This is a genomic window from Neorhizobium galegae, assembly GCF_021391675.1.
Classification (GTDB): domain Bacteria; phylum Pseudomonadota; class Alphaproteobacteria; order Rhizobiales; family Rhizobiaceae; genus Neorhizobium; species Neorhizobium galegae_B.
Genome location: NZ_CP090096.1, coordinates 345,902 through 403,018, shown reverse-complemented (window position 1 = coordinate 403,018; position 57,117 = coordinate 345,902). Strand labels below are relative to the sequence as shown.

Sequence of the window (57,117 nt, the reverse complement as noted above, 5' to 3'; positions counted from 1 at the left end):
ACCCGCGCGGCCCGAACCTCCGGCGTGGTCGCCTTCAACAGCGGAAGCACCACCGCATATTGCCCGGTCTTGTCGAGCTTTTCGAAGGCCGCACCCGCCGCGGGGTTTTCGCGGAGCGCCGCGACGAGATCATCCGGCAGGGCGGCGGTGCGCTGCGGCTCATAGGCCACCGCCCAGCGCCCATCGGCCTTGGCGGCCTCGACCTCCACCAGCCCCGCCGGCCGCATCCGCCCGGCCTGCGTCAGCGCCGCCACCCGATCGACATTGAGCTTCGACCACGGGCTTCTGGCGCGGCGCGGCGAATACCGCTGCAGGTAGGAGGTGGCGTCGAACCCCTTGCGCTGGCTGTCGATCCAGCCATGGCAGAGCGCCACATCCAGCGCCTCGTCGATGGTGATAAGGGTCCGCTTCGGGTTCTTCTTGCCGATCCGCAGCCAGACGCCGGACGAAGTGGCGTGGTGGGCGGAGAGCCAGGAGGCCCACTCGGCGGGGGTGGTGAAGGCGAGGGGCTGGGTGGGGGAGTCCATGGTTCTCGGTTTGGATCTACGATCCTGGATATCGTGTTTGCTATGACAAGAAGCGAATTTACCTATTAGCTAACTCGTGGCGATTGCGTCCAATCTACCAACTGCGAAGGTCTGCAATTTCGTCCCGCTTCAACGCAACCGCAGCAACTAGTTCCTTAAGCGACTCGGTTAATTCTTTGTGCTGATCCTTTAGAGAATATTTCAAAACGTTCAATCCTCTTGTCTTTTGGATAAGCCCACATTGGGGCTCCGATACGGGACTTGGTAACGTAATAAAATGAGGAGATTCTGATAGCTTATACTTGTAATCTTCAAAAATTAGCTGCATGTCGGGGTCAGAGAGGCCGCATCCTATGCACAGAAAAGTATGCGTATGCAGCAATGCTGTAAGTATTTCATAAAATGTAGAATATTTTACCCGAGCCCGTCCATAGTCTTCCAGTGTAAATATCATTTTTGAAATCGTATCAATCGAACCGTGAGGTTTAATTACATACCGATCACTTCCCGCAACAACCTGCCTAACGTCATCATCATAGTAATTCTTTACGATTATAGTTCCTTCGCTTGCAGACAAAGCATACCCTTCGTATATTTTGTCAAAATTGAGGGAAGCAACAATTCTGCAATCTAGGTCGAATATCGCGTGATGTATTTCCGCCGCCTTATAATTCGGCGTCAAAAAACTCTCTCTAACTAGATCTGGCCAACCAGCAGCATATTCTTGCTTCAGATATTCACAGGCCTCCAGATAATTGTAACGTTTAATGGCATCCCTTATGTGACTTACACTTTTGTTAAGCTTCGAATGAGCGTTTTCTAGAAAGTATCCCCAAGTAGGAGGATGAATTCCGGCATCTGTTGCCGCGTTAGCCGAAACCCCTGAACCGATAAGTATGACTGCGCGACGCCTCGCAATCGCATGCACCAAAGAGGACGGCCATCTAATCATTTCGCGACAGTGCCTTCAGATTAGCCAAAAGCTGCTTGGTGATATCGCGGAATATGGCATCCGCCTCTCTAACCTTATTAAAATGCGCGCCTCTGACTCCGTCTTTCGCCTTCAAGGAAAAGATCGGCTTATGAGCCGTTTGCGACATTGGGATAAGGCTGTAGAGATTAGGAATAGTGCCCACTTCGTAGTCGATGCCGACTACTTTAGCAGGCTTTAATTTATCAACAAAAAAAGTCTTTATAGTTTTCGGTATCCTTCGCATTATCTTTTCATACGAAGCCACTGCACGCTGCTCACCTTGAGTAGTCTTCTGTATATACTGTTGGGCCACATATCCCGCGAACTTAATGTCAAACGTGCGCAGAGAAGGGAGGTCATGTTTAAGCTCTTTATCTACTTGCGATAGCCCATGAGATATTCTCTTATTCCATTCAAGTATTGCCGCCGATATGTTTTCAATCGCCTTCAGACTGAATATATCAATGGACATGGGGCTAAGAAAAAAATCGCAAGATAAAAGCACAGATCTATTTATGGATCCAAGAGACGGGCCCATATCAAATAAAACAAAATCATATCCCTGACACCTAATTAGAAATTCCGTAAATAAATACGATGTTCTGAGGCCTCTTATGTCTCCCGATACAGCATCTTGCCAGTCCTTAGACAGCAAATCCTCTTTTAATGCCAATCGTGGATCTCCAGGAATAAGATCCACTCCATAGTCCGGCACGGACCTAGCCGTTATCGCGGCAGCGTAACCCTTACCTATCGATAGGGGATGTATTATACTATATATTGTAAAAGACGACGAGGAGTCATATAACTTAAACACCTCCTCCTCACTTAACATCAATTGAGTCGCATTACATTGAGGGTCCGCATCAACAACGAGGACTTTCTTCTTATCGGTGAGAGCTAAATAGGCAGCAACATTGCAAAGAAGTGTCGTTTTACCGACGCCGCCTTTATTATTAAAAAATGCTATAGACTGCATACGGCTCTCCACGGAATTGCTATTATTAATTGCGCACTCGGAGAACACAATCGTTTTCTTATTCGAGGCCAACGGTTTTACCCATAGTCCAATCCGCTAAATCTGCAATTGGGTATCGGAGTATGATCGCCTATCGATACGCCCAAGAAGGCAGCCTCACGCCGCCTTCCCCACCTTTCCATACGGATCAAACCGCCCGTAAAACGTCTCGCCCTTCGCCGCCATGTCCTTCAAGAGCGGCGTCGGCTTGAAGTGCGGGCCGTAGCTTGCTGCTAACCTTTCGCACAGTTCCACAAACGTCTTCACGCCCATGCCGTCGATGTAGGAAAGCGTGCCGCCGGTATAGGGGGCGAAGCCGAAGCCGAGGATGGAGCCGACGTCGGCTTCGCGCGGATCGGTGACGATGCCTTCTTCCACGGTGCGGGCGGCTTCGAGCGCGATCGTTACCAGCAGGCGCTGTTTCAGGACGGTGACATCCACCTCGTCAGCCTTTTTCTGCGGATAGAGGGTCTTCAGCTCGGGCCAGAGGAATTTCTTGGCGGGCTTTGGCGGGTATTCGTAAAAGCCCTTCAAATTCTTGCGGCCGCGGCGGTCGAACACGTCGACCATCTGGTCGACGAGCGCCATGTGCTCCGGCTTGACGGCATTGGGGCCGAGATCGGCGATCGAGGCCTTCATGATCTTCTGGGACAGATCGACGGCGACCTCGTCGTTGAGCGACAGCGGGCCGACCGGCATGCCAGCCATTTTTGCGGCATTTTCGATCATCGCCGCCGGCACGCCTTCGATCAGCATGTCATAGGCTTCGTTGATATACCGGAAGACGCAGCGGTTGACATAAAAGCCGCGGGTGTCGTTGACGACGATCGGGGTCTTCTTGATCGCGGCGACGAAATCGAGCGCCACGGCCAGCGCCTTGTCTCCCGATTTTTCGCCGAGGATGACCTCGGTCAGCATCATCTTCTCGACCGGCGAGAAGAAATGCACGCCGATGAACTGGTCGGAACGCTTCGAATTCTCGGCAAGGCCGGTGATCGGCAGGGTCGAGGTGTTGGAGGCGAAGATGGTGGTTTGCGGGATGACCGCTTCGACCGCCTCGATGACCGCCTTCTTGACCGCGCGATCCTCGAACACCGCCTCGACGACCAGGCTTGCGTCCGACAGCGCCTGGTAATCCGGGGTGGGGGTGATCAGCGCGAGAAGCTTTTCGCCCTCCTCCTTGGTCATCCGGCCCTTGCCGACCTGATCGGCCACCAGCTTTTCGGAATGGGCCTTGCCCTTGTCGGCAGCTTCCTGGTCGCGGTCGATGAGGGTGACGGGAATGCCGGCGGCGGCCGTCACATAGGCGATCGAGGCGCCCATGAAGCCGGCGCCGACGATGCCGATCTTGGAGAACTCCGTCTTGGGCACACCTGCCGGGCGGCGGGCGCCCTTGCCGAGCTCCTGCATCGAGACGAACAGCGAGCGGATCATCGAAAACGCTTCGGTGGTGCGCAGGATCTCGGTGAAATAGCGCTGCTCGACCTTCAAGCCCGTATCGAAGGGAAGCTGCAGGCCTTCATAGACGCATTTCAGGATGGCGAGCGCGCCCGGATAATTGCCGGCGCTTTCGCGGCGCAGGATGGCGGGGGCGGCCGGCCAGAGCTGGGCGGCAGCCGGCGTCCAGATGCCGCCGCCGGGGACCTTGAAACCCTTTTCGTCCCAGGGGGCGACCGGCTTCAGGCCGTCCTTGATCATCTGTTTGGCGGCGTTGATCAGCTCGGCGGGCTCGACGACCTGGTGCACGAGGCCCATGGCCTTGGCACGCTGGGCGGTCAGCGACGAGCCGGTGGTCATCATCTGCAGGGCATCCTGGGCATTGGCCAGCCGCGGCACGCGCTGGGTGCCGCCGGCGCCCGGGAAGATGCCGACCTTGACTTCCGGCAGGGCAATCTTGACCGACTTGGAATTGGCGGCGACGCGGCCGTGGCAGGCGAGCGACAGTTCGAACGCGCCGCCCATGCAGGTGCCGTTGATCGCCGAAACCCAAGGCTTGCCGTTGGTCTCGACCTTGCGCCACAGCCAGGACATGCGGCCCGCGGCATCGAAGAGTTTTTGCGCGGCGGTCGCGGGGTCCCTGGCCTGTTCCTCGGCGAGCATCGAGAACATCGACTTGATCATGGTGAGATCGGCGCCGCCCGAGAAGGACGACTTGCCGGAGGTGAAGACGACGCCCTTGACGGCCGCATCGGCAACGGTCGCGTCGACGATCGCCTCGATCTCGTCCATCACCTCCATGGTGAAGACGTTCATGGATTTGTCCGGCATGTCCCAGGTGACGAGAGCGATGCCGTCTGCGTCGGTTTCGACGGTGAAGTTCTTGTAGGTGCTCATGATGGGATTCCTCTTCCCTTGAATTCTCTGGTGTTCAGAACCGCCCCCTCACCCGGCCTCCGCTTCGCTCGGCCACCCTCTCCCCGAGGGGAGAGGAGGATCAGAGGCGTTGCAGCAATTCCTCTTCTCCCCTCGGGGAGAAGGTGCCGGCAGGCGGATGAGGGGGGCTCCCCCCTCAAACTCTCTCGATAATCGTCGCGGTGCCCATGCCGGCGCCGATGCAGAGCGTGACCAGCGCGGTGTTGAGATCGCGGCGCTCCAGCTCGTCCAAGACCGTGCCCAAAATCATCGCGCCGGTGGCGCCGAGCGGATGGCCCATGGCGATGGCGCCGCCGTTGACGTTGATCTTGTCGTGGCTGATCTCAAAAGCCTGCATATAGCGCAGAACCACGGCGGCGAAGGCTTCGTTGAGTTCGAAGAGGTCGATATCGGAGATCTTCATGCCGGAGCGGGCCAGCAGCTTCTCGGTGACGTCGACGGGGCCGGTCAGCATCAGCGCCGGGTCGGAGCCGATATTGGCGAAGTGGCGGATGCGGGCGCGGGGCTTGAGGTTCATGCTCTCGCCGCCGGCCTTGGAGCCGATCAGCACGGCCGCCGCGCCGTCGACGATGCCCGACGAATTGCCGGCATGGTGGACGTAGTTGATCCGCTCGATTTCCGGATGGGCCTGGATGCCGACGGCTTCGAAACCGCCCATCTCGCCCGGCATCTGAAAGGACGGGTTGAGCGAGGCCAGCGACTGCATGTCGGTGGTCGGGCGCATGTGTTCGTCGCGGTCGAGGATCACGAGGCCGTTCTGGTCTTTTACGGGGATGACGGAGTTCTTGAAGTAGCCGGCGTCCCAGGCCTTGGCCGCGCGCTTCTGGCTTTCGACCGCATAGGCGTCGACGTCGTCCCGGGAAAAACCGTATTTGGTGGCGATCAGATCGGCCGAGACGCCCTGAGGCATGAAGAAAGCCGGGAAATTGACCGACGGGTCCATGTACCAGGAGCCGCCGGACATGCCCATGCCGACGCGCGACATCGACTCGACGCCGCCGGCGATGACGATGTCATCGGAACCGGCCGCGATCTTGCCGGCCGCGAAGTTCACGGCGTCGAGGCCGGAGGCGCAGAACCGGGAGATCTGCATGCCGGGGGCTCTGGTGGAATAGCCGGCCTCGAAGGCGGCGGCCTTGGGAATGACGGCGCCGGCATCCATGACCGGATCGACGCAGCCCATGATGATGTCGTCGACGGTGGCGGTATCGAGGCCGTTGCGGTCGCGGATCGCCTCCAGCGCCTTGGCGGCGAGCCGCACGGACGGCACTTCGTGCAGCGCCCCATCCTTCTTGCCGCGGCCGCGCGGCGTGCGGACGTGGTCGTAAATGAAGACTTCGGTCATGGTGTCATCTCCCTGGGTGGCAATTTATATTGCCTCAAATCTCAGACATGGGAGGGAAGACCCCTCCCCAGCCCTCCCCACAGGGGGAGGGAGCGCGTCGGCGCAAATCAAAACGCTTCGGCGGCCAGTTCCATCACGCTGTCGGCGCCGGCTTCGATGCGGACTTTGCGCATCGCGGTTTCCGGCATGATCTTTTCCATGAAGAACTTCGCCGTCACCAGCTTGTTCTTCAGGTAGTCGGCGCGGGCGTCGCCGGCGGCAAGCCCGGTCTGGGCGGCTTTCGCCATCTTGGCCCACATGTAACCGAGTGTCACGATCCCGAAGAGGTGCATGTAGTCGGTCGAGCCGGCGCCGGCATTGTCGGGCCTGGCCATGGCGTTCTGCATGAACCACATGGTGGAGGCCTGCAGGTCGTTCAAGCCCTTCTTGAGACCCTTGGTGAAGGGCGCCATATCCTCGTCGGCGCGGTTCTCCTCGCAGAAATCGCCGATCTCCTTGAACATCGCCATCACCGCGCGGCCGCCGTTGAGCGCCAGCTTGCGGCCGACGAGGTCGAGCGCCTGGATGCCGTTGGCGCCTTCGTAGATCATCGTGATGCGGGCATCGCGAACATACTGGCTCATGCCGTGTTCCTCGATATAGCCGTGCCCGCCGAAGACCTGCTGGGCCATGACCGCATGCTCGAAACCCTTGTCGGTCATCACACCCTTGAGGATCGGGGTCGCCAGGCCGAGGAGATCGTCGGCGTTCTGGCGCTCTGCCGCATCCGGCGATCGGTGGGCGATGTCGGATTTCAGGGCGGTCCACAGCAGGAAGGCGCGGCCGGCCTCGTTGAAGGCGCGGATGGTCATCAGCGAGCGGCGGATATCCGGATGAACGATGATCGGGTCGGCTTTTTTGTCCGGCGCCTTGGTACCGGAGAGCGAGCGGCCCTGAATGCGCTCGCGGGCGTAGGCGACAGCATTCTGATAGGCCGTCTCGGCGATCGAAAGCCCCTGCAGGCCGACGCCGAGGCGGGCTTCGTTCATCATCACGAACATGGCCGCAAGGCCCTTGTTCTCCGCGCCGATCAGGTAACCGGTCGCCTCGTCATAGTTCATGACGCAGGTGGAGTTGCCGTGGATGCCCATCTTGTGTTCGATCGCACCGCAGGTGGCGCCGTTGCGCTTGCCCAGCGATCCGTCGGCATTGACCATGAACTTCGGGACGATGAAGAGCGAGATGCCCTTGGTGCCCTCGGGCGCGCCTTCGATGCGGGCAAGCACCAGATGGACGATATTGTCGGTCATGCCGTGTTCGCCGGCGGAGATGAAGATCTTCTGGCCGGAAATCTTGTAGGAGCCATCGCCTTGAGGCACCGCCTTCGAACGCAGAAGGCCGAGATCGGTGCCGCAGTGCGGTTCGGTGAGGTTCATGGTGCCCGACCAGGTACCGGCGACCATTTTCGGCAGGTACGTCTTCTTCTGCTCGTCGGAACCATGCACGAGGATCGCGGCGATCGCGCCCTGGGTCAGGCCCGGATACATCATCAGCGACATGTTGGCCGACGACATGTATTCGCCGACGGCGGCATGCAGCGTATAGGGCAGGCCCTGGCCGCCGAATTCTTCCGGCACGGCAAGACCGATCCAGCCGGCCTGGCAATACTGGTCATAGGCCTGCTTGAAGCCCTTCGGCACCGAGACCGTGCCATCGTCATGGCGGGTGCAGCCTTCCTGGTCGCCGGAAAGGTTCAGCGGAAAGAGCACATCCTCGGCCACCTTGGCGGCCTCCCCGATGATCGCTTCCAGCATGTCGGGAGTGGCATCGGCAAAGCCCGGCAGATTGCCGTAGCGCTCAAGGCCCAGCACGTCGTTGAGAATGAAAAGCGTGTCGTTTACCGGGGCCTTGTACACTGGCATGTCGAGCTTCCTCCAAATCCTCGTCGATGGATCGCACCGGGGCCTTCGGCTCACGGCAGGATCCGCATTCTTTCTACCACAAATAATTGACGTTCGCGTAAACGTCAATTACGTGCGCTCGGAACTTTAACGATCTCCACCGTAGCCATTCCTCCGTCCCGGGCACAGTCTTAACGGGTCGAACAGTTGCGAAGCTGGATGGGAAAGCCGGAAGATAGAGCCGGCAGGCGGAACGTCATCACCGCAAAGGGCACCGAGCGCGTCGAAAAGGTTAAAATTTTCGGCCGGGTTAACGACTTGTTTACTACGTTTAAGGAAATAGTGGGCTCTCTGGCGACGCAGTCCATTTACCTCAAGATGTCCCGCGTCCGCTGAAATGGCAAGTCCTGCGTAAGGCATCTCTAATATATGGCTGATTGGCGGGAATTCCGTATCCCCTGAAACAAGGTCGTTACGAGAGCCGGCAGGTACAACGTCGAAACGAGCGAGCACATGAACGGATCACGATCGAGCCCTTCCCGTCCCGGCGACCGCTCTTCCCTGGATGCGTTGAACCGCACCATCGAAGGGCTCGAAGCGCGTATCGAGGGGTTGATGTCGGGTACGGCGCGTGATGCCCGCACGCCGAAGGCGCCCGATCCACGCGAGCAGCGCCGGCCGGGTCCGGCTGCCGCCTATCGCGAACCGCAAGTCTCCGACGATCCGCTTGCCGAGATCCGCGAGCGCCAGCGCATGCTGGACGCCGGCGGCGACCGTGGTGCGAGGCCCGAGCGTCCGCGGGCTCCCGAGCTGCGTCGCGAAGAGCCACGTTATGCCGAACCTCGCCGTGCCGAGCTGCGCCCGCCGGAAGCCTACCGCCCGCCGGCGCGCCAGGCCCCCGTCCGCGCGGAAGCACCCCGTTACGCCGAAACACGCCCGATCGCGCCCGCACCGCGCCGCGAAGAACCGCGCCGACCGGCCCCACAGCCGCGCATGCCGGCACCGCAACCGCCAGCCGATAACGGCATGCGGGATATCGCCCAGGCGCTGGTCGGCCTGCGCCAGGAGCTGAAGCAGGACATTTCCGAAAGCGTCGGCCGCGAGATGACCGCGCTGCGCTCCGAAATCCGCTCGATCAAATCCATTGCCGAAGACCAGAACTTCACCGAGGACCTGCGCGGCGATCTTGCCCGGCTTGCCGAAGGCATCAACCAGCTCGGCTACCAGGCAATGCCGGAGGCAGCCGGCCTGCGCAGCGAATTCGAGGAGCTGCGGACCGTCATGGGCGGTCTCGCCCGCGAAGATTCCGTTCGGCGGATGGAAACCCGCTGGCAGGGTCTCGAAGATCGCATGCACGGTCTCGACTCCACGGCCCTGCGCGAAGAGCTCGTCTCGCTCGCCTACCGTATCGACGACATCAAGGGCCAGCTCGGCGAAATGAGCGACAGCCCGGTGATCCGGGCGCTCGAACAGAAGCTGATCACGGTGGCGAGCGCCATGGAACAGCTCGGCTCGCGCATGCAACCGAACGATTCGGTCATCGCGGAACAGTTCGCGACATTGGACGAGCGGCTGGACGAGATCAGCCGCGCCATTGCCGCCGGCAGCCGCGCCTCGGCCTCGGCCTCGATCGACCAATCCTTCCTGCAGCGGCTGGACGGCCGGATCAGCGCGCTCGCCGACCAGATCGATGCGATAAGCCAGGCGACCCATGCCCAGTTCGATCCGACCGAAGCGCTGTCCGCCCGCATCGAGGCCTTGACCGGCCGCATCGAGGAACTGACCGACGAACAGGCCGCGATGCGCCTGGAGGAACGGCTCGAACAGCTTTCGCTGATCCTGGAACAGGCCCAGAAACCTTCCCAGGACCCAGAGCTTTCCGCCTATCTCGCTGATATTTCCCGCAAGATCGACGGCCTGGAACAGGGTAGCGTCAGTGACGTGCTCGCCGAACGGCTCGACTATCTTGCCCGCCGGATCGAGGAAATCGCTTATCAGCCGCAAGCCCAGTCGGCGATCGACGAAAACGCCTTCGGGCGGATCGAAGACCGGCTCACCGACATTGCCGCCCGGCTTGACGAGGCAACGGCGTCGCCGCGCGGCGACGACGGCGCGCTTCGCAGTCTCGAAGACCAGATCGCCCATCTTTCGGTGCTGATCAGCCAGCCACAGCATGGCGCCGGCGCCCTTCCCGCCGAATTCGAAAACCGCATGACGGCGCTCGAAAGCTATATGGCGACCAATGACGAATACATCATCGAGGCTGCCCGCCAGGCCGCCGAGACGGTGGTGGAAGCCTATTCGCGCAACGGCATGGCAGGCGGGCCGGGTGTCGCCGCCGACATGGCGGCACTTTCGGCGCTTGCGGACGACCTTCGCCACCTCGAAGACCTGACCCGGCATTCGGACGACCGCACCCACCAGACATTCGAAGCGCTGCACGGCACGCTGGTGCAGATCGCCGACCGCCTGGACGGCATGGAAGAACGGCTTGTCGCCTCCGCTCATGCGGAGCGGGATCGCTACTACGAAGAACCGGCGCGTTACGAAACCCGCACCGCCCCGGCCATGCCGGCGGCCGCGCAGCTTTCCGTCGCGGCAGCCGAAGAGCTGATGAGCTACGAGCTGGCGGAGGCCGAGGCGGACGAGCAGCCGGCCGCAACCTTCGGTCACCGTGCAAAAGCCCCGGAAGAAACATCCTCCGACGAAACGGTGCTTCGCGCCGACTATGCCGACACGAAAACCGCCACCAAGGACAATCCCACCAGGGACAAGGCCGCCAAGACCAGCCTTCTGACCGAGCTTTCCCGCCGCTTCCTGCCCGGCGGCAAGGCCGAGGCTCCGAAGGGTGGCCGCACCGTCATCGAGCCGACGCCGCCACTTGACCCCTCCGACGTGCTGCCGGCGGATCGCGAAAACGACCTTCTGGAGCCAGGCTCCGGCGCACCCGACGTCAAGAAGATCCTCGAGCGGGTTCGTGCCAGCCAGGTCGCCGGTGAATTCGACACCGACCGGACGAGCGCCGCGGAACGCGCCGACTATATCGCGGCCGCCCGCCGCGCCGCCAAGGCCGCTGCCCAGGAAGCCGACCCTTCGCAGGGCGGTTCGCCTTCCAAGGACCTGCGGAAAGCCGCCAAGGCGTCCGCCAACAAGGGTTTCGGCGCCATGCTTTCGCAGCATCGCCGTCCGATCTTGATGGCCGTCGGCGCCGTGCTTCTGGTGCTGATGGCGATGCCGCTCGCCAAGACGCTGACAAGCGGCACGAAGGCTCCCGCGGCACCGGCCCCGACGATCGAGACCCCTGCCCGGCCGGCAGCACCGGCCAATATGAGCGGCAGCAACGGGATTCCGACTGTCGAGGATCAGGCTGCGACGGACGGCGCCGAAAGCGACGCGGATATCGCAGCCGCGCCGACGCGACCCGTCGAACAAGCGCCAGCTCCGGCAATGGCGAACCATCTGACCGATCCGCGCCCGGCAACGGGCCAGCCCTCCGTGATGGAGCCGGCCGGCAACCCGCTTCCGGCCCAGAATACCTTCGCCGCCATGCCCAAGGCCGATGCTCAGGCCGCGATCGTGGTTCCAGTCGGCATCGAACCGAAGTCGCTTGCCGACGCGGCCGCTGCCGGCGACCCGAACGCGCTTTTCGAGATCGGCGCTCGTTTCACCGACGGAAAGGGTGTGAAGAGCGATCTCTCGGAGGCCGCCAACTGGTACAAGCTCGCCGCCGACCGGGGCCTGGTACCGGCGCAATACCGGCTCGCCAATCTCTTCGAAAAGGGCACGGGCGTTTCCCGCGACCTGACCAAGGCGATGACTTATTACAAGCAGGCCGCCGACGCCGGCAATGCCAGCGCCATGCACAATCTCGCGGTGCTCCAGGCTTCGGGTGCCGCCGGCCAGCCGGACTATGCCGCAGCCGTCTCCTGGTTCGGCAAGGCCGCCGACTTCGGCGTCGCCGACAGCCAGTTCAACCTCGCCATCCTGCTTGCCCGCGGCAACGGCGTGAAGCAGGATCTCGAGGAATCCTACAAGTGGTTCGCGGTCGCGGCCAAGGGAGGCGACAAGGACGCCGCCCAGAAGCGCGACGAAGTGGCCAACGCCATGCGCAAGGAACAGCTCGAAAGCGCTCGCGCCAAGGCGGACCAGTGGAAGGTGAAGCCGCTCGACCCGAAGGCCAACTCCGTCAATCTCCCGGACGAATGGGCTTCCGGCAAGCCACTCACCACGGCTTCGGTCGACATGGAAAAGGCGATCCGCAACATCCAGGCGATCCTCAACAAGAGCGGTTTCGACGCCGGCACCGCCGACGGCAAGATGGGCGCCAAGACCGTGACCGCCATCAAGGCCTTCCAGACCTCGGTCGGCCAGGAGCCGAACGGCAAGATCACCGACGCCCTGGTCAAGGAACTGCTGGCCAAGAACAAGTAAGTCGACTTACCCGACCGGGATCAGGGAGTTGCGGGATATTAATCACGCCCGCACAAAAACGGTAAAATTGCCGCATTATCCGGCACTTGCGAATTGACTCGCGGCAGCGCCCGGGCGCATGACGGGTGACACCCTTCATGCCCTGTTCACATGGCATGTGAGATCACGTTTCCTTCGCCGCACCGGGCGGACAACCACATCGCGCACCGCCCGCGAGGGCGTCGCTTTTTGCCGTGTCGAGGTTCTGCCGTGACTGTCTACCTGCCGATCGCAGAGCTGTCGGTGAACATCTTCATCATTCTGGGCATGGGCGCGGCCGTCGGCTTTCTCTCCGGCATGTTCGGCGTCGGCGGCGGCTTCCTGATCACGCCGCTCTTGATCTTCTACAACATCCCGCCCGTCGTGGCGGTCGCGACCGGCGCCAACCAGGTCGTCGCCTCCTCGATTTCGGGTGCTATCACCCATTTCAGGCGCGGCACGCTCGACATGAAGCTCGGCTCGGTCCTGCTTGTCGGCGGCCTTGCGGGCGCGACGGCGGGGGTCTGGGTCTTCTCGTGGCTGAGGCGTATCGGACAGCTCGACCTGTTCATCTCTTTGCTCTACGTCGTGCTGCTGAGCTCGATCGGCGCGCTGATGCTGCAGGAAAGCGTCCGGGCGATGCGCCGGGCGAAGAACAACAATCCACTGCCGATCAAGCGCCCCGGCCAGCACAACTGGGTGCACAGGCTGCCGCTGAAGATGCGGTTCAAGAAATCGAAGATCTACCTTTCCGCCATTCCGATCGTCGGGCTTGGCTTCGGCATCGGCGTGCTGACCTCGATCATGGGCGTGGGCGGCGGCTTCATCATGGTGCCGGCGATGATCTATCTCTTACGCATCCCGACAAACGTGGTCGTCGGCACCTCGCTGTTCCAGATCATTTTCGTGACCGCCTACACGACGATGGTGCAGGCGGCGACCAACTATTCGGTCGACATCGTGCTGGCGACGATCCTGATGGTGGCGGGCGTGATCGGCGCGCAATACGGCGTTCGCGTCGGGCAGAAGCTGCGCGGCGAACAGCTGCGCGCGCTCCTGGCGCTGCTCGTGCTTGCCGTCGGCATTCGTCTGGCGGTCGGGCTGATCGTCACGCCGAACGACGTCTATTCGGTCGCGGTCGGGGGGATGTCCTACTGATGCGCCGTTTTCTCCGCACCGCCCTCCTGCTGCCGCTCCTGGCGCTCGCCTTCCCGGTCGAGGCGCAGGTGCCGTTCGGCCAGGCATCGGGCGTCAAGGAAGGGCTGGAGATCGGCACTTCGACCAGCGAAATCGCCATCACTTCGGATTTCCGCGGCGCCGACCTGACGATCTTCGGGGCGCTCACCAATGCCGACGAACTGTTCCTGGCGATCGGCCAATACGACGTGGTGGTGACGCTCGAAGGTCCGAAGGACTATGCGACGGTGCGCAAGAAGGAGCGCGTCTTCGGGATCTGGATGAATACCGAGGGGATGACCTTCGAACAGGTGCCGGAAAGCTACTCGCTCGCCAGCACCCGGATGATCGACAGCATCGACGAGGCGCCGAGCCTCAACAATATCGGGGTCGGCATCGACCACCTGGGGCTGAACCCGGTCGGCTACATCCCCGATTCCGGCATGATCGGCGAGTTCCGCGACGCCTATCGGCGCCTGAAGCTGTCGAACGGACTTTATCAGCGCGACACGAGCGGCGTGCGCTTCGTCTCGTCGAGCCTGTTCCGCGCCTCGCTGAAACTGCCGGCCAACATTCCGGACGGGATGCACATGGTGCGCGCCTACCTGTTCAAGAGCGGCCAGCTGATCAACCAGCGGGAAATGCCGCTGCGGGTCGTCAAGACCGGCATCGAACAGGCGATCACTGACGCAGCCCACGACCGGCCGCTCGCCTACGGTTTCCTCTGCGTGCTGATCGCCATCATCACCGGCTGGGGCGCCAGCATCGTCTTCCGCAAGGACTGATCATTCCGCGGCATCGGCCGCCGCCGCATTGCGGGCGACGACTTCGAGATAGGCGGCGCGCAGGCGCTCGAAGACGGAAGGCTTGCCCGGATCGCACGGCGCATGCAGATGCAGGACGCGCAGTTCGGCCATGAAATCCTCCCAGAGCGGCCGGCCGCCTTCCTCCAGCAGTTGCGCGCGGATCGAGAGCTCTTCGGACACCGGCATGAAACGGCGGCCCCAGGCGCCCATTTCCGCAAAGATCGGCACCAGGCGGATCGACATCTCCGTGAGGCTGTAGATCCCCTTCTGCTTGTGGCTCGGATCATCCTCGCGGGAAAGCAGGCCCCGCTCGACCAGCCGCTTCAGCCGGTCGGCAAGGATGTTGGAAGCGATGCCTTCCTCGGAATTCTGCAGCAATTCGCGGAAGTGGCGGCGATTGCCGAACATGATGTCGCGGATGACGATCAGGCTCCAGCGGTCTCCCAGAACCTCCAGCGTCAGATTGATCGGGCAACCAGACCGATATGCTTCGTTCATTTTTTTCTCCAATACCGCTTGCATTCTACAATCAGTTTGGTTAGCTTTCAACTGCTTGTTTTTTGCAACTGGTTTAAGCGCGATGGAGGATGACATGAGAAAGCTGGTGGCCTGGAACCTGATGAGCCTCGACGGTTATTTCGAGGGGGAGAAGCCGTGGGATCTCGCCTTCCACAGCTATGCCTGGGGGCCGGAACTGGAAAAGCTCTCCGAACAGTTCGGCGAGGAAGGCGACCTGCTGGTGTTCGGCCGCAAGACCTACGAGGGCATGGCAGCCTACTGGCCGACCGCCGAGGAAGGCAGCAAGGTCAAGAACTACATGAACAATATCGCCAAGATCGCCGTGTCGAAGACGATAAAGGACGCGCCCTGGAACAATACGCGGGTCGTCAGCGATCCCGTTGCCGAACTCACCAGGTTGAAAGGCGAGGACGGCAAGACGATCTTCATCTTCGGCAGCGCCGAACTGGTGGCCTCACTGATGAAAGAGGGCCTCGTCGACGAATATAGGCTGTGCATCGCACCGGTGCTTCTCGGTTCCGGCAATCCGCTCTTCAAGAAGGCGGAGCAGCAGACCGAGCTCAAGCTGCTGAGTTCGAACGCGGCGGCCAACGGCGCCGTGATCCTGACCTACGCGGTGGGCAAGGCAGCCTGACGCCGCAGGCGAAGGGTCGGCTGCGATGCACGGCCGGATCTTCACACCTGAGCCGCCTTCTCCCTTCTGGCTAATTGCGCCTCACGGAGCGCGATATATGGTCACCGTTCCCAGGGAGAAGGACGATGACCGATACGGACTGCGAAGCGCCTGCGGACAGGGAAAGCGACGGCGACGCCCGTTCGTCGCGACCCGGCGGGGAGCCTGTCGGCATGGCCTGCCGGGACGGTATCGCTCTCCACGGACACTTCTGGCGGGCGCGGTCTCCGGCCATCGGCAGCGTCGTCGTCAATCCGGCGACCGGAGTGCTTGCCCGTTATTACCATTATTACGCCGACTTCCTGGCCGGCGAAGGTTTCGACGTGCTGACCTACGACTATCGCGGCATCGGCCTTTCGCGCCCCGAAAGCCTGAAGGGGTGCGGCTATCGCTGGCGGGAATGGGGCGAGCAGGATTTCGACGCGGCGATGAGGTTCATGGACGCGGCCCGGCCGGGGCAACCGCTTTACGTCGTCGGCCACAGTATCGGCGGCTACCTGCCCGGGCTTTCGCCCTTGGCCAAAGGCATCGACCGGATGCTGACCATGGGGGCGCAATATGCCTACTGGCCGGACTATGCCAGCGGCCATCGCCTGCGGCTGTTTCTGAAATGGCATGTGGTGATGCCGGCGCTGACTGCCGCCTTCGGCTATTTCCCCGGAAAGCGTCTCGGATGGCTGGAGGACCTGCCGGCGGGCGTGGCAAACGAATGGAGCTTTCGCGGGGCACGGATGGAGTCGACCCATCCGGCAGCCGAACGGGGCGATGTGCTGCGGCGGTTCGAAGCGGTGACGGCGCCGATCCTGGCGGTGACGATGTCGGACGACGACATCGGTACGGTGGCCGCAATCCGGCGGACGCTCTGTTATTATCGCCATGCCCGGGTGACGCAGGTGCTGCTGAAGCCGGAGGATTACGGCCTGGCCGCCATCGGACATTTCAGCCTGTTCCACTCCCGGCACCGGGAAGGCTTCTGGCAGGATAGCCTTCGCTGGCTGCGGGACGGCATCAATCCCTGGTCCGGGCATGTGATTGCGTCGTCCTGAACGCCCGGGCCTGCGGCTTGCGCTGGATCAACGAATGATCCCGGGCACCTGCGATGATGTCACCAGATTAGAAGGAGGCACAGATGTTCAAACATGTTCTGATCCCGACCGACGGCTCTCCGCTTTCGACCAGCGCGCTGGAAAAAGCGCTCGACTTCGCACGCGAGATCGGCGCGGAAGCCACCGTTCTGGTGGTGATGGAACCGTTGCAGGTCCTGACGCTCAATCCGACCGGCATGGAAGTCGCCTATGCGGAATACGACCGCCAGAACAACCAGGCGGCCGACGGCATTCTGGCCGACGCCCAGGAAGCGGCGAAACAACGGCTGGTCGCCTGCGAAGCGGTGAAGCTTGGCAGCCTTGATCCGGCGAGCACCATCGTCGAGACCGCCGGCACCTATCATTGCGACGTCATCGCCATGGCCTCGCACGGCCGCTCCGGTTTCAAGGCCTTCATGCTCGGCAGCGTGACGATAAAGGTGCTGGCGTATTCGAAGACGCCGGTGCTGGTTTATCGGTGAGGTATTGCCTTCAGCCCGATCTTCGGCTCTCAGTCAGGCATGACGATAACTCTGACGCAGGTACGCGATATCGGCTGGTCGTTTTGGGACCCGATCGGGCTCAAGGATACAGACTGCCCTCGTGATGAATATGACAGCTACATCCGTGCAGCGGTGGATATGTTGCAAAACGGCCAATCTTCTGCGGACACTATTGATTTTCTCGTGACGGCGGAGACCGAATATATAGGCCTCAGCCCCCGTGAGGACACGCTGGAGAGAGCCACGCGAACAGTCGAGGCTCTGGTCGCTATCCTATGAGATTGCCGTAACGGACCGAATAGATGCGGTCCCGGCCGAGCAGGTGCGCGACGAGGGCCTCGCGGTCGAACAGTCCGTGCATGGCCCGATGGCGAAGGTCGAGGCCGCCGGCGAGCACTCCGAAGGCGGGCATGAGCAGGCGGATGCCGTCGCTTGCGAAACACGGGCGGCGGACGGATTTTTCACGGCGTCGGACGGTGGCCGAAGGATGCAGGTGGCCGGCGATCTCACCCTTGCCGGAAATCAGGCTCGGTTCGTGGCGGAAAACGAGGCCGCCATAAAGAAGTTCGTCGGTGCAGGTGCCGGGCAGGTCGACCGTGCCGTCCGGATCGTGATTGCCGTTGATCCAGATCCAGTCGCGGCCCCGCGCCATGGCGAGGATCAGCAGGCGCAATTCCGCCGACAGATGTTCGGAGCCCTTGCGGTCATGGAAATTGTCGCCGAGCGAGACGACCACCTTGGGATCGTAGCGGGTGATGACGGCCGACAGGATGTTGAGCGTGGCGATGGTATCGTAGGGCGGCAACATCATGCCGCGGCGGGCAAAGGCAGCACCCTTTTCCAGATGCAGGTCGGAGACGACGAGCATGCCGGTTTCGGGCAGATAAAGACCTCCGAGCGGATCGCAGACGGCGATGACGCCGTTCACGACGATCTCTTCCGCACCGGTTGCGGCAGGTCCCCTTGAAATCGTTCGCGCCAAAGCGAGACGGTGCATCAATTCAATGTCTTCCAGTCCAGCGTACCGCATCAGCCGAGAGCCTCCGCGATCAGTTCGTCGGCGGCTTCCTGCAGCACCGCGTCATGCGCCTCGCCCGGAACGCTCTCCTTGCCGATTTCGAGCATGATCGGAACGGCAAGCGGCGAAACGCGGTCGAGATCGCGGTGGGTGATGTGCCCCCTGATTCGCGCCAGCATATCGCCTAATCGGGCAAGATCCAAAAGACCGGATGCCGCATCCCGCCGCGTCGCCTCCAGGAGGATGTGGTCCGGCTCGTGGCTGCGCAGCACGTCGTAGATGAGATCGGTCGAGACGGTGACCTGCCTTCCGGTCTTTTCCTTGCCCGGATGGCGCCGCTCGATCAGGCCGGAAATCACGGCGCAATTGCGGAAGGTGCGTTTGAGCATGTAGCTTTCGTCGAGCCAGGCCTCGAGATCGTCGCCGAGCATGTCCTCGTCGAAGAGGTCGGAGGGGCTCAAGGCGCCGGCACGGATCATCGCGCCGATATCGTTGAGGCCCCAGATGGCCAGCGAATAATCGGTGGCGACGAAACCGAGCGGTCGGGCGCCGGCGCGTTCCAGCCGGCGGGTAAGCAGCATGCCGAGCGTCTGGTGGGCGAGCCGTCCCTCGAAACAATAGGCGATCATGAAGAACCGTTTTCCGCGCGGAAAGGTCTCGATCAGAAGTTCGTTCCGGGCAGGCAGCATGGAGCGTTCGCGCTGGATGTTCAGCCAGTCGCGCACCTGGTCCGGCAGGACGCCCCAGCGGTCGGAATCGGCAAGCATGCCCCGCACCTGGTCGGCGAGATAGGTGGAGAGCGGAAATTTGCCGCCGGCATAGGCGGGGATCTTCGGATCGAGCGAGAAGGCGTTGGAGACGAGGCATTCGTTCTCGCGGATGCCTTCGAAGCGCAGCACCTTGCCGGCGAACAGGAAGGTATCGCCCTGGACGAGCTGTTCGAGAAAATATTCCTCGACCTTGCCGAGCGACATGCCTCCACGCCCGACCGTGCCCTTTGCCAGCCCTTGGGCATTGCGCTTCACCAGCCGGACATTGAGCTCGGTCGCCTCGACGATCGTACCGAGGTTGAGGCGGTATTGCTGGGCGACGGCCGGGTTGGAGACCCGCCAGCGTCCGTCCTTCGTTTTCCGTATCTTCGCGTAACGCTCGTAGGCGCGCAGTGCATAACCGCCGGTCGCGACGAAATCGACGATGCGCTCGAACATTTCCCAGGAGAGGGTGGCATAGGGCGAAGCGGAGGTGATCTCGTCGTAGAGTTCGACCGGATCGAAGGGTTCGGCGCAGGCCATGCCGAGCACGTGCTGGGCGAGCACATCGAGCGCACCCTCGCCGACCGGCGGCGTATCCTGGGCGCCGAGGTAATTGGCGTCGAGCGCCGCCTGGCACTCCATCACCTCGAAACGGTTGGCGGGCACCAGGATCGCCTTCGACGGTTCGTCCATACGGTGGTTGGAACGGCCGATGCGCTGGGCAAGACGGGAGGCACCCTTCGGCGCGCCGACATGCACGACGAGATCGACATCGCCCCAGTCCATGCCGAGGTCGAGCGTCGAGGTGGCGACGACTGCGCGCAGCCGGTTGGCGGCCATGGCGGCCTCGACCTTGCGGCGCTGGCCCGAATCGAGCGAGCCGTGATGCAGGGCGATGGCTAAATTGTCCTCGTTGATCGTCCAGAGCGTCTGGAACAGCAACTCCGCCTGGAAGCGGGTGTTGACGAAGATCAGCGTCGTCTTGTGGCGCTTGATCTCCTCATAGACCTCCGGGATCGCATAGGTGGAGACATGGCCGGACCAGGGAATGCGGTCCTCGGTACGCATGATGGTGATATCGGGCGCGGCACCGCCGGTGACGTGCACGAGGCCGGCGGGCGGGGCCGGGTGTTCGCCCTGCGAGACCAGCCAGCGCTGCAGGTCCATGGGATCCGAGACGGTGGCGGACAGGCCGATGGTGCGCATCTGGGGCGCATGCTGGCGGATGCGCGCGAGGCCGAGCGACAGGAGGTGGCCGCGCTTGGAGGTGACCAGCGAATGCAGCTCGTCGAGGACCACGTATTTCAGGTCCTTGAAGAAGCGTTCGGCCTCCCTGTTGGCGAGCAGCAGCGCCACCTGTTCGGGGGTGGTCAGCAGAATGTCGGGCGGGTTCAGCTTCTGGCGCTGGCGTTTGGCCTGCGGCGTGTCGCCGGTGCGGTTCTCGATCGAGATCTCAAGGCCCATTTCGAAGACCGGCTTCATCAGGTTGCGCTCGATATCGACGGCGAGCGCCTTCAAGGGCGAGATGTAGAGCGTGTGGATACCGGTGAAGGCGGAGCCGGGCGGGATCTTGCCGCGCCGCGTGAGGTCGGTCAGCGACGGCAGGAAACCGGCGAGCGTCTTGCCGGCGCCGGTCGGGGCGATCAGCAGCATGTTTTCGCCCGATGTGGAGCGCGACAGCAATTCCAGCTGATGGGCACGCGGCTGCCAGCCCTTCTCCGCGAACCATTTCTGGAACGGCCGGGGCAGAAGCGCGGCATCACGGCCGGTAGACTGGGTTTCGACGATATCCACGCCCGGTAAGGTAAGAGAAAACGGTCGAAAAAGAAGGGGCTTGACGCCGCCGATAATCATAGATAAATTTTATCCGTGATTAGGAGATGAGCAATGAAACTCGGCGACGGCGTCGAACAGGCAATCCACAGCGTCAGCATGCTTTCCAGCCTTTCGGAAGGCGGCGTGCTGTCGGCGGCAGCGCTGGCGGACTTTCACGGCGTTTCGACCAGCTATCTCCTGAAGCATCTCCAAGCGCTGTCCGGTGCCGGCATCGTCGACACCGTGCCGGGACCGAAGGGCGGATATCGGCTGGCGAGGAAGCCGGCGGAAATCACGCTGCTCGATATCGTGCTCGCCGTCGAAGGACCGGCGCCAGCCTTCCGCTGCGCCGAAATCCGCCAGCGCGGGCCGAACCCGCTGCCGGGACGGTATTTCACCAAACCCTGCGGCATCAACGCCGCGATGCTGAAGGCCGAAAAGGCCTACCGCGCCGAACTCGCCAAGGTGACGATCGCCGACATCCTGGCGGACCTCAGCGCAACCGACGACGGCGGGATCGCCGCCCGCGGCTGCGCCTTTTTGGAAATCAACGAACGCAGAACCGCCCGGTAAGCGGGCCATAGGCACGCCGACGGCGGCCACAACCCAAGGAGAAGACCCATGCATCATCAGCGTCTCAACATGCTCAAGGCCGCCCCCGAAGCCGTCAAGGCCGTCACGGCACTCGAAAACTACGTGCAGGCTTCCGGGCTGGAGCGCCGCTTCATCCACCTCATCAAGCTGCGCGCTTCGCAGATCAACGGCTGCGCCTATTGCGTCGACATGCATGTGAAGGAATCACGGCATGACGGCCTTTCGGAACAGTGGATCAACATGATGTGCGTCTGGTGGGAATCGCCGGTCTATGACGACAAGGAACGCGCGCTGCTCGGCTGGGTCGATGCGGTCACCCGCATCGCCGACACCGGCATTCCGGACAGCGCCTTCGACGCTCTGAAGGCGCATTTCTCCGAAGAGGACATGGTCAAGATCACCGTCGCTCTCGGCGCCATCAACACCTGGAACCGGCTGGCCGTCGGCTTCCGCAACCAGCATCCGGTCGACAAGCCGGTCAACAAAGCCGCCTGAGTGGGGGCCGCCTGATCCATCCTGCCGCCTCGATCACCGCGCGACGATATACCGGTCGGAGCGGTGATTGATGGCCAGCACGAGATTGAGGACAACGGCGCCCAGCACCGACCACGCGACGGTGACGGGCGAAACCACCGCGAAAGCGCAGAGCATGACGCAGAGGTCGAAGGCGAGCTGGATGAGGCCCGCCTGGATGCCGAAGCGCTCCTGGACATAGATTGCGAGGATGCCCACCCCGCCGAGCGAGGCGCGGTGGCGGTAAAGCCCGAGCAGACCGTAACCGAGCACCAAGCCGCCGAGCAGGGCTGCCCAGAATGGATGCAGGTACTGGATCAGAAAAAAGTGGCTTTCCAGTTCGGTGATGACCGAGACCAGCGCGATGGCGATGAAGGTCTTCAGCGAGAAGGCAAGGCCCAGGCGCTTGAACGACAGGTAGTAGAACGGCAGGTTGACGATGAAGAACAGCAGGCCGAACGAAATGCCGAACGCATAATGCAGCAGGAAGGCGACGCCCGCCGTGCCACCGGTCAGAAGGCCGACCTCGTTTAAGAAATAGAAGCCGAGCGCCGACACCATGGCGCCGATGAACAGGCCTTGCCCATCTTCCAGCAGCGTGTGTTGTGCCGGATCGGCGCTGTAAAATCCGAGACCGCGCCTCTGCTGCTCAGCCAATTTGAACCCCTCAGGTTTTCGGTGATATTGCACTGCAATAAAACCGTCGGCAAGGGTCTTCAAGCGTTCATCGGCGGGCACGGAAAAAAGCAAGAAATGGCGGGTTCAGCCGCGCTTTCGCGACAGAAACAGAATGCCGTGGACGGGTTTTCCGGCATCCATGCGAATGACGGTGTTTTCAACACCGATGATCTCCAGGCCGAAGCGGGAAAGCAGCGCGCGGATAAAAGCCTCGGAATGGGCGTAACGCAGGGAATCCCGCAGCACGAAACCCTCCCCCTCGCCCGCATCCTCGACCGAGAACGCCAAGAGACCGGCCGGCGACAGCAGCTCAAGCACCAGCGGAAAGACGGTTTCGAGCGAGCCCAGATACATCAGCACGTCGGCCGCCGAGACCAGATCGGCGCGGTGGGACGAGAGGTCGCCGAACAGGCCGGAGTCGTCCGATGCGAGACTGAGGTCGGACTGGCCGAGATGGTCGTAAAGGCCCTTGGCCTGTGCCTTCGCCAGCATGTTGAGCGAAAGATCGAAACCTTCGAGACGCTCGGTCCTGCCACGGATTTCGGCACCGAACAGGCCGGTGCCGCAGCCGAGATCGACGGTACTGCGGAAAGGTCCGTGCGGCATGACCAGCGCCGCCAGCTTGCCGGGCACGGAATAGCCGAGCTTTTCGACGAGCGCCATATCGAACCGGTCTGCATAGTCGTCGAACAGGCCTTCGACATAACGGCTCGGCGGCCGGTCGGGCGTCTGCTCGGCGCCGATCAGCGCGAGTTTCAGGCGGGCGCCAAACACATCGTCCGGCCGCAGGGCCAAGGTCTGGCGGTAGGCGTCCGCGGCCGTGCTAAGACCGGCCTTGTCGCGATATTCGCCGAGCCGGAACCAGCCGGCGGCCCAGTCGGGCGTCAGTTCGAGCGCCTGTTCGATCAGCTCCGCCGCGGCCGCGAAATCTCCGCCCTCCGCCAGCATGCGGGCGTAATCGGCGCGGCGATCGGCGGTGGCATCGCCCGAGGAGAATTGGCTGGAAAACGGGCTGGGTGGCATGGATGATCCTCGAAGGTGGAGGTTCTTTGCCGAAGCCACAAAAAAACTCAAGTTCTATCTGAGGGGAAACGCTTGCGGTGGCAACGGCTGCCGATTATCTCTCATTTGCAATTCGGAGAACGACAAGGATGGCGGACGGGGTCAACAAGTTCCTGGGCGATACGCTAGGCCGCACGATCGTCAAGCTGATCGTGGTCTGCCTGGTGGTGGGTTTCGTGCTGGCATTCTTCGGCTTCACGCCGGACAATATCGTCGACACGATCCGCTACTGGTTCCTGGACCTCTGGTATAACGGCTTCCGGGCGCTCGGCCGGGTCGGCAATTATCTCGTGCTCGGCGCGATCATCGTCATTCCGATCTTCGTCATCCTGCGCCTGATGAGCTACCGCCGCTGACATGACTTCACTGATCAAACCTTCGCGGCGGGACCTTCTCGTCTTTTCCGGCATGGCGCTGGTGCTTGCCGGCTGCTCCACCACAGCCGTCCTGACGCCGACTGCCGGCGCCGAGGACGAGACCCAGGCCGCCCTTCCGATGGTCAACAAGCTGCGTCAAAGCCGCGGCCTGTCGGCGCTGACGCTCGACATGCCGGCGCGCAAGGCAGCGGCCCGCCAGGCGGTTCGCATGGCGAAAGCCAACGAAATGAAGCACCTGATCGGTTTCGGCGACAGTTTTGGCGCCCGGATGAAGAGCAGTGACGTGGTGCTGCCGGCAGCCGAAAACATCGCCAGCGGCCAGGATACGGTCGCAGCCGCGGTGCAGGCCTGGATCGATTCGCCCAAACACCTCGAAAACATGCTTGGCTCCTACCGCGGCCTCGGAGTTGCCATGGCGCGGACCTCCGTTGGCGCCCGGCCCTATTGGGCCATGGTCCTTTCCGGCTGACCCATGGAGAGCGCGGGGCGTAACCACGAGACCGGAGCTGCCAGGCCGTTCGACGTGACGCACCGGCTGGTGCTCGGCATCGCCATCCCGATGACGCTCGGCTTCCTGACGACGCCGCTGCTCGGCCTCACCGATACCGCGGTGGTCGGGCAACTCGGTCAGGCGGAAGCCCTGGCGGGCCTGGCGATCGGCGCCATCCTCTTCGACCTCATCTATGGCAGCCTCAGCTTTTTCCGCACCTCGACCACCGGGCTGGTGGCGCAGGCTTTCGGGCGCGGCGACCGACGCGAGCAGCAGGCGGTGTTCTGGCGGGCTTTTCTGAGCGCGCTCGGCCTTGGGGTGATCATGCTGGCGTTCTCGCCACTGATCCTTCGATACGCGCCGGACCTGATGACCAGCGATCCGGCCGTGGCCGACGTGACGCGGCACTATTTCGGCATCCGCGTGCTGACCAGCCCGGCAACCTTCGCCAATTTCGCCATTCTCGGTTTCGTGCTCGGGCGCGGCCAGGGCATGCTCGGGCTCACGCTGCAGATCATCCTCAACGGCACCAATATCGTGCTCGCCATCCTGTTCGGCCTGGTGTTCGGCTGGGGGGTGGCGGGCGTCGCCTGGGCGACCGCGGCGGCAGAAGTGACCGCCGTGGTGATCGGCCTCGTCATCGTCAGCCGGCAGTTCTCCGCCGCCGACAGGCCGACGCGGGCAGACCTTCTCGACGCCGCCAAGCTGCGCCAGCTTTTCCAGCTCAATGCCGACATCCTGATCCGCTCGCTGATATTGAACGGCGCCTTTGCGGTGCTGACCCGCGTCGGGTCGAGCTTCGGGGCGGTGACGCTGGCAGCGAATGCGGTGCTGATGAACATCTTCATGCTGTCGGCCTTCTTCCTCGACGGGCTCGCGGGCGCCGCCGAACAGCTTGCCGGCCGGGCGGTGGGCGCGAAGTACCGACCGTCCTTCGATCGGGCGCTGAAGCTGACCGGCCTCTGGTCCTTCGTGATGGCCGGCGTAGTCGGGCTGTTCTTCGTGGTCTTCGGCCAGCCGATCATCGAGCTTCTGACCACGTCGGAAGACGTGCGGCAGGAGGCTTATGTCTATCTCGGCTGGGCGGCCGTGACGGGCTTGTCCGGCGCGCTCGCCTTCCAGATGGACGGCATATTCATCGGCGCCACCTGGTCGCGCGAGATGCGCAACATGATGCTCGTCTCATTTGCGGGCTATTGCGTCAGCCTCGCCGCGCTCGTGCCGATGATGGGCAACCACGGGCTCTGGCTGTCGCTCAACCTGTTCCTGTTGATGCGCGGCTTCTTCCTGGCGGCGATGGTGCCGCGCAAGGCGCGTCAGAGTTTTATCCCGGCCCATTGATCGAGGCGGGTATCCCGCAGCTCGCGGATCGAGGAGACCTTATCCCGGTCGAGAAGGCCCGAGAGCCCCTTGACGATCGTCGCTGGCAGGCCGGGCCCTTCATAGACCATGCAGGAATAGAGCTGCACGAGGTCGGCACCGGCGCGGATCTTCTCGAGCGCATCGGCCGCGCTCGAAACACCGCCGACGCCGATGACGGCGAGGTCCGGGCCGACGCGCTTGCGCACCTTGGCAAGAACGGCGGTCGAGCGGTTGAAGAGCGGCGCCCCGGAAAGACCGCCCGCTTCCTTCGCCTGGGCCTGGTCCTTCAATCCATCTCGGGCGAGCGTCGTGTTGGAGACGATCAGCCCGTCGAGCGGATGGGCGGTCGCCTCGGCCGCGATATCGTCCAAGCCCTCCTCCGTCAGATCGGGTGCGATCTTCAGGAAGACCGGAACGGTCCGGCCATGGCGCAGCGCCTCTTCCGCTCGGGTGGCCAGCACGGCGTCAAGCAGCGCCTTCAGGCTGTCGCGCGCCTGCAGGTCCCGTAGGCCCGGCGTATTGGGCGAGGAGATGTTGACGGTGAAATAGGTGGCGAGCGCATAGAATTTTCGGATGCCCGCGACATAGTCGGCGATCCGGTCGGCCGCATCCTTGTTGGCGCCGATATTGACGCCGACGATGCCCGGAGCGCTGCGCCGCGCGGTCAGGCGCGTGAAAGCCGCCTCATGGCCCTCGTTGTTGAAGCCGAGCCGATTGATGACGCCACGGTCCTCCACCAGGCGGAAGATGCGCGGCTTGTCGTTACCGGTCTGAGCCTTCGGCGTCACGGTGCCTATCTCGGTAAAACCGAAGCCGAGCTTCAGCATCGCGTCCGGCACCTCGGCGTTCTTGTCATAACCGGCGGCCAGCCCGATCGGGTTCGGAAACCGAATGCCGGCGACCGTCTGGGCAAGCCGCGGATCGGCGGACAGGCGGCAGGCGGGCACGAGACCGGTCTTCAGCGCGGCGATTGACAGGCCATGGGCGATTTCCGGATCGAAAACGAAGAGGCTGCGCGAGGCAAGTCCGGCGAATGGGCCGATCATGGCATCTTCTCCGGAAAGGCATGCAGGCCATCGACGCCGATCAGCAGCGGCATTTCCCACAGGACCGAGGACACCGGAAGGGTGCCGTAAAGATGCGGGAAGAGATCGCCGCCGCGCGAGGTTTCGTATTTCAGCGCCTCGCCGAGGAGGGTCGCATCGACTGCAACCAGCATCAGGCCCGAGATGCCGGCGAAATGCAGCCTGGCGGTCTCCTTGGCCTGTGGGCCCGTCGAAAAATGGATATAGCCGTCCTTCAGGTCGATTTCGGCGCCTGCGAAGACGCCTTTCTGCTTTGCCTGCCGCCAAAGCGTTTCCGGCACGATCTTGTACACTATATCCGTCATCATCAACTCTCGGAGGTCTGCTAATCTCCGACCGTTTGCCGCAAAGCCCGGCGCTTGTCCACCGTTACAGCAGGAGGACCACAACATGAAAACGCTCGCATTGATGACTTGCGCACTGCTCTTGCCGCTCGCCGCCTCGGCGCAGCCGCCGCAGACCAACCGTTTCCAGCTTCAGCGCACCGAGACCGGCATCGTCCGGCTCGATACCGAAACCGGCGCGATGACGCTCTGCCGCGACGAGAACGGCACGCTCGCCTGCCGCATGCAGCCCGACGAAAGGGCGGCCTACGAACAGGAGCTCGATCGGCTGGCAAAACGCGTCACCGCGCTTGAGGAGCGGCTCAGCAACATTCCGCCGGATGCCTTGCCGAAAGCGCTGCCGAGCGATGCGGAAGTCGACCGCTCGCTATCGATCATGGAGAAGTTCATGCGGCGCTTCATGGCGATCGTCGGTGAGTTCGCGGACGAAAAGGAGCCCGATAAACCACAACCCAATCGTACGTGATTTCCCGCACTTGTTTCGGGTCTGCGAGAGGTTTACAACTTTCTAAGATTCATTGGCACGACTATGCTCTTGGGAGGGGGCGTGGAAATGCAGACACTCACGATCATCATCGCAGACGACCACCCGCTGTTTCGCGGCGCGCTCAGCCATTCGGTGCGGGGCATTGCCGAAGAACTCGTGATCATCGAGGCCGGCGATTTCGAGGCCGCGCGGCGCGCGGCCGAAAACAATCCCGATGCCGACCTGATGCTGCTCGACCTCGCCATGCCGGGGGTCAGCGGCTTTTCCGGACTGATGTCGCTCCGCGCCGAATTTTCCGGCCTGCCGATCGTCATCGTCTCGGCCAGCGACGATTGCACCACCATCCGCCGCGCGCTGGAACTCGGTGCTTCCGGCTTCATCTCGAAATCCTCCGGGCTCGACGATATCCGCGCCGGCATCCAGACGGTGCTGGAAGGCGACATCTGGGCGCCGAAAGACTACCTCGCCGGACCGGAAGAAGATTCGGGCCTTACCGAGATCATCGAACGGCTGAAGACGCTGACGCCGCAGCAGAACCGGGTGCTCTCCATGCTCGGCGAAGGACTGCTCAACAAGCAGATCGCCTATGAACTCGGCGTCTCCGAGGCGACCATCAAGGCGCATGTCTCGGCAATCCTCCTCAAGCTCAATGTCGACAGCCGCACCCAGGCGGTGATCAAGCTCGGCAAGATCAACATGGCGTTGGTGGCCTGACACGGGCCATGGCTGAAACAGGATTTTATTCCTCTCATCCCTTTACGCGAGGCTGAGGTTCCGTTAAAATTCGGGGTGCGCGCGAGCCGGCAGCCCGCTGGAACGAGGCGTTCAAGAGTCCGGTCGACAAAAGTCTGATCGGTAGGGTTCTGATCGAGAGGTTCGCAGAGCGCTGGATTGCCCGGCTTTGTCTCGCGCACCGGTCACGGGTACGGACGACGATGCTGTCACATGATACGATCTGGAGCGCAATCGATACGCTCGCCCAACGCCACCAGTTGACGCCTTCCGGGCTGGCGCGACGCGCCGGCCTCGATCCCACCTCGTTCAACAAGTCGAAACGGCTCGGACCGGACGGACGGCTGCGCTGGCCGTCGACGGAATCGATCGCCAAGGTGCTCGAGGCGACGGGCGCCACGATCGACCAGTTCATGAGCTACCTGCCCGCCGTTCCCGGCCGCTCCTCGATCCCGGAAGGCAATTTCCCGCCGCAGAACGGTGCCATCCCGCTGCTCGGGTTTGCCCAGGCCGGCGCCGGCGGCTTTTTCGACGATGGCGGGTTTCCAGCGGGTCAGGGCTGGGATGTGGTGGAATTTCCGGTCGATCCGTCCCGCAAGGCCGGCGTCTATGCGCTGGAAGTCCAGGGCGAGTCGATGATGCCGCTTTATCGCGACGGCGACGTGCTGATCGTCGAGCCCGGCGCGCAGGTGCGCCGCGGCGACCGCGTGGTCCTCAAGACCAAGGAGGGCGAGGTGATGGCAAAAGTGCTCGCCCGCCAGAGCGCCCGGACTGTGGAGCTGCTCTCCCTCAATCCCGAACATCCGAACCGCACCTTCGACCTTTCCGACGTGGAATGGATAGCCCGCATCATCTGGGCGAGCCAATGAGTGAATGAGTAGGAAACTGCTCCTACCCAGCCATCAATAAAGCCCGTTCGGGAAATAGCGCAGGTAGATATCCTGCAGCCGGCCGTTGCGCGACAGAACGCTGAGCGCCTGGTCGAAGGCGGCGGTCAGGAGCGGGTCGTTCTTGCGGAGCATGATCGAGAGGCCTTCGCCGAGGAATTTCTCCGAGAGATAGGGGCCGTCGAAGAGAGCGCAGCATTTCGCCGAACCTTCGCCCGCCACCCAGAAGGGCAGTCTCAGGCCATCGGAAAAGGCGGCATCCACCCTGCCCGTCTTCAGGGCCTCCAGCACCGCCTCGTAATTGTCGAACGGTACGGCGGCGATCTTCGGAAAAAACGCCTTCAGCATCAGCTCATGGGCGGTACCCCTGACGACGCCGACGGATTTGCCGGAAAGCGCTGCCGCCGTATCGCCGTCGATCCTGGCCTTCAGGTTGCGGGCGAAACGCGCCGGCACGCCGAGATAAGGCCGCGAGAAGGCAAACCGCTGGCGCCGCTCCGGCGTCACGGCCATGCCGGCCATGACCGCTTCGCCGGCGCCACCCTCCAGGGCCTTTTCCAGCTCGTCGAAAGGCAGCGCCTGAATCTGGCACTTCGCCTCGATCTTCAGCTCGGCGCAGATTTCGCGGGCAAGATCGACATTGAAGCCGGCAAGCCTGCCTGTCTGGTCGGCGAAATTGAACGGCGGGAAATCGACGCTCGTCAGGATGCGGATCCGGATCACGGTGGAAAGATCGGGGCGGGCGAGCCGCTCCTTGGCATCGAACATCAGGGGCAGCGGACTGCTGCCTTCGGCAGCCCGAGCCGGGACCGCGGCGGCAACAATTCCTCCGGTTAGAAGGCAAAGCCGCAGAAGACTGAAGAACCCCTTGATTTTCGGGGATGCAATCATGGGATGCATCTCTATGATCCAGATCGGGACAGGTTGGGGCGCTCGCTTGCGGGCGGTGTAGCAGAGACATGCGCTTGAGGGAATATCCGCCAGCAGCGCTGCCGGTGCAAGATGATGCGCGGAACAATTCGGCGTCGTCCGGAAACCCGTCAGCCGACAACGGCAGCGCTGCCGGCGATCCGGAATTCCTCGCCCTGTCGGCGCTCGGCTTCTCCAAGCCACTGCTTTCGACGCTGACCGACAGGGCGCGGCGCAACGGCACCAGCATCGAAAGCGAACTGCTTCACGGCGGCCAGGTCGACGAGGCGGCCTATTACGGCGCCATGGCGCGTTACCTTCGCCTGCCCTTCATCGCGGCGATCGATCCGGGCTCGGTCGCCGACATACCGGGGCTCGATACCCAGTTGCAACGCCCGAACCAGGTCAGGATCAACCATCGCCACAAGGCGCCGCAGGTGGCGGTCGTGCCCGAAGCGAGAAGGCTTGCCGACCTCAAGGCGGCCCTGCTTGCGATGCCGCTGCTCGGACAGGACCTTGCCATCACCGCTCCATCTGCGATCCGCCAGGCCGTCTGGAGATCAGGTGCGACGCGGCGCGTGCGCGAGACGATCAACGGGCTGTTCGATCGTTTTCCCGAGTTCTCGGCCCGCGTGGTGCTCTCAGGCGCCCAGGGTTTTTACGCCGGGCTCGGAGTGGCCGCCCTCGCCGCTGCGCTGATCGCCATGCCGATCGAGACCCTGCTTCTGCTGCATATTCTTCTGTCGCTGATCTATTTCGCGTCCCTCAGTCTGCGGTTCGCCGCCTTCACCCGGCAGCAGTTCGGGGGCCCGATCCCGGCGGCCCTGCCGCCTCGAGAGGATGCGCTTCCCTGTTATACGGTGATGGTCGCGCTCTACCGGGAAGCTGCGGTGGCGGAGCAGCTGATGGCCAGCCTCGGGCGGCTCGACTGGCCACCCTCCCTGCTCGACATCAAGCTCATCTGCGAGGCGGACGACCAGGAAACGATCGCGGCGCTGAAGGCGCTGAAGCCGGCCTCGCATTTCGACATCGTCGAGGTGCCGCCTGCAACGCCGCGCACCAAACCCAAGGCGCTCACCTATGCGCTGGGGGCTGCGCGCGGCGAATTCCTGGCGATCTACGATGCGGAGGACAAGCCACATCCGCAGCAATTGCGCGAGGCCTACGCCCGCTTCCGGACGTCGCCGGTGGCGATCGCCTGTCTTCAGGCGCCGCTGATCATCAACAATGCCCGCGAATCCTGGATCAGCGCATTGTTCTCGCTCGAATATTGCGGTCTCTTCCGCGGGCTGCTGCCAATGCTGGCGCGCAGACAGATGCCGCTGCCGCTCGGCGGCACATCCAATCATTTCCGCGCAGACGCCCTGCGCGCCGCCGGAGGCTGGGATCCGTTCAACGTCACCGAGGACGCAGATCTCGGTTTTCGCCTCTATCGCCTCGGCTATCGCGCGGATGTCATTACCCGCCAGACGGTCGAAGACGCGCCGACCACGATGCGCGTATGGCTCGGCCAGCGCAGCCGCTGGTTCAAGGGCTGGCTGCAGACCTGGCTGGTGCTGATGCGCGACCCGCGCCGGCTGGTCGGCGAGATGGGTTTTCGAGGCTTCTGCATCTTTCAGCTGATGATCGGAGGCATGCTGGTCTCTTCGCTCCTGCATCCGCTGATCATCGTCTTCATGGGAGTTGGCGCCTATTACATGCTGGAGGCGCCGGTGGACGAGATCCCGGCCGCGGTGCTCTCCCTTTTCATCATCGACACCATCAACATCCTCGGCAGCTACCTGATCTTCCTCGGGCTGGGACGGGGTCCGATGACCGAGCACGAACGGCGGCTGGTCGGCTGGCGCTGGATCGGCGTGCCGCTCTACTGGATGATGACCTCGGTCGCCGCCTGGCGGGCGGTGATCGAGCTGCGGTCAAAACCCTTCTTCTGGAACAAGACGCCGCATCAGCCGACCGGCAAATGAAGCTGATCCCTCAGTCAGGCTTGGCATGCCGGAACATTTATGCTCCCCGGGCGTCAGGTGGAAGGCTCTGAGAATGGAGGAGACAAAGCACACCTACTACCGTTATCACGGCGGCATACCCGCGCCTGGCGTCCTTATCATCAAGTTCTGTCTCTCCGGCGACGAGAGCCGCGGAGAGACAGCTAAGCCATTGGTCCAGCGTTCGCAGGGAGGCGCGGATGCTTCGAAGTGGACTATTCACAACGACAGACCTTCCGTCGTATCTACCCCGGCCAGGAGAAGCCGCCCCGGTGCATGGCTGAGCCCAGTTGTGACCCTCGTGCTACGCGGCGGGAAGAAAGACATACGTGGAAAATAAGCAGTCAAATATCAGGGCGGCGGCGTGGATGATGACATCCATCGCATTGCTCCTGCTCATGGCCGTCTCGGGTCGTGCCGTAACCCGCGAGATCGACGTCTTTCAGGTGATGGAGATGCGCTCCGTCATCGCCTTCTTCATGCTGCTGCCGCTTGTCCATCGCGAAGGCGGCATCAAGGCGATGCGAACGGGCATTCTGCCGAGCCACATAGGCCGCAACGTTGCCCACTATGTCGGCCAGTTCGCCTGGCTGATGGGCCTTACACTGATCCCGCTGGCGCAGGTCATCGCCATCGAGTTCACCGCCCCCATCTGGGCAGCTCTGATGGCCGCGGCGTTTCTCGGGGAACGGCTGACATGGCGTAAAAGCGTGGCGATCCTGTTCGGTCTGGTCGGCGTGGCGCTGATCGTGCGCCCCGGTGCGGCGGCGCTCAACCCGGGTCACCTCATCGTGCTCGGAGCAGCCTTTGTATTCGCCATATCCTTCATCACCACAAAGGCCCTGACACGTTCCGACAGCGCAACGAAGATCATCTTCTGGATGCTCGTCATTCAATCGGTCATCGGAATAGTACCGGCACTTAACGTTTGGGTCTGGCCATCTGCAGCCACATGGCCATGGATCTTCCTGATCGCGTTTACAGGTACCTTCGCCCATTATTGCATGGCGAAGGCATTGTTCCATGCCGACGCAACGGTAGTGATGCCGATGGACTATCTGCGCGTGCCGTTGTCCGCCCTCCTTGGTTACCTCCTGTATGCCGAGGCTATCGACAGCTTTACGGCGATCGGTGCGGGACTGATCCTCGCTGGTAATCTTTTCAATCTGCGCCGTCCTAACGCCAACCGGATACAGGCCACCCCATCCTGATGGTCGTCGGGAAAGTGGTTCGATACCGCATCCTTGTCGTTCTCCTTGGCGGAATCGCTGGCTGATACCAGATCATCGCCGTAATTAATGTGAGCGGATTTATGCGATTATCTTGCGGATAACCGCACACCCCGTCGACTTAAAAAAGCACGCCGATCCTGCATCTCAGCGGTCCCAGGCGCTGCCTCACGCTCAGCCCGCGAGCCGACTGCCGGGAACCCCTGCCCGCGCAAGGGCCATTAGCATCGGACCGACGGCGAACTCGCCTCTTTCGGTACGGCGGGTGAGATCGCGCAGATAACCGCCGGCCGAGTTGATGTGCCCTCCCCTCTCGAGAATGCAGGCCATGACGGTCGCGGCATTTTCCCTCCCCATCGCCATACACGCTTCCTCATACGCGGTAGGGCTGACCCTAAGCATGGTGCGGACAACGGCGGCCGCCGCCATCAGGTCGCGCCAGTTGTCGATCCTCCCACCCGGCCCATAGTCTCCGATCTGCGGGCAGGCCTGGAGCACGAGCCCGAGCGGGAAGGATTGCAGTGATTTCGAGGCTACGCCGTCGTTGTGGGGCGCTCTTTGACTGCTCTGTTTACCTCCGGCGGGTTCACTCTGCGGTTGGAGGTTGTCCGGCGGGGGTACGGCATGCGTGGTCTCGTGGCGTGGTTCAGATTCAGAATGGTATTTAAGATTAGAATTCTGTTTGTGGCGCTCAATCTGAGACTCTCTGGCGTCGATTTTTTGCGTTTTTACTCGAATTTCCAACACGTTGATAATTTCCGAGCGCAACATGTCCATCTCCTCCAGAATGGGAGCGATGGTTTTGACGGTGGCGACACGCGGAATCCGCCCCACAAGCGTTCGGAAGATGTCGAGGATCGTCCCCCAATCCCCGGGAACGCCTTCGTCGAAGGCTGCGGCAATCAGCTTGGCGACATCACGCCGGCAGACGGTGAGCCGGTCCCGGGTAATCCGCAACAGTTCCCGATCGGCAACCACCTGAGCGGCTAGGCTCTCGATCTCGGCAGCACGCGCCAGAAGCGGGGCGAGGCTGAAGCCGAACGCCTCATTGATCTCTCCAGCCCTACTGCGACGAGCGTAACGTTTCCCGTTCGGGCTATCTTTGCGCAGGATCAGGCCGGCATCGATGAGAACGGCAAGATGTCGTCTGAGGGTCGCAGCCGTCATGCCACGGGCGCGGAGAGAGAGCTGGGCGTTCGAAGGGAACACGACGAGACCCCTCGCCTCGGAAATTTCGTCATCCGGATAGAAGGTCAAGAGCGCGTCAAGCACTGTCAGGGCACGATCGGTCACCCCCAGCGACGGCCGTGCCTCGCAGACGGCTCTGAACAGCTTCCATTTGTTACGGGTAATTCCGGGTTCTATCGTCTCGGCGAGTTGCTGATTTACCAACATGCCAAGCGACATCGCCCGCCGCCCAAAGGGCGTCGTCACATACCTACTCTCCATCTGCCTTCACTTTCGCTAAGGCAAAAGAAATCCGCACGCCCAAACGGCGTCTAAACTCTTGACAGTGATTCGAGGAAATGCGATTCTGGATTTGCTAAGATCTGAGAAGGGCTTCCACGACCATGTCGCTTGGGGGCCTTTTTCTTTTGCGGTTTACGCTCCTTTATTCTGCTGGAATTCTGCAAAGAGACCCTGGAGCCTCTCCTGCACGAATTGATCGAACCCAGGCGCAGCCTTGTTATCGAAAACAAAAGTTGCGCTCGATGCGTTCTTCTTGAACTGGACCGGAACCCCGGAAATTTTCGCGTTGACGGCAGGAGCCTTGGTTACGGCTGGCCTTCTGGAAGCCAGCGCCAGCGCTTGATGAAACCGCTCGTCGCTTGATAGCGGCCGGGAGTTGTCCGCGGACAACTCCGCCAGAACCAGATCAGGATCCACACTCTCAAGGCGCTCTCCCAATTCCAGCCAGCGTCTGCGGCCGATCTCCGGTGCCGCGCCGATGGCTGTAATCAAGGCGATCGGCACCTGCCGCGTCACGATCAGCATCTTGGAGAGCGCGGCCTTATCCACGCCCAGCGCCGCCATGATTATATCGCGGGTAAAACTCCGTTGCTCGAGCCGCAAAGCGAAAAGCGCCCGCTCGATATAGGACAGGTTGGTTCGGGCGCTGTTTTCCTGCCCCTGGCTGACCACCAGCTGATCGTCGGTGAGTTCGCGGACAACTGCCCGTACGCGGATGCCAAGTTTCTTGACCGCAGCCAGCCGCCGATGCCCGTAGGCGACCTGATAGCGGCTTTTCGTCTGCGGGTGCGGCCTCACCAGGATGGGCACCTGCTGACCATGCTCGCGGATCTGCTCCACCAGTTGGCTCAGCTGGACGGCGTCGATCTCCAGTCGGTCTTCGACGAAGGACGCGTCGATAAGGCCAGGATCGATCTCGACGACGATCTGGCCTTGGGCCAGCTGCCGTTCAAGATCGTTCGCCCGTTCGACCTTTTCGGTGATATTGCCGAGTGTCTTGGTGATCCCGCCAACAGGTGCCGGATTGCGGGCCTGTGGCACAAAGCCGGCGATAGGGCGATTGTCCCTTGGCGCGACCGGTTCGGGGCGGGCCGAGGTGGAAGAGGATATCTCGATGAGGTTCTTTCGTGCCATCTAATTACTTCCTTCCCCACGTGGATCGGATATGGGCTTCGATCTCCGAATTCACGAGATTGAGCGACTCCCAGGCCCGATCGTAGGTGCCGCGTACGAATAGCGACCTTTCCACTTCATAGAGCGTTTGCTTCGTCACGCCGGCATCGGCGATGGCAGTCGACTTCAGCATCGCATTCTGAAGCATGCGGTTGCCGAAGATCGCGCGCATGAAGCCTGTCATCTGGCTTTGCGGGCCGTCATTGGGTTCAAATCTGGTGACGAGGTACCGCATCCAATCGTAACTCGTCCGGCCCCCTGCCCTTTCGACCACGGACATGAGCTCGCTCGTCATGGTCAGGAACTGGGACATCGACATAACGTCGAGCATTTGCGGATGGACGGTGATCAAGACGGAGGTGGCCGCGCAGAGTGCGGACATAGTCAGGAACCCGAGCTGCGGCGGGCAATCGACGACCACGACATCGTAGAGGCTTTCGATTTCTGTCAACGCCTCGCCTATCCGCGCGAAGAACATCGTCTCAGCGGTTCCGGATGCCATTGCCTTCGGGGTCTCGTGCTCGAATTCCATGAGCTCGAGATTGCCGGGGATCAGATGAAGATTGGGGGTATAGGTCGCGCGCACGATATCGGCGATCGGCCGCGGATCTTCGTACCGGATTGCGCCGTAGAGCGTCTCTGCCTCTCCCACGTCCAGCTCGGGCTGATGGCCGAACAGGGCCGAAAGGGAAGCCTGCGGGTCGAGATCGACTGCCAGAACGCGGTAGCCTCTCAAGGCCAGATATTGCGCCAAGTGGGCGGCGGTGGTCGTCTTGCCCGAACCGCCCTTGAAGTTCATGACCGACACGATCTGAAGCTTGTCGGCGCCCTTGCGAGCCGGAACATATTTCGGAGTTCCGTTGCGTTCGTCGAGGACCCGGCGAATGCGGTCCATATCTTCCGCACCATAAAGGCGCCGCCCATTGGCGAGCGGATCCGGGCCGTGGCCTTCGGCCGCGACCTGCCTCAGATAACCTTCGCCGATGCCTATGAAGCTTGCGGCTTCGGCAGGGGAAAAGAACCGCATCGTCTTTTGGGAAAGTGGCGGAAAGATTTTAGCCTGGTGCTGCTGGAGCTGATAGGACAGCTCCTGGGCGTCTGTTGCCAGAAGTGAAGGAAGATGCTCTTGATCGTCCTGGATAACGAGACTCGGCTGCATTTGTTGATTTCCCGTTTAACTGCGCAATTTTCACAGAAAGCGCTTTAACTGCGCAGTTATATTATGCCCCGATTCGTTACCGATTTACAAACGCTTAACCAAACCGCCATTTTCCCGCTGTTTTACGCCCAGCTGCGGCCGCTGACGCGTCTTTCTGCCCTCCGTTTCCGTTCGATTTGGCGCCAGGCGAATCTCGGTCATGCGGGGTAGTCCGCGGACTACTCGTATGGCACCTCGCAGAGTAGTTTGCTCGCGGAAGCCGGTCGCTGGCCTCTTCTTTCGTCAGCGGTGGTCCGCGGACTACTGCGAAGTCTTCGAAGATCTGGAGCTTGCGACTTGTGCGAATTGCGCCGCTTCACGAAGCGCGGAAACGTCGGCCAACCTCTTCGGCTACGATCATGAATGCTGGGAAAACGAGGCGGCACGGCCCTCCGGTCAACGAGCGTGAGCGGGGTTCCGGTTGCGGTCATCCCGGGGCGGATTGGAGTGTCCGTGCCTGTCTTGCTCGATATCCGCTTCCCGCCCATGGCGCGGAGTGCTTGTTTGGCGATCTGAAGGCTCGGTTGACGATCTGGGGGTGAGGCGTCGTCCGCCGCCCAGGCCGCGAATGTCCGACAGCAGCGACCAGCGGGCCAAGGACCTGGCCGCCGACCGCTCGGGCCGTTGGCGGGACAGCGTTGGCTTCGAAAGGGGTGCGCGCCGCAAAGCTGCCCCGACGGTTGGGGCGAGCGGCGGGATGTGATCGGAATTATGGGTTCTCAACCGCAGCCGGGGGAGGGGCGTCGTCGTCGCTCTCGTGGCCGAACCGCTCGAATGAAAGCTACCGCGAAGAGGCTGTCGCTCGGCGTGAATACTGGGGTTGCTGTGGAGGAGACCTGCCTCGCGGGGTATGGGAGTTTCATAAAGCGCGGGCGATGCAGTGACGGTTCCTTGGCGGCCGGCCGGCAGGAGACAGCCGATCGCGCGTTGCCGCGATATTCCGGGCTTTAGAGCGGCCTATTCATCAGAGAGCGGAATCAGCCGGTTTGCTCGGCTTCGGTTCAACGGTGATAATCTTTGGCGCGGCAATCGACGCATGTGCATCACTGTTCTCCGCAGAATCTCCTGGGTTCAATTTCAGCGGCCGGGGGCAGGGGAGGGGTCGTTGCAATCTGCTTCGGGACGGATAAGGCCTCGCTCTTTCGCAGATTGTTATGACCTGTTGGTGTATGCGATAGGTCATAAAGGCATGTCGACGAATCGGAATTTCGTCGGCATAGTCTCTCTGGGGTAAGAGCAAAGGCAGATTCATCGACGGCCTTGTGATGCTGCTTCCTCGAAGGGGTGAAATCTCCCTAAAATCCTCATTTTGCAGTCGACAGTCCGTGCGGTTTTATCTGTCAATCATGCGTAAAACCGCACGCGTGACTTTGCCTCGAGACGTGAACTTGCTGGTGACCGCGCCGCCGACAGTCAGACGGATGGGCTCGTGCTCAAGACCAGGCGCAGCCTTGAAACGCACCGACGGGGAGCTTCAGGTATCGCATGCCGTTGGCTTCCGGTTCCGGAAGCCGACCGCCATTGATGTTGATCTGCAGCGCGTGCAGGATCAGTTTCGGCATCGGCAGGGTGCGATCTCGCTTTTCGCGAATGGCGACGAATTCGTCCTTGTCGGGAGACTGCTTGAGATGGATGTTCTCCATTCTCTGACGCTCCACGGTGCTTTCCCACTGCGGCTGCCGGCCGCCCGGCTGATAGTCGTGTCCGACGAAAACCCGCGTATCCCCGGGCAGCGCCAGGATGGCCTGGATGCTGGACCACAGAGCACTTGCGCTGCCGCCGGGGAAATCCGCACGGGCCGTGCCGCCGTCCGGCATGAACAGCGTGTCATGCACGAATGCGGCGTCGCCGGCGACATAGGTGATCGACGCCAGCGTATGGCCGGGCGAATACATGACGCCGACCTCGATATTGCCGAGGGAGAACGTTTCTCCATCGGCGAACAAGCGGTCCCATTGGCTGCCATCGACAGGCAGGTCCGGCCAATTGTAGATCTGCGCCCAGATTTTCTGGACATCGATCACGTGAGCACCGATCGCCATCGGCGCGCCGGTCACGCTTTTCAGGTAGGCGGCGGCGGAGAAGTGGTCGGCATGCGGATGAGTGTCGAGGATCCACTGCAGGCGCAGGTCGTGCTGGCGGATATGGTCCAGCAGGGCATCAGCGTTATGGGTCGCCGTCGAGCCCGATTTCTCATCGAAGTCGAGAACCGGATCGATGATGGCGCAGGCCTTGGTTTGCGGGTCGCTCACCACGTACTGGATCGAACAGGTACGCGGATCGAAGAATGCAGCGACGTCAGGTCTATGCATAACTGGCCTCCCGAAGATCCGGTGCACGCGGAGAAAAGATCGCCCGTGCGGGATCGAATGTATAGAACTCGGTATAGGAAGCCGCATCCCGCGCCAGCTGTGCGACAGATTGAAGGATGAACTGGACGGTCTCGTCCGAAAGCAGAACGCTCAGATTGAGCCGTGTAAAGCCCGGTTTCTCGATCTCGTTGCCGTTCAGGATCGCCTGCCTGATCCGCTCCGACGTTTCGGGATCGATCGACAGCAGCCGGTGCACATACGGGCCTGCGCAGGCGCAGCCCCCGCGGGCCTGAATGCCGAACCGGTCGCTCAGCATGCGGGTGACCAATTGCTGATGAACATAGCTACCCTTGCCGTCCCTGATGCGAAACGAGAATATCGGCAGGTGCGCCATCGAGGGGGAGCCCAGAAGCTCGATCTGCGGCACGTCTTGCCAGGCGGCGAGCGCCCTTTGCGTGAAGACGTCGTTCAGCCGCCGGATTTCCTCCAATCCGATCGCATGTTTGACGAGGAAGACAAGTGCCGCACGAATGTCGCCGACGACATTGGGCGTTCCGGCTTCTTCACGGGCTTCCAGGCTGTCGCTGTAATCATGGCAGGTGGGCGATACGAATTTGACGGTGCCGCCGCCCGGCCAGGACGGCTTGTTGGTGACGACGGCGTCATGTCGCACGATCAGCACGCCGGAGGCGCCCGGGCCGCCGAGGAACTTGTGCGGCGAAACCACGATCGCGTCGATCTCGGCGCCTTGCTCCGGCGTCATCGAGATCGGCATGTAGGGTCCGGCGCCGGCGTAATCCCAGACGATTTTCGCACCGGCCTGCTTTGCAAGCCTGGTGACGGCGGCGACGTCGGTCGAGATGCCGGTTATGTTCGATGCGGCCGAAAACGAGCAGATTGTCAGCTCGGCGCCGGTGCCCTGAAGAGCCTCGTCCAGAAGGACAAGATCCGGGCCGCCGCGGCTGCCTTCAGGGATTTCGACAATCTCTGCGCCGCTCTCGCGCCAGGGCAGGATGTTCGAGTGATGCTCGTAGGGTCCGACGATCACGCAAACCCGCCGGCCGGAAGCGATCGCATCGGTAATGCCCAGCAGGTTGACGAGCCGATTGAGGCCAGCAGTCGCGCCGGATCCCGCAAAAATTGCGGCATGACGGCTATCTGCTCCGCAGCATTCCTTGATGACCGACCGCGCTTCACGCCGCAGGCGGGTCATCATTCCCCCGCAATAGGAGGCCTCCGTATGGCTGTTGGCGTAATAGGGCAGGACCTCATCGAGAACAAACTGCTCGACCTGCCTGAGCGCCCGTCCCGAGGCGACATAGTCGGCATAAACGAGATCCTTCAAGCCGAACGGCCCATCGACTTTCGCCCTCGAACCGATCAATCCGTCTTTCAACGTTGCGATCGGATCGGCGACTTCGAGGCTGCTTTTGAATTTGCCAAGAACGGTGACGAGTTCCTTTGATGGATTAAGATCGGCCTGTTCACGCATCGTCAGTTCTCCAGACAGCAATTGACAGCGATTCTAATCTCGATCACGGTCTGAAAACTTCACCTATTTTTCAGGCAGCAAGCGGAAATGCGGGTCACATGATCGATAAATCTATAAATTTTGATCATATCGATCTAAAAATCCTGACCTGCCTTCAGCGCAACGCCGCACTCTCGCAACGTGATCTGGCCGAACAGGTGGGGCTTTCGCAAAATGCCTGCTGGCGTCGGCTCCAGCGGCTCCAGTCAAGCGGCGTGGTGGGCGCTTCACGCGCCGAGGTCGATCTCGAGATGCTGGGCTTTGATCTGACGGTCATCGTGATGATCCGGACCCGTCACCATTCCAAGGAATGGTCCGAGGATTTCCGCAAGCATGTCGACCGGCTGCCGGAAGTCATCGATTTCTATCGAATAGGCGGAGACTGGGATTATCTGATCAAGGTCGTCACCCGCGGAATTTCGGGCTACGACGCCTTCTATCAAAAGCTCATCACCAATTTCGACCTGGCGACCGTGACCGGATTTTTCGCCATGGAGGCCATCATTCGCAATCGGGCTGTGGACCTAGGCCGCCTAAGGTGAACGCGAGGCCTGCGGCATATCCCCCATCGGTCAGCTCAAGCCTCTCCTGCGTTGACGCGAATTAGGCTGTATTCGCAGATTCAGCAAATGCCCGTTGGGGGTTGGATGCAGCGGCGCGGTCTTCCGCCACGAAGGAGCGCGAGACAGGTAATGTATTTTAGTTAATTAGAAATTATTGATATGATGTGACATTTTGCTCTGACGATCGAGCCGGTCGCCGCTAAGCGCCTTTGGAGAGCCGCAGCATGAATCGCCCAAGCATCAAGCAAGCCCTCGTCCTGAAGCTGTCGATCATCAGTGTGTTCATGATTGGTTTATCCTATGTCTCCCTCAGTACGATCTCAACACTCAGCGCCAATGCGGAGCAGATCGGGACCTTCTGGATACAACGGCTGTTGACGGCCCGTGAGATAAAAGGCAATTTTCTCGATCTCAAACTTGTCTATGCCAGCTACATCCTCGACGATACGGCGGAGGAGCAGAGTATCGGGAAGCGAAAGATCGACGCCGCTGTCGCTGCTGTCGAAAAGGTTGTTGCCGACTACGAAAAAGGCGTCCGGACTGAGCGCGGGAGGGAACTGGTCAATAGGATCAGGCCGGAGCTCAGCAAATACCGCGCCTCGGCTGAGCAAATGGTCGCACTCCATAACAGCGGAAAGACATCGGAAGCGGTTCATTTATTCAAGAAGGACATGGAGTCGCAAGCCGAATTGGTGGGCAAGGGGGTAACCGATCTGGTTGCGTTCATCCTCAACCAGGCTGAAGGCTTTGTGGCGGCAAGCGGTGCCTCCGCGAAGTCCGCTTTCCTGGGGACGGCGGCGATCGCCGTGCTTGCGGTGCTCATAGTTCTCGCCGGCATCGTGTTTGCGATCTCAGGCGTCGCGAATCCGATCCGAAGGATAACCTCCGCGATGAAGCAACTGTCGAACGGAGACCTTGATAGCGATATTCCTTACGCCGGGCGCGCCGACGAAGTTGGTGAAATGGCTGGTGCAGTTGAAGTTTTCCGTCACAATGCCCTCAACGTCGTCAGGCTCGAGAATGAAGCGGCTGAATCCCGCATCGAGATGGAAACGGCGCGCGCCGCCGCCCAGCAGCGCGCAGAACGGGAGGCCGAACAATTGCGCTTCGCGACCACGACATTGGGCGGAGGTCTGCGGCGGCTTGCGGCGGGCGACATCTCATTTCAGCTTTCTGAGCAATTTGGGGCCGAATACGAGGCGCTGCGCGAGGACTTTAATGCTTCGCTCCGCCAACTGGGCACGACAATCGGCGCGGTACTCCAGACCGTACAGAGCATAGACAGCGGGACCGGTGAGATTGCATCCGGTGCTCAGGACCTTTCCAGGCGCACAGAACAACAGGCAGCCTCTCTCGAGGAGACGGCTGCAGCCTTGGATGAAATTACGTCCAATGTCGCGATGTCGACGAAACGTACCGACGAGGCACGCAATGTGGCCCTAGAAGCCAATGCCAGCGCCAAACGGTCAGCGACGGTCGTATCGGAAGCCGAGAAAGCCATGCGGCGCATCGAGGACAGTTCGCAGCAGATTTCGAACATCATCGGCGTAATTGATGAAATCGCCTTCCAGACGAACCTTTTGGCGCTCAACGCTGGTGTGGAGGCGGCCCGTGCGGGTGAGGCGGGCAAGGGTTTCGCAGTCGTCGCACAGGAAGTCCGCGAGCTTGCCCAGCGAGCTGCTCAAGCGGCCAAGGAAATCAAAGGGCTCATCAAGAAATCATCGACTGAAGTGGATAATGGCGTGAAACTGGTTCTCGAAACCGGGGTGGCGCTCAAGTCGATCGGTGAGTACGTTGTACAGATCAATCAGGTCATGGATGCCATTGCCACCGCGGCGCGCGAGCAGTCGACGGGACTTGCCGAAATCAATACGGCCGTCAATCAAATGGACCAGGCGACGCAGCAGAACGCGGCGATGGTCGAGCAGTCGACAGCCGCCGTCGCTTCGTTGTCCTCCGAGGCGAGCCGCCTGCGGCATCTTGTCAATCAGTTCCAATTGGAGAGCGACAATACAGCCGACATCCAGCGGATTGGGCGGTCCCTGCAGAACGGCCGGCTAGTGGAGACAATCGCTCCCCGCCGCGCGAGTCAAAGATGAGGCGCGGCTGTTGCACGGGCGTCCTACTTCGCCTTCGCCCTACAAAGGGTTCCCGAGGCTGTGGTGGTACCCAGCCTCGGGCTTCGCAACGCAGCCTCTCACCTTCACCCGGTCAGCCAAAAAGAGGTCTCTGCGTTCCTGCGGGAGATCGCCGCAGAGACGGGGCTCGCCACCCTGTTGGTCACTCGCGACCGGGATATTGCCGAGACGATATCCACACGGGTCATCGATCTCGGAGGCCGTGAAGGAAAAACCGTGTGAGGACACGGCTACGATGCCACCTGATACCCCGCGGTCGTCGACGCCGGTTTCCCACGCGCATCCTCGAATGGCTTGAACGTCCTTCTCAGTTCTTGCGTGGCTCCTCGGGAACGAGGCTTTCCAGGTTCATGCCAAGCGCATCGCCGAGCTTTTTCATGGTTGGCATGGTCACGGCCATGTCGAGGATCGAGCTGATGGTCTGGTCGACGGGGGAGGGCACGCGTTCGCCGGCCTCCCCCGAGCGGCTGAGGCCGGTGATGTGGTTGATCGAGATGCCCTTGATCTTCTCGGCCGGCTTGACCATCTCGCCGATGATGGCGGGCAGGGCGGCGAGCCGCGCCTTTTCCATCTCCATGGCCGCCAGTTCCGGCGAGCGGGTGTTTTCCGCCTCGATCCGGGCGGCCTCGCCGTCGGCTTCGGCCTTCTTCTGGATGCGCAACGTGTCGGCCTCCTCCCGGCGGATCAGGCCGCGGGTCTTGGCGGCGATCTGGTCGCTTTCTGAGGTGATGCGCACGCGTGTCGCCTGCGCTTCCGCATCCTGTTCGGCCGCCAGCAGCGCCAGCTGCTTGCGGCGCTCGGCCTCCGCCACCTGGCGCACCGTCAAGAGGTTTTCCTCCGCGGTGATCACGGCCGCGCGCGCGTCCGCCGCCTCCGCCTTGGCCTGGCTTTCCTCCTGGCTCTTTGCCGAAATCAGGATGGAGCGATCCTGCTCGGCGATTTCAAGCGCCCGCGCCTGATTGATCTCGGCCTCGCGGATGATCTGTTCGCGGGCGATAGAGGCGGACTGGATGGCGCGTTCCATGCCGATGCGGGCTTCGGCCGCCGCGGTCTCGGCCTCCGCCTTGCGGCGGGCGACTTCCGTCAGTTGCTGTGCCAGCAGCAGTTCGATCTCCTGGGTCTGCTGAATCTCGGCGCGACGCTGTTCCAGCTCGATTTCCAGCTTGCGGCGGTTGGAATCCACCTCGGCGCGGCGCACGCTGACCTGGCTCTCGCCCTCGATCTCCGCCCGCTCCTTCTTTGATTTGGCAATGACCTCGGCGAGCTTGCGCATGCCCACGGCGTTGAAGGCGTTGTTTTCGTCCAGGGCCGAGAACGGCGTCTGGTCGAACGAAGTCAGTGAGACGCTGTCCAGCTGCAGGCCGTATTTGGAAAGAGTGCCCGACAGGGCTTCATGCACCTGTCGCACGAACTCCCCGCGGTTTTCATGCAGTTCGTCCATGGTCATCTGGGCTGCGACGGCGCGCAACGCATCCACCATCATGCCGTCGATAAGGGATTTGAGCTGATCGGCCTGGAAGGTGCGCCGGCCCAGCGTCTGCGAGGCCCGCACCACCGCGGCTTTTTCAGGAACGACCGAGGTGTAGAACTCGGCGCCGACATCGATGCGCATGCGGTCCTTGGTGATCAGGGCGCTGTCGCCGGTGCGCGACACGTCCATGCGGATGGTCTGCATGTTGACGCGTCCGACCTCGTGAAAATAGGGGATCGCCAGCGTGCCGCCGTCGATCACCACCTTGCGGCCGCCGATGCCGGTGCGCACGAGGCTCACCTCATTGGTGGCCCGCTGGTAGAACAGGGCGGCCAGCACGATCAGGATGGCCGCAAGAATGAGTAGGATGATGATCCAGCCCAGAGCGCTCATGGTAAAAGTCCTTTCGGTGCCGGTCAGAACTGCGGCGGGAAGTGGCGGCCGCCGCGATCCAGTGTGATCCAGCGCAGCTCGGTGAAGGCGTCGAGCGACCAGCGCCCGCCATATCGTCCGACGCCGCTGGCCTTGGTGCCGCCGAAGGGCACATGCGGCTCGTCGTTGATATTCTGGCAGTTGATGTGGCAGATGCCGGTTTCCAGCCGCTCGGCCAGCCGCAGGGCCCGCGCCTCGTCCTTCGACCACACCGCGGCGGTCAGCCCGTATTCCGTGTCGTTGTTGAGCGCCGCCGCCTCGCCATCGTCGCGGAACGGGCAGACCACGACCACAGGCCCGAAGGTCTCGTCGTGCCATATGTTCATGGAGCTGTTGACATTCGTGAGCACGGTCGGCTCGACGAAATTCTCCCAGGCGCGGCCGCCGAGCTCCACCTTGGCACCCTTGGCCACCGCGTCGTCGATAAGCGCTTTTACGCGCAGGGCCTGGCGGGTGTTGACCAGCGGGCCGATGACATTGGAGGGATCGTTGGTATGGCCGGTCTTGAGCTTGCGGGCGCGCGCCAGGAAGCGTTCCATGAACGGCTCGTAGATCTTCTCGTGCACCAGCAGCTTCTCCGTCGACATGCAGACCTGGCCCTGGTGCATGAAGCTGCCGAAATTGGCGGCCCGCGCGGCGGCATCCAGGTCGGCATCCTCCAGCAGGATCATCGAATCCTTGCCGCCGAGCTCGACACAGACCTTCTTGAGATAGGCGCCGCATTTGGCAGCGATCTGGCGGCCGACGGCGGTCGAGCCGGTAAAGCTGATCGCCTTGACCTTGGAGTTGCCGATCATCTCGTCGCCCACGGCGCCGACGCTGTCGCGCGAGCAGGTGACGACATTGAAGACGCCGGCCGGTACGCCGGCCTCCTCCAGGATTTCGGCAAAGTAGAGGCCGCCCGAATAGGGCGTGTCTTCGGAGGGTTTCAGAACGATCGTGTTGCCGACGGCAAGGGCTGCGGCAAAGCCGCGTGAGGTCAGGATGCCCGGCATGTTCCAGGGGCTGATGACGCCGACGACGCCGAGCGGGAAGCGGGTGGCCATCATGAACTTGTGGTGTTCGGATGGCAGCACGTCGCCGATGGACTGGTAGCAGAGCGCGGCCGCAGAACGGAACACCTCCGCCACATAGCCCGCCTCGAACATGCCCTTGCCCTTCCAGCCACCGCCTTCGGCCATGGCCGCGGCACAGAAGTCGGCCTTGCGCTGATCCCAGACGTCGGCGATCTTCAGGAGCAGGTGCGCGCGTTCGTGAAAGGCGCGGCCCGCCCAGTCGCCGAAGGCCGCCTGGGCGGCATCGATCGCCCGGCGCATGTCGGCAGCGGAGCCGTCCGGAATACGCGCATAGACGGAGTTGTCGGAGGGGTTGAGGTCCTCGAAGGTGCGGGCGGCGGGCACCCATTGGCCGCCGATGAACATGCCCCTGACGGAGGGCGTGGGGGACGTGACGACATCAAGCATTATGCAATCTCCTCAGTTGCGGTTGGGATCGTGGCGCTACGCCCGAGCGCGGGCAGCAGCTTCCTCGATCTCTTTCAGGACGGCTTTCAGTCGATCCTGGCTGTTGCCCATCTCAAGGGAGGGCGAGGCCGGGAGGGATGGCGGGACGGTGGAGTGGCCGCGCGGCGGCGCGGACGGCATGGCGGTGCCGTGTTCGGCCCGGCTGGCGCGGCTGGCTTCCGCGATGATGTCATTGAGTGACAGGCCGCCGAGCAGGGCGTCTGCGGCACCGCGCATAGCGGGCGGCGATGGCGATGCGGCCGGACGAAGGGGTGATGCAGACCCGACTGTCGTGGTCTGCCCCTCATCCGGCTGCCGCCACCTTCTCCCCGCGAGCGGGGAGAAGGTATCTGCCGCGGCGTTTCCGTTCCCCCTCGCCCCGCTTGCGGGGAGAGGGTCGCCGAGCGCAGCGGAGGCGGGGTGAGGGGCTGCGACCTCCCCGCGCATTGGAACGGCGGGCAGGGCGGCAAGCGCTGCGGCTGCGATATCGGCGGGCGATGCTCCCGTGGTCCGGGGAGGAACATAGGTGGGAGCAGGAGATGGGGTCGGCATCGACCCAGGTGCCGCAGCTGGCGTCGTCGCCCGCCCGCCCGGCCGCTGACCTGATGCCGACGCCTTGCTGCCGCCCAGATAGGCGGCCTGCACCGCCGGATCGTTGCGGAGGTCCTGCGCCCGGCCCTCATGAATGATATGGCCATTCTCCAGCAGATAGCCGCGGTCGGCGATGGCCAGGCTCTGCTTGGCATTCTGCTCCACGAGCAGGATGCCAATGCCGGTGTCGCGCACCACCTTCAACGCCTGGAACAGCTCCTTACAAAGCAGGGGAGAAAGACCGAGCGAAGGCTCGTCCAGTGTCAGCAGAGCGGGGTTCGACATCATCGCGCGGCCGATCGCCACCATCTGCTGCTCCCCACCGGACATGGTCCGCACGATCTGCTTGCTGCGCTCCTGCAGCTTGGGAAAGAGCCGCAACACGCGCTCCAGATTGCCGGCCTCTTCGTCGCGGGCGCGGGGTGCATGGGCTCCCAGCCGCAGGTTTTCGGCAACCGACAGATCGGCGAAGACACCTCGACCTTCCGGCACGAGAGCGATGCCTTCGTCGACGATCTTGTTGGCGGCAAGCCCCAGTATCTCGCGACCCTGCATGGTGATCGCGCCGGTCGCGCGTCCCTCGCAGATGCCGGAGACGGCCTTGAGCAGCGTGGATTTGCCGGCGCCATTGGCGCCCAGGATGACCACGATCTCGCCCCGGCCGACCTTGAGCGATGCGCCTTCCAGCGCGCGGTGCTGGCCATAGGAGACGGACAGTCCCTTCACCTCAAGCATCGTCGTCGTCTCCCAGATAGGCGCGGATCACGGCGGCGTCGGACAATACCTCGGCGGGGGTTCCCTCGGCGATCTTGGTGCCGGCGGCCATGACGACGCAGCGGTCGCAGAGCGAGCGGATCGCATCCATCACATGCTCGACAAGGATAACCGTCCGGCCTTCGTCGCGCAGGCCGCGGATCAGGCGTATTCCCTCCTCCAGTTCGGTCGGGTTGAGACCGGCAAGCCATTCGTCGAGGAGCACGACGCCCGGTTCTCCGGCGAGCACGCGGGCCAGTTCGACCCGCTTGGTATCGATATATGTCAGCTGCCCCACCATCATATGGCCGCGGCCGGCCAGACCCACCTTTTCCAGCATGGCCTCGGCGACCGCATCCGCCTCATGGCCCCAATGGCGGCGATGGCCGAAGACCGCGCCGGCCTTGACGTTTTGCAGCACGGTCATGGAGGGCAGCAGACGCACCAGCTGGAAGGTGCGAGCCACACCGCGCCGCGCGATATCCTGCGCGGCCAGATGCGTGATTGGTTGTCCTCGCAGGCTGATCGCCCCCGAGGTGACGGGAAAGGCGCCGGAAATCAGGTTCAGCGTGGTCGATTTTCCCGAGCCGTTCGGCCCGATCAGGCCTAGCACCTGATGTTCGGTCACGTCGAAATCCATGCGGTTGACGGCCACCAGGCCGCCGAAGCGCTTGGTGACGCCGCGAAGGGATAAAAGCGCGGTCATACATAGCCCTCCGCCGATCGCATTCTCCTGGCTGCCAGATCGATCAGCCCGACAAAGCCCTTGGGCAGCAGGTAGACGATGACGAGGAAGCACACACCGAGAAGCAGGGTGGTCTGGTTGGGGAACGACACGGAGATCGCCTCCCATAGGAAGGTGAAGGGAATGACGCCGACGAGCGGTCCCCACAGCCGGCCGGTTCCGCCCAGGAGCGCCATGATCACCACCTGGAAGGACAGCATCGGCGAGAAGGCGAGCGACGGCTCGATATAGACATAACGCGGAGCGAGCATGGCGCCGGTGATGGCGGCCACCGCGCCGGGGACCATGAACAGCAGGATCTTGGCCCGCGCCGTGTCGATGCCCGAATGCCGCGCAACGGCCTCGTCGTCGCCGATGATCCTGAGCGCAAAGCCCAGCCGCGAGCGGCCGATCAGCCAGCCCAGCAGCCAGACCAGCGCGGCGAGCCCCAGCAATTGCCAATAGATGTGCATCTCGCCGATCGAGGTCAGCACGTAGATGCCCTTGGTGCCGGAAATGTTCTGGCTCCAGGTGATGATCTGGCGCACGAATTCGGCCAGCCCGAGCGTGAAGATCACGAAGTAGACGCCCGACAGGCGCAGCGTCGCCAGGCCGACGAGGGCGGCCATGACGGCGCCGCTGACGCCGGCAATCGGCAGCAATGTCCAGTAGGGCAGATACTGGATGCCGATGCCGGTCACATAGGTCCCGACGCCGAAAAACGCTGCACTTGCGAGCGAGATGTAATGGGTTGGTCCGGAAAACAGCGCCCAACTGGTGGCCAGTACCGTATACATGGCAATGGTGACGCCGATGCTCAGGCCATAGGCGCCCGCCGTCCAGGGGAGGCAGGCCGCGATGGCGAGCGCTATGGCGCACAGCGCCAGATTGCCCCAGTCGCGAGAGGAAAGAACGCTCATGTGGTCGGCCTCCCGAACAGGCCCTGAGGGCGAAACAGCAGGATCACGACGAACAGCAAGTAGGCGGCTGCCAATGTCAGGCCGGGATCGATCAGGCGGGCGACGAAGGTTTCCAGCAGACCCAGCAGCAGGGCCGCGACGATCGTGCCGCGCACGTCGCCCACACCGCCCATGATGACGATCACCAGCGCCTTCAGCGTGAAAATCACGCCCGTCGAGGCATCGAGCGTCAGGAAGGTCGAGATCAGTGCGCCGCCGGTGGCAGTGACCGCGCCGCCGAGCGCAAAGGCCAGCGCCGCCGTGCGCCGGACATCGATGCCGACCAGCCGCGCGGCTTCCGGGGCAACCGAGATGGCGCGGATCGTCATGCCGGCCCGGCTGCGGTTGAGCCATAGCCACAGCAGGCCGCAGATGACGACAGCGGCCAGAAACGCCGCGACACGATTGGCGCCGTAGGTATCGCCCAGGATATGGACGGGCTCCGAAAGATAGGAATAGCTGAAATAATCGCCGCCGAAAAAGGCCAGCATCAGGCCGACGGCCACGAAGGACAGACCGAAGGTCGTGAGGATGGAATCGACCTCCAGCTGGCCGCGCGATTTGGCGCGCTTTACCAGTGGGCGCAGGAAAATCAGATAGATCAGCCAGTTCAGCAGAAAGGCGACCGGTGCCACGACGAACACGGTCAGCAGCGGGCTGATCTGGCTTCCGGTCCATAACCAGAAGGCGACGAACCCCCCGGCCACCAGCATTTCGCCGTTGGCGAGGTTCATGATCCGGGCCATGCCGTATTGGAGGTTCAGGCCCATGGCGATCAGCGCATAGGTTCCGCCCAGCAGTAGCCCTGTTATGAGTATATCCATGCCATTCCCCGGCTTGAAAGATGCCCCGGGATCCGGTTGCGGATCCCGGGAATGCCTGTTGCTTTTACTTCCAGGCAGCTTTTTTCTTCACGTCGACAGCGCCGTCGCGACCGGTTGAGGCCACGCCCTTGAACACGCCGCCCTGCCACTGGCCGACCGTCCAGAACGAGGGGTTGTTGTTGTGTCCGTCGAACTTGATCGGGCCGATCACGGTGTCGAAGCTGTTTGCCTTGATGTGCTTGATGATGGCGGCATTGTCGAAGGAGCCGACAGCCTCGATCGACTTTTCCAGGACCTGGAAGGACGAGTAGACCATGGCGCTCGCCCAATAGTCCGGCTTGGCGCCCGTGACCTCTTCGTGGCGTTTGGCATAGGCCTTGAAGGCCTCTCCGTCGGCATTGACACCGCCGATGCCCAGCACACCGTCGACGCCCGCGCGGAACCGGCCCGCATAGGCCGGGAATGCCGTGGCGACGGCGGTGAAGAATGCACCGACCTTGAGATCTTCGACAATTGCCTGTTCGGTCAGGGCGAAGGTGTCCGGCGGATAGGACCAGGCAATGAAGGCATCCGGAGCGGCGGCCTTGGCCGCCTTCATGACCGGCGACAGGTCCTGGGTGCCGAGCGGATAGGACGTCTCGTAAACCAGCTCGAAGCCGGCTTTCTTGAAGGCGGGTTTTGCCTCGTTCATCAGTTCGATACCGAAGGCGTCCGCGACGTTGACCATGGCGAGCTTCTTGCCGATATCGCCCCGGTCGCGCAGCTTGACCATGGTGTCCACCACGCCCTGGACCACCGGCTTGGCGCCGCCGAGGGTGATGAAGACGTTGGGGAACTGAGCGGATAGGGCATCGGCCTTGTCGGTGGTCGCCGTCGAGGTGATCATCGGCAGGCCGTAGCGTGCGTAGATCGGTGCGGCGGCCAGGTTGAGCCCGGTCGAATAGGGCGGCAGCACGATCTTTGCCTTGTCCTGGTCGACGAGACGCTGCACGGCCTTGATGGTTTCGCCCGGATTGGTCTGGTCGTCGTATTCGATGGCTTCGAGCTTGTAGGTCTTGCCGCCGACCTTCAGGCCGCCGCGACCGTTCACGTCGCTGATCCAAAGCTTGACGTTCGGCCAATAGCTGACCGCCGCCCCGCCGGCCAGAGGCCCGGTTTTGGGCGCGACGGCGCCGACCTTCAGAACCTCCTGCGCCATAGCCGGAGTTCCGGCAACGCCGGCTGCAAGCGCCAAGGCGGCCAGCCGGGTAAATGTCCTGCGTTTCATTCTCTTCTCCTCCCGTTGTTGCATGCTAAGTCCGTGTGACGGGCTCACCCGACCTGGTCGGGCAGGTCCCGTTCCGTCATCCACTGGATTTCGGTGAACTCCTCGATCACCGCCCTCCCGCCAAAGCGGCCGTAACCGCTTGCCTTCACGCCCCCGTAGGGCATCGTCGGATCGTCGCAGACGGTCGTCCCGTTGATATGCACCGCCCCGACCTCTATGCGTCGCGCGATTTGCCGTGCGCGCGGCAGGTCAACCCCGAAGACTGCGGCCGTCAGGCCGTATTCCGTATCGTTGGCAACGGTCACCGCCTCGTCGGCATCCGCCACCCGAACCACGCCGACCACCGGGCCGAAGGTCTCTTCCTCGTAGATCCGCATGCCGTAGGCGACATGGTCGAGTATGGTCGGCTGCATCAGTGTGCCGGCATTCTTGCCGCCCGTGACCAGCACCGCACCCTTGGCCAGGGCATCGTCGACCAGACTGTGGAGGCGCGCCGCCGCCTCCGGACTGATGACGTGGCCGTAGAGCGGCTGGCCGGTGGCCGGATCGCCGCACAGTCGGTCGGCCTCCACTTTCAGCCGGGCAATGAAGCTGTCGGCCAGGCTTTCCTCGACGATGATCCGGTCTGTCGACATGCAGACCTGGCCCTGGTTGAAGAAAGCGCCGTGGGCGACCGCCCTGGCAGCTCCATCCAGATCCGCATCAGCGAGCACCACCGACGATGCCTTGCCGGAGAGTTCCAGCAGGCAACGCTTGAGATGCCGCGCCGCCATCTCGGCGATCTGCCTGCCGACCCGCGTCGAGCCGGTGAAATTCACGCGCCGCACGGCTGGATGGGCAATCAGCGCCTCGACCACGTCATGGGCATCCTCGGGTGCGCTGCTCACATAGTTCAGCACCCCGTCTGGCAGGCCCGCGTCGATCAGGATCTGTGCCACGGTCTCGTGCACCTTGGGGCAAAGCTCCGAACCCTTCAGCACCACCGTGTTGCCGAGCGCCATCGGCGCTGCAACCGCCCGCACGGCCAGGGCCACCGCCGCATTCCATGGCGCAAGCCCCAGGACCACGCCGGCCGGCCGGCGGATCAGGCGGTAGCGCACACCCGGCGGCCCGCCTTCCACCTCGTCGTCGCGGATGGCATCGACGAGGCTCGCAGCCTGACGCAGGGTCGCCTGGGCAACCTCGACATTGAAGCGGACCCATTCGGGAGTTGCGCCGACCTCGAGATGAGCGATCGCGCGCAAGCTGTCGATGCGTTCCATCAGCAGGTCCGCCCCGCGAAGGAGCAGCGCCGAGCGTTCCTCAGGTCGAAGGCCGGACCATGCCGGAAAAGCTCCGGCAGCAGCATCGGCGGCGGCTTCCGCTTCGGTCGCACCGAAGGCCGCGGCCTGCGTCAACACCGTTCCCGTTGCCATGTCGCGGCGTTCGTAACTGCGCTCATCCAGCGCGGAAACGGACGCTCCACCGACGATACCCCTAGCTACGAACATGCGTCCTCCCAAACGGCCGTTCGTTGATCCTCCCGCAGCCCGTCTTGTTTTATTTTTTCAGGTTGCGAGCCGTATTTTGATTGACATCGCCGCAGAGTAAATGACGTTTTGTGGGAATGTATTTCCTTGTTGTGGGATTTTAGATGCCCGACCGTAAACGGCTTCCGCCCACGCCCGCCCCGCGGCCGGAAGCACCTGTTCGCGCAGAGCGGTTCAGGGCAGCGCTGCAGACGCGCGTACTCGGCCGGGCGGGCCTCGGCGACGCGGAAAACTTCCGGGCGCTGATCCTCGAAAAGGGCGAGGCGGCTCTGCGCGACGGGGATGAACTGGTTCTTCCCCTGTCCGGTCCCGTCATGGGCTGGATACCGTGGCGGGACGGCATGCGGCTGGAATTGGGTGCCGGAGCGCAAGGGACCCATCTGCTGCTGGGGGCTTCGACGCTGGACCGTGTCCTGCAGCGCCGGGCGGAAGCATCCCAGCTGCGCTTCATGGTGGAGCGGTCCTCGTTCATGCGGCTGGGTGCCGGCAACAGTGCCAGCGATGCGGTCGCCGCCTGCTTTACCGGCATATTGGCCGAAACCCTACGCCCCGGCCCGATGTCGGCGGCCGTGGTGGAATCGCTGCTGCACATTCTGCTCGTCCACCTTCATCGCAACCTGCCGGCCGGTCATGGCGCGGGCGCGCAACCCGGTGCCCCCAAGACGCTTTCCAGCCAGTTCACCGCATTGGTCGAAAGCCATTTCCGCAAGCACTGGACGGTCGCCCGCTATGCCGGCGAACTCGGCATTTCGCGCGACCGGCTGAACGACATCTGCCTGCGCGCCTATGGCCGGCCGCCGGCGCGGCTCATCCGCGAACGGCAGCTGATGGAGGCCCGCATTTATCTTGCGAGCTCGCCCCTGTCGCTGGGGCAGGTCGCCGGTGTCCTCGGCTTTGCCGGTGCCGCTCAGTTCAGCCGGTTTTTCAAGTCGCTGCAGGGCCAATCCCCAGCGCGCTACCGCCTCGATCTCCGCCGCTTCAGCCAGGTCGATGCGTCAAGCCAGAACGCTCTTCACGCCTGGCCGTGAAAACCGCTCTATCCGGAAGTCGTGAATAGGCGTCTCGGTCGTGCCGGTCGAAATCAATTCCGCCATCACGTCGCCGACGCCGGGGCCGAGCTGGAAACCGTGGCCGCAAAATCCGAAGGCATGGAAGAGGCCCGGCGTAGTTGCCGATCGTCCGATGACGGGAAGGCCGTCGCCGACATAACCTTCGCAGCCGGACCAGGTGCGGATCACCGAGACATTGGCAAGCGCCGGCAGGATTGGCAGGAGGGCGCGCAGCTGGGCGGGAAGCCGGGCGGGGTCGGCCTTGGCATGGCCTGTGTCGAGCGAAACATCGGTACGTTCCGCTCCGCCACCGAAGACGATGTTTCCGCGCTCCACCTGGCGCAGGTAACCACCGCCGTGGTCATGGGCCCAGACGCCGACGACCGGCAGGATGCGATGCGGCAGCGGCTCGGTTACCCCCATCTGCGGCCCCTTCGCGACGATCGGGACGGTTTCCCCGAACTGCGCGGAGATCCGGGCGCCCCAGGCGCCGGCGGTGTTAAGCAGGCAGGCTGCGGCATGGACGCCGTTCGAGGTCTCTACCTCGAAGCCATAGGCGCTTCGCCGGATCGCTTTCACCTCCACGTTCTCGACGATCTCGGCACCGATACGTCTCGCGGCATCCGCGAAAGCAGGGGCGATCAGGCGCGGATTGCCGCTTCCATCCTCCGGGGAAAAGGAGGCGGCGATCGCCTCGGGTCCGAGCCCCGGAAAACGTGCATGGAGCTCCGTCGCGGTAAGTTCCTCAAGGTTGAGACCCCAAGGTCTGGCGGCTGTCGCGAAGCTCCGCATCTCCTCCATACCCGCCTGGCTGAACACCAGCCGGACATGGCCGGTCGCCCGAAACTCGACGTCCCGATCCAGCATCTCCGCCGCCTTGCCCCAAAGCGTCAGGGATCGTCGGGCGAGGGGAAGTTGCGGCAGGTAACGGCCGCTGCGGCGGATATTGCCGAACGAAGCGACCGTCGCGCCGCTGCCGACGCAGTTCCGCTCGATGAGCGTCACGCGCAGACCACGCCGGGCAAGAAAATAGGTCGATGCGGCCCCCATCAGGCCACCACCCAGCACGATCACATCCATGAGGCCGTTTCCGCAATGTCTTTCATCCCCGCCACCATTCCGGTGTAGCCGGCCGGTGTCAAAGTCGAGGTTTTCGCCCTCCCATAAGTCGGACCTATGGGACGTCCCTGGCGAGGCATAAGCGGCACTTATGGGCAGCGGCGTTTTCGCTCTTGGACCGCCTTTGCCCATCCGTGCCAGCTTCACGACAAGCAGCAGGAAAGGACTTAGCGACATGGACAGTGCGGCCGCGCCAGGCAAAGGAACCAGCGATCAGCAGGACTGGAAGATCGGCGTCGATATCGGCGGGACCTTCATCGACTTCTGTGCACTGGAAACGCGATCCGGCCGGGTGGCCTCGCTCAAGGTTCTGACGACACCGGACGATCCGGGTGCGGAACTGATGACGGGACTGTCGCTTCTGGCCGAACGGGAAGGGCTCGAACCGGCAGCCGTCAGCCGTTTTGTCCACGGAACGACCGTCGGTATCAACACCGTGATCCAGCGTCGCGGCGTCTCGCTGGCGCTGATGACCAATGCCGGCTTCGAAGACGTCATCGAGCTGGCGCGGTTGCGGATGCCGGACGTCTATTCCCTGTTCTGCTCCCGGCCGGACCAGCTCATCGCCCGCGACATGATCTTCGGCATCCCCGCTCGCTTGCGGGCGGATGGCAGCGAGGTCGAGGCGCCGGATATGGAGGCGGTTGCGGCAGCGGTCGCAAAGGCGAAGGCCAACGGCGCCGCCGGCATCATTGTCTCCTTCCTGCATTCGTGGCGCACCGACATCCATGAGGTGGCGGTCAAGCAGGAAATCGCCCGGATCGCCCCCGAACTCTTCGTCTTCACGTCGTGCGAGGTCTGGCCGGTGATCCGCGAATACGAGCGGACCACCACTGCTATCCTCAACGGTTACGTCCATCCGCGTG

At 62.6% G+C, this 57,117-nt stretch carries 49 protein-coding genes and 1 pseudogene (2 of these 50 only partly in view); 22 read left to right on the top strand and 28 right to left on the bottom strand.

All coding sequences use genetic code 11. The features are described from left to right. From LZK81_RS24640 to LZK81_RS24615, 6 genes are all read right to left on the bottom strand, one after another. Positions 1-527 carry the 5' portion of a YdeI/OmpD-associated family protein gene (locus LZK81_RS24640; protein WP_233957654.1) on the bottom strand. It extends 37 nt beyond the left edge of the window, so 527 of the gene's 564 nt are visible here — the first part of the coding sequence; the start codon lies at positions 525-527; its stop codon lies off the left edge, out of view. A gap of 94 nt (positions 528-621) precedes the next feature. Continuing rightward, the gene (locus LZK81_RS24635) at positions 622-1,455 is read right to left on the bottom strand and encodes an SIR2 family protein (protein ID WP_233957653.1); all 834 of its coding nucleotides are present in this window, start codon (positions 1,453-1,455) and stop codon (positions 622-624) included. 16 nt (positions 1,456-1,471) lie between these two features. Next, on the bottom strand, positions 1,472-2,479 hold the full coding sequence (locus LZK81_RS24630; protein ID WP_233957652.1) for a ParA family protein: 1,008 nt from the start codon (positions 2,477-2,479) through the stop codon (positions 1,472-1,474). 156 nt (positions 2,480-2,635) lie between these two features. Next, positions 2,636-4,852 (bottom strand): FAD-dependent oxidoreductase, encoded by a 2,217-nt coding sequence (locus tag LZK81_RS24625; RefSeq protein WP_233957651.1) that lies wholly within the window; start codon positions 4,850-4,852, stop codon positions 2,636-2,638. A 175-nt stretch (positions 4,853-5,027) separates the two neighbouring features. Beyond that, a complete protein-coding gene (locus LZK81_RS24620; RefSeq protein WP_233957650.1) occupies positions 5,028-6,236 on the bottom strand; it encodes an acetyl-CoA C-acetyltransferase in 1,209 nt (402 codons plus the stop codon). 107 nt (positions 6,237-6,343) lie between these two features. Continuing rightward, the gene (locus tag LZK81_RS24615) at positions 6,344-8,137 is read right to left on the bottom strand and encodes an acyl-CoA dehydrogenase C-terminal domain-containing protein (RefSeq protein ID WP_233957649.1); all 1,794 of its coding nucleotides are present in this window, start codon (positions 8,135-8,137) and stop codon (positions 6,344-6,346) included. 492 nt (positions 8,138-8,629) lie between these two features. On the opposite strand from LZK81_RS24615, the gene LZK81_RS24610 reads away from it, so the two are divergent. From LZK81_RS24610 to LZK81_RS24600, 3 genes are all read left to right on the top strand, one after another. Then, a complete protein-coding gene (locus LZK81_RS24610; protein ID WP_233957648.1) occupies positions 8,630-12,547 on the top strand; it encodes an SEL1-like repeat protein in 3,918 nt (1,305 codons plus the stop codon). A 249-nt stretch (positions 12,548-12,796) separates the two neighbouring features. Beyond that, entirely contained in the window at positions 12,797-13,723 is a 927-nt protein-coding gene (locus LZK81_RS24605) for a sulfite exporter TauE/SafE family protein (RefSeq protein ID WP_037086641.1), read from the top strand. Then, a complete protein-coding gene (locus tag LZK81_RS24600; RefSeq protein WP_052753628.1) occupies positions 13,723-14,526 on the top strand; it encodes a TIGR02186 family protein in 804 nt (267 codons plus the stop codon). The genes LZK81_RS24605 and LZK81_RS24600 overlap by 1 nt, the downstream gene beginning before the upstream one ends. Here LZK81_RS24600 and LZK81_RS24595 read toward each other — a convergent pair whose 3' ends face one another. Continuing rightward, positions 14,527-15,045: a winged helix-turn-helix transcriptional regulator gene (locus tag LZK81_RS24595; protein WP_233957647.1), complete on the bottom strand. Its 519-nt coding sequence runs from the start codon at positions 15,043-15,045 to the stop codon at positions 14,527-14,529. It abuts the gene before it with no gap. A 94-nt stretch (positions 15,046-15,139) separates the two neighbouring features. On the opposite strand from LZK81_RS24595, the gene LZK81_RS24590 reads away from it, so the two are divergent. The 4 genes from LZK81_RS24590 (at position 15,140) to LZK81_RS24575 (ending at position 17,606) form a co-directional block, all read left to right on the top strand. After that, positions 15,140-15,700, top strand: a complete 561-nt coding sequence (locus LZK81_RS24590; RefSeq protein WP_233957646.1) for a dihydrofolate reductase family protein — start codon at positions 15,140-15,142, stop codon at positions 15,698-15,700. 212 nt (positions 15,701-15,912) lie between these two features. Next, positions 15,913-16,785: an alpha/beta fold hydrolase gene (locus LZK81_RS24585; protein WP_233957814.1), complete on the top strand. Its 873-nt coding sequence runs from the start codon at positions 15,913-15,915 to the stop codon at positions 16,783-16,785. A gap of 83 nt (positions 16,786-16,868) precedes the next feature. After that, the gene (locus tag LZK81_RS24580) at positions 16,869-17,306 is read left to right on the top strand and encodes a universal stress protein (protein ID WP_046606590.1); all 438 of its coding nucleotides are present in this window, start codon (positions 16,869-16,871) and stop codon (positions 17,304-17,306) included. Between the two features lie 39 nt (positions 17,307-17,345). Continuing rightward, the gene (locus LZK81_RS24575; protein WP_046606589.1) at positions 17,346-17,606 is read left to right on the top strand and encodes a hypothetical protein; all 261 of its coding nucleotides are present in this window, start codon (positions 17,346-17,348) and stop codon (positions 17,604-17,606) included. Here the strand turns inward: LZK81_RS24575 and pdeM are convergent. Next, the gene (gene pdeM, locus LZK81_RS24570; RefSeq protein WP_326491530.1) at positions 17,596-18,327 is read right to left on the bottom strand and encodes a ligase-associated DNA damage response endonuclease PdeM; all 732 of its coding nucleotides are present in this window, start codon (positions 18,325-18,327) and stop codon (positions 17,596-17,598) included. The genes LZK81_RS24575 and pdeM overlap by 11 nt on opposite strands. A 29-nt stretch (positions 18,328-18,356) precedes the next feature. After that, complete coding sequence (locus LZK81_RS24565) at positions 18,357-20,951, bottom strand: ligase-associated DNA damage response DEXH box helicase (protein ID WP_418936524.1); 2,595 nt, start codon at positions 20,949-20,951, stop codon at positions 18,357-18,359. A gap of 33 nt (positions 20,952-20,984) precedes the next feature. Here LZK81_RS24565 and LZK81_RS24560 point away from each other — a divergent pair, with 33 nt between their 5' ends. Next, on the top strand, positions 20,985-21,485 hold the full coding sequence (locus LZK81_RS24560; RefSeq protein WP_046612442.1) for an RrF2 family transcriptional regulator: 501 nt from the start codon (positions 20,985-20,987) through the stop codon (positions 21,483-21,485). Between the two features lie 48 nt (positions 21,486-21,533). Further along, a complete protein-coding gene (locus tag LZK81_RS24555) occupies positions 21,534-22,001 on the top strand; it encodes a carboxymuconolactone decarboxylase family protein (RefSeq protein WP_233957643.1) in 468 nt (155 codons plus the stop codon). A gap of 33 nt (positions 22,002-22,034) precedes the next feature. Here the strand turns inward: LZK81_RS24555 and LZK81_RS24550 are convergent, their stop codons facing one another. Continuing rightward, a complete protein-coding gene (locus LZK81_RS24550; protein WP_046612439.1) occupies positions 22,035-22,676 on the bottom strand; it encodes a YitT family protein in 642 nt (213 codons plus the stop codon). Between the two features lie 105 nt (positions 22,677-22,781). Beyond that, positions 22,782-23,720, bottom strand: a complete 939-nt coding sequence (locus tag LZK81_RS24545) for a class I SAM-dependent DNA methyltransferase (RefSeq protein ID WP_233957642.1) — start codon at positions 23,718-23,720, stop codon at positions 22,782-22,784. Positions 23,721-23,848: 128 nt separating this feature from the next. Between LZK81_RS24545 and LZK81_RS24540 the strand changes: the two genes are divergently transcribed. Genes LZK81_RS24540 through LZK81_RS24530 form a run of 3 tightly spaced genes read left to right on the top strand, consistent with a single transcriptional unit; the run spans position 23,849 to position 25,967 of the window. After that, positions 23,849-24,115, top strand: coding sequence for a DUF6460 domain-containing protein (locus tag LZK81_RS24540; protein WP_046600513.1), 267 nt, complete (start codon positions 23,849-23,851; stop codon positions 24,113-24,115). Between the two features lies 1 nt (position 24,116). Next, positions 24,117-24,605: a CAP domain-containing protein gene (locus LZK81_RS24535; RefSeq protein ID WP_233957641.1), complete on the top strand. Its 489-nt coding sequence runs from the start codon at positions 24,117-24,119 to the stop codon at positions 24,603-24,605. Between the two features lie 3 nt (positions 24,606-24,608). Continuing rightward, positions 24,609-25,967 carry an MATE family efflux transporter gene (locus LZK81_RS24530; RefSeq protein WP_233957640.1) on the top strand — a complete coding sequence of 453 codons (1,359 nt, stop codon included), beginning with the start codon at positions 24,609-24,611 and terminating at the stop codon, positions 25,965-25,967. On the opposite strand, the gene LZK81_RS24525 is transcribed toward LZK81_RS24530, so the two are convergent. Further along, positions 25,943-27,034, bottom strand: a complete 1,092-nt coding sequence (locus tag LZK81_RS24525) for a quinone-dependent dihydroorotate dehydrogenase (RefSeq protein ID WP_233957639.1) — start codon at positions 27,032-27,034, stop codon at positions 25,943-25,945. The two genes, LZK81_RS24530 and LZK81_RS24525, sit on opposite strands and share 25 nt — an antisense overlap. Next, positions 27,031-27,381: a DUF952 domain-containing protein gene (locus LZK81_RS24520; RefSeq protein WP_233957638.1), complete on the bottom strand. Its 351-nt coding sequence runs from the start codon at positions 27,379-27,381 to the stop codon at positions 27,031-27,033. Before LZK81_RS24520 ends, LZK81_RS24525 begins: the two co-directional genes overlap by 4 nt. A gap of 82 nt (positions 27,382-27,463) precedes the next feature. Between LZK81_RS24520 and LZK81_RS24515 the strand changes: the two genes are divergently transcribed. From LZK81_RS24515 to LZK81_RS24505, 3 genes are all read left to right on the top strand, one after another. Then, entirely contained in the window at positions 27,464-27,883 is a 420-nt protein-coding gene (locus LZK81_RS24515; protein ID WP_233957637.1) for a hypothetical protein, read from the top strand. Between the two features lie 87 nt (positions 27,884-27,970). Beyond that, the gene (locus LZK81_RS24510; RefSeq protein WP_046606579.1) at positions 27,971-28,618 is read left to right on the top strand and encodes a response regulator; all 648 of its coding nucleotides are present in this window, start codon (positions 27,971-27,973) and stop codon (positions 28,616-28,618) included. Positions 28,619-28,839: 221 nt separating this feature from the next. Further along, entirely contained in the window at positions 28,840-29,505 is a 666-nt protein-coding gene (locus tag LZK81_RS24505; RefSeq protein WP_233957636.1) for a S24 family peptidase, read from the top strand. 33 nt (positions 29,506-29,538) lie between these two features. Here LZK81_RS24505 and LZK81_RS24500 read toward each other — a convergent pair whose 3' ends face one another. Then, positions 29,539-30,414, bottom strand: a complete 876-nt coding sequence (locus LZK81_RS24500; protein ID WP_233957635.1) for a transporter substrate-binding domain-containing protein — start codon at positions 30,412-30,414, stop codon at positions 29,539-29,541. Positions 30,415-30,482: 68 nt separating this feature from the next. On the opposite strand from LZK81_RS24500, the gene LZK81_RS24495 reads away from it, so the two are divergent. Beyond that, positions 30,483-32,399, top strand: coding sequence for a glycosyltransferase family 2 protein (locus tag LZK81_RS24495; protein WP_233957634.1), 1,917 nt, complete (start codon positions 30,483-30,485; stop codon positions 32,397-32,399). A 386-nt stretch (positions 32,400-32,785) separates the two neighbouring features. Then, a complete protein-coding gene (locus LZK81_RS24490; protein ID WP_105437202.1) occupies positions 32,786-33,628 on the top strand; it encodes a DMT family transporter in 843 nt (280 codons plus the stop codon). A 192-nt stretch (positions 33,629-33,820) separates the two neighbouring features. Here LZK81_RS24490 and repC read toward each other — a convergent pair whose 3' ends face one another. The 5 genes from repC to LZK81_RS24465 form a co-directional block, all read right to left on the bottom strand. Beyond that, positions 33,821-35,095 (bottom strand): plasmid replication protein RepC, encoded by a 1,275-nt coding sequence (gene repC / locus LZK81_RS24485; RefSeq protein WP_233957633.1) that lies wholly within the window; start codon positions 35,093-35,095, stop codon positions 33,821-33,823. Positions 35,096-35,248: 153 nt separating this feature from the next. Then, positions 35,249-36,250, bottom strand: a complete 1,002-nt coding sequence (gene repB / locus LZK81_RS24480; protein ID WP_233957632.1) for a plasmid partitioning protein RepB — start codon at positions 36,248-36,250, stop codon at positions 35,249-35,251. Positions 36,251-36,254: 4 nt separating this feature from the next. Further along, the gene (gene repA / locus LZK81_RS24475; RefSeq protein WP_046606572.1) at positions 36,255-37,448 is read right to left on the bottom strand and encodes a plasmid partitioning protein RepA; all 1,194 of its coding nucleotides are present in this window, start codon (positions 37,446-37,448) and stop codon (positions 36,255-36,257) included. A 1,472-nt stretch (positions 37,449-38,920) separates the two neighbouring features. Next, complete coding sequence (locus LZK81_RS24470) at positions 38,921-39,799, bottom strand: MBL fold metallo-hydrolase (protein WP_233957631.1); 879 nt, start codon at positions 39,797-39,799, stop codon at positions 38,921-38,923. Further along, on the bottom strand, positions 39,792-41,291 hold the full coding sequence (locus LZK81_RS24465) for an aminotransferase class V-fold PLP-dependent enzyme (RefSeq protein WP_233957630.1): 1,500 nt from the start codon (positions 41,289-41,291) through the stop codon (positions 39,792-39,794). The genes LZK81_RS24470 and LZK81_RS24465 overlap by 8 nt, the downstream gene beginning before the upstream one ends. 98 nt (positions 41,292-41,389) lie before the next feature. On the opposite strand from LZK81_RS24465, the gene LZK81_RS24460 reads away from it, so the two are divergent. The 3 genes from LZK81_RS24460 (at position 41,390) to LZK81_RS24450 (ending at position 44,253) form a co-directional block, all read left to right on the top strand. Continuing rightward, entirely contained in the window at positions 41,390-41,872 is a 483-nt protein-coding gene (locus tag LZK81_RS24460) for an Lrp/AsnC family transcriptional regulator (RefSeq protein WP_233957629.1), read from the top strand. 245 nt (positions 41,873-42,117) lie between these two features. Then, positions 42,118-43,992: a methyl-accepting chemotaxis protein gene (locus LZK81_RS24455; protein WP_046606568.1), complete on the top strand. Its 1,875-nt coding sequence runs from the start codon at positions 42,118-42,120 to the stop codon at positions 43,990-43,992. Positions 43,993-44,055: 63 nt separating this feature from the next. Continuing rightward, positions 44,056-44,253, top strand: a complete 198-nt coding sequence (locus LZK81_RS24450) for a hypothetical protein (protein WP_233957628.1) — start codon at positions 44,056-44,058, stop codon at positions 44,251-44,253. Between the two features lie 85 nt (positions 44,254-44,338). On the opposite strand, the gene LZK81_RS24445 is transcribed toward LZK81_RS24450, so the two are convergent. The 8 genes and pseudogenes from LZK81_RS24445 to LZK81_RS24410 form a co-directional block, all read right to left on the bottom strand. Further along, on the bottom strand, positions 44,339-45,895 hold the full coding sequence (locus LZK81_RS24445; RefSeq protein ID WP_233957627.1) for a flotillin family protein: 1,557 nt from the start codon (positions 45,893-45,895) through the stop codon (positions 44,339-44,341). A gap of 23 nt (positions 45,896-45,918) precedes the next feature. Next, positions 45,919-47,397: an aldehyde dehydrogenase family protein gene (locus LZK81_RS24440; RefSeq protein WP_105401707.1), complete on the bottom strand. Its 1,479-nt coding sequence runs from the start codon at positions 47,395-47,397 to the stop codon at positions 45,919-45,921. Between the two features lie 660 nt (positions 47,398-48,057). Further along, positions 48,058-48,762 (bottom strand): annotated as a pseudogene (locus tag LZK81_RS29485) (ABC transporter ATP-binding protein); the annotation flags it as partial. Further along, positions 48,755-49,486: an ABC transporter ATP-binding protein gene (locus tag LZK81_RS24430; RefSeq protein WP_046606564.1), complete on the bottom strand. Its 732-nt coding sequence runs from the start codon at positions 49,484-49,486 to the stop codon at positions 48,755-48,757. The gene LZK81_RS24430 and the pseudogene LZK81_RS29485, both read right to left, overlap by 8 nt. Further along, the gene (locus LZK81_RS24425) at positions 49,483-50,424 is read right to left on the bottom strand and encodes a branched-chain amino acid ABC transporter permease (protein ID WP_233957625.1); all 942 of its coding nucleotides are present in this window, start codon (positions 50,422-50,424) and stop codon (positions 49,483-49,485) included. The genes LZK81_RS24430 and LZK81_RS24425 overlap by 4 nt, the downstream gene beginning before the upstream one ends. Continuing rightward, positions 50,421-51,287: a branched-chain amino acid ABC transporter permease gene (locus tag LZK81_RS24420; RefSeq protein WP_233957624.1), complete on the bottom strand. Its 867-nt coding sequence runs from the start codon at positions 51,285-51,287 to the stop codon at positions 50,421-50,423. The genes LZK81_RS24425 and LZK81_RS24420 overlap by 4 nt, the downstream gene beginning before the upstream one ends. Before the next feature lie 64 nt (positions 51,288-51,351). Then, positions 51,352-52,554, bottom strand: a complete 1,203-nt coding sequence (locus LZK81_RS24415; RefSeq protein WP_233957623.1) for an amino acid ABC transporter substrate-binding protein — start codon at positions 52,552-52,554, stop codon at positions 51,352-51,354. 44 nt (positions 52,555-52,598) lie between these two features. Next, positions 52,599-54,044 (bottom strand): aldehyde dehydrogenase family protein, encoded by a 1,446-nt coding sequence (locus LZK81_RS24410; protein ID WP_233957622.1) that lies wholly within the window; start codon positions 54,042-54,044, stop codon positions 52,599-52,601. A 143-nt stretch (positions 54,045-54,187) separates the two neighbouring features. Here LZK81_RS24410 and LZK81_RS24405 point away from each other — a divergent pair, with 143 nt between their 5' ends. Next, the gene (locus LZK81_RS24405; RefSeq protein ID WP_233957621.1) at positions 54,188-55,111 is read left to right on the top strand and encodes a helix-turn-helix domain-containing protein; all 924 of its coding nucleotides are present in this window, start codon (positions 54,188-54,190) and stop codon (positions 55,109-55,111) included. Here LZK81_RS24405 and LZK81_RS24400 read toward each other — a convergent pair. Next, the gene (locus LZK81_RS24400; RefSeq protein WP_233957620.1) at positions 55,079-56,212 is read right to left on the bottom strand and encodes an NAD(P)/FAD-dependent oxidoreductase; all 1,134 of its coding nucleotides are present in this window, start codon (positions 56,210-56,212) and stop codon (positions 55,079-55,081) included. The genes LZK81_RS24405 and LZK81_RS24400 overlap by 33 nt on opposite strands. A 214-nt stretch (positions 56,213-56,426) precedes the next feature. Here LZK81_RS24400 and LZK81_RS24395 point away from each other — a divergent pair, with 214 nt between their 5' ends. Beyond that, on the top strand, positions 56,427-57,117 hold the 5' end (the start) of the coding sequence (locus LZK81_RS24395) for a hydantoinase/oxoprolinase family protein (protein WP_233957619.1). Its footprint extends 1,394 nt past the window's final position; 691 of the gene's 2,085 nt are visible here — the first part of the coding sequence; the start codon lies at positions 56,427-56,429; its stop codon lies beyond the right edge, outside the window.

Excerpts from the sequence above, each read along its gene's own strand:
- LZK81_RS24515 (WP_233957637.1), top strand. The coding sequence starts at position 27,464 with ATGAAAACGCTCGCATTGATGACTTGCGCACTGCTCTTGCCGCTCGCC.
- LZK81_RS24610 (WP_233957648.1), top strand. The coding sequence starts at position 8,630 with ATGAACGGATCACGATCGAGCCCTTCCCGTCCCGGCGACCGCTCTTCC.
- LZK81_RS24620 (WP_233957650.1), bottom strand. The coding sequence starts at position 6,236 with ATGACCGAAGTCTTCATTTACGACCACGTCCGCACGCCGCGCGGCCGC.
- LZK81_RS24575 (WP_046606589.1), top strand. The coding sequence starts at position 17,346 with ATGACGATAACTCTGACGCAGGTACGCGATATCGGCTGGTCGTTTTGG.
- LZK81_RS24595 (WP_233957647.1), bottom strand. The coding sequence starts at position 15,045 with ATGAACGAAGCATATCGGTCTGGTTGCCCGATCAATCTGACGCTGGAG.
- repB (WP_233957632.1), bottom strand. The coding sequence starts at position 36,250 with ATGGCACGAAAGAACCTCATCGAGATATCCTCTTCCACCTCGGCCCGC.
- LZK81_RS24400 (WP_233957620.1), bottom strand. The coding sequence starts at position 56,212 with ATGGATGTGATCGTGCTGGGTGGTGGCCTGATGGGGGCCGCATCGACC.
- LZK81_RS24625 (WP_233957651.1), bottom strand. The coding sequence starts at position 4,852 with ATGAGCACCTACAAGAACTTCACCGTCGAAACCGACGCAGACGGCATC.
- LZK81_RS24560 (WP_046612442.1), top strand. The coding sequence starts at position 20,985 with ATGAAACTCGGCGACGGCGTCGAACAGGCAATCCACAGCGTCAGCATG.
- LZK81_RS24415 (WP_233957623.1), bottom strand. The coding sequence starts at position 52,554 with ATGAAACGCAGGACATTTACCCGGCTGGCCGCCTTGGCGCTTGCAGCC.
- LZK81_RS24565 (WP_418936524.1), bottom strand. The coding sequence starts at position 20,951 with ATGATTATCGGCGGCGTCAAGCCCCTTCTTTTTCGACCGTTTTCTCTT.
- LZK81_RS24440 (WP_105401707.1), bottom strand. The coding sequence starts at position 47,397 with ATGCTTGATGTCGTCACGTCCCCCACGCCCTCCGTCAGGGGCATGTTC.
- LZK81_RS24445 (WP_233957627.1), bottom strand. The coding sequence starts at position 45,895 with ATGAGCGCTCTGGGCTGGATCATCATCCTACTCATTCTTGCGGCCATC.
- LZK81_RS24505 (WP_233957636.1), top strand. The coding sequence starts at position 28,840 with ATGCTGTCACATGATACGATCTGGAGCGCAATCGATACGCTCGCCCAA.
- LZK81_RS24525 (WP_233957639.1), bottom strand. The coding sequence starts at position 27,034 with ATGATCGGCCCATTCGCCGGACTTGCCTCGCGCAGCCTCTTCGTTTTC.
- LZK81_RS24405 (WP_233957621.1), top strand. The coding sequence starts at position 54,188 with ATGCCCGACCGTAAACGGCTTCCGCCCACGCCCGCCCCGCGGCCGGAA.
- repC (WP_233957633.1), bottom strand. The coding sequence starts at position 35,095 with ATGGAGAGTAGGTATGTGACGACGCCCTTTGGGCGGCGGGCGATGTCG.
- LZK81_RS24510 (WP_046606579.1), top strand. The coding sequence starts at position 27,971 with ATGCAGACACTCACGATCATCATCGCAGACGACCACCCGCTGTTTCGC.
- LZK81_RS24520 (WP_233957638.1), bottom strand. The coding sequence starts at position 27,381 with ATGATGACGGATATAGTGTACAAGATCGTGCCGGAAACGCTTTGGCGG.
- LZK81_RS24490 (WP_105437202.1), top strand. The coding sequence starts at position 32,786 with ATGATGACATCCATCGCATTGCTCCTGCTCATGGCCGTCTCGGGTCGT.
- LZK81_RS24430 (WP_046606564.1), bottom strand. The coding sequence starts at position 49,486 with ATGACCGCGCTTTTATCCCTTCGCGGCGTCACCAAGCGCTTCGGCGGC.
- repA (WP_046606572.1), bottom strand. The coding sequence starts at position 37,448 with ATGCAGCCGAGTCTCGTTATCCAGGACGATCAAGAGCATCTTCCTTCA.
- LZK81_RS24585 (WP_233957814.1), top strand. The coding sequence starts at position 15,913 with ATGGCCTGCCGGGACGGTATCGCTCTCCACGGACACTTCTGGCGGGCG.
- LZK81_RS24590 (WP_233957646.1), top strand. The coding sequence starts at position 15,140 with ATGAGAAAGCTGGTGGCCTGGAACCTGATGAGCCTCGACGGTTATTTC.
- LZK81_RS24410 (WP_233957622.1), bottom strand. The coding sequence starts at position 54,044 with ATGTTCGTAGCTAGGGGTATCGTCGGTGGAGCGTCCGTTTCCGCGCTG.
- LZK81_RS24465 (WP_233957630.1), bottom strand. The coding sequence starts at position 41,291 with ATGCGTGAACAGGCCGATCTTAATCCATCAAAGGAACTCGTCACCGTT.
- LZK81_RS24425 (WP_233957625.1), bottom strand. The coding sequence starts at position 50,424 with ATGAGCGTTCTTTCCTCTCGCGACTGGGGCAATCTGGCGCTGTGCGCC.
- LZK81_RS24495 (WP_233957634.1), top strand. The coding sequence starts at position 30,483 with ATGCGCTTGAGGGAATATCCGCCAGCAGCGCTGCCGGTGCAAGATGAT.
- LZK81_RS24500 (WP_233957635.1), bottom strand. The coding sequence starts at position 30,414 with ATGATTGCATCCCCGAAAATCAAGGGGTTCTTCAGTCTTCTGCGGCTT.
- LZK81_RS24535 (WP_233957641.1), top strand. The coding sequence starts at position 24,117 with ATGACTTCACTGATCAAACCTTCGCGGCGGGACCTTCTCGTCTTTTCC.
- LZK81_RS24600 (WP_052753628.1), top strand. The coding sequence starts at position 13,723 with ATGCGCCGTTTTCTCCGCACCGCCCTCCTGCTGCCGCTCCTGGCGCTC.
- LZK81_RS24460 (WP_233957629.1), top strand. The coding sequence starts at position 41,390 with ATGATCGATAAATCTATAAATTTTGATCATATCGATCTAAAAATCCTG.
- LZK81_RS24580 (WP_046606590.1), top strand. The coding sequence starts at position 16,869 with ATGTTCAAACATGTTCTGATCCCGACCGACGGCTCTCCGCTTTCGACC.
- LZK81_RS24555 (WP_233957643.1), top strand. The coding sequence starts at position 21,534 with ATGCATCATCAGCGTCTCAACATGCTCAAGGCCGCCCCCGAAGCCGTC.
- LZK81_RS24630 (WP_233957652.1), bottom strand. The coding sequence starts at position 2,479 with ATGCAGTCTATAGCATTTTTTAATAATAAAGGCGGCGTCGGTAAAACG.
- LZK81_RS24470 (WP_233957631.1), bottom strand. The coding sequence starts at position 39,799 with ATGCATAGACCTGACGTCGCTGCATTCTTCGATCCGCGTACCTGTTCG.
- LZK81_RS24540 (WP_046600513.1), top strand. The coding sequence starts at position 23,849 with ATGGCGGACGGGGTCAACAAGTTCCTGGGCGATACGCTAGGCCGCACG.
- LZK81_RS24545 (WP_233957642.1), bottom strand. The coding sequence starts at position 23,720 with ATGCCACCCAGCCCGTTTTCCAGCCAATTCTCCTCGGGCGATGCCACC.
- LZK81_RS24615 (WP_233957649.1), bottom strand. The coding sequence starts at position 8,137 with ATGCCAGTGTACAAGGCCCCGGTAAACGACACGCTTTTCATTCTCAAC.
- LZK81_RS24420 (WP_233957624.1), bottom strand. The coding sequence starts at position 51,287 with ATGGATATACTCATAACAGGGCTACTGCTGGGCGGAACCTATGCGCTG.
- LZK81_RS24455 (WP_046606568.1), top strand. The coding sequence starts at position 42,118 with ATGAATCGCCCAAGCATCAAGCAAGCCCTCGTCCTGAAGCTGTCGATC.
- LZK81_RS24530 (WP_233957640.1), top strand. The coding sequence starts at position 24,609 with ATGGAGAGCGCGGGGCGTAACCACGAGACCGGAGCTGCCAGGCCGTTC.